50 protein-coding genes and 1 riboswitch (1 of these 51 running past the window's edge) are annotated in these 57,671 nt (G+C 49.2%); of the genes, 17 read left to right on the forward strand and 33 right to left on the reverse strand.

Annotated elements, in window-relative coordinates:
* The first annotated feature begins 181 nt into the window (after window positions 1-181).
* Entirely contained in the window at window positions 182-1,513 is a 1,332-nt protein-coding gene (locus tag DW677_RS07640) for an MATE family efflux transporter (protein ID WP_117566798.1), read from the forward strand.
* A gap of 72 nt (window positions 1,514-1,585) precedes the next feature.
* On the forward strand, window positions 1,586-2,011 hold the full coding sequence (locus DW677_RS07645; protein WP_181968324.1) for a MarR family transcriptional regulator: 426 nt from the start codon (window positions 1,586-1,588) through the stop codon (window positions 2,009-2,011).
* 127 nt (window positions 2,012-2,138) lie between these two features.
* Here DW677_RS07645 and ribE (DW677_RS07650) read toward each other — a convergent pair whose 3' ends face one another.
* From ribE (DW677_RS07650) to ribD, 4 genes are all read right to left on the reverse strand, one after another.
* Complete coding sequence (gene ribE / locus DW677_RS07650) at window positions 2,139-2,612, reverse strand: 6,7-dimethyl-8-ribityllumazine synthase (RefSeq protein WP_015553223.1); 474 nt, start codon at window positions 2,610-2,612, stop codon at window positions 2,139-2,141.
* A 213-nt stretch (window positions 2,613-2,825) separates the two neighbouring features.
* Window positions 2,826-4,037 carry a bifunctional 3,4-dihydroxy-2-butanone-4-phosphate synthase/GTP cyclohydrolase II gene (locus DW677_RS07655; RefSeq protein WP_117566800.1) on the reverse strand — a complete coding sequence of 404 codons (1,212 nt, stop codon included), beginning with the start codon at window positions 4,035-4,037 and terminating at the stop codon, window positions 2,826-2,828.
* A gap of 43 nt (window positions 4,038-4,080) precedes the next feature.
* The gene (gene ribE, locus DW677_RS07660; RefSeq protein WP_117566801.1) at window positions 4,081-4,779 is read right to left on the reverse strand and encodes a riboflavin synthase; all 699 of its coding nucleotides are present in this window, start codon (window positions 4,777-4,779) and stop codon (window positions 4,081-4,083) included.
* 22 nt (window positions 4,780-4,801) lie between these two features.
* Window positions 4,802-5,911, reverse strand: a complete 1,110-nt coding sequence (gene ribD, locus DW677_RS07665) for a bifunctional diaminohydroxyphosphoribosylaminopyrimidine deaminase/5-amino-6-(5-phosphoribosylamino)uracil reductase RibD (RefSeq protein ID WP_117566802.1) — start codon at window positions 5,909-5,911, stop codon at window positions 4,802-4,804.
* Window positions 5,912-6,219: 308 nt separating this feature from the next.
* A riboswitch (FMN riboswitch) is annotated at window positions 6,220-6,334 on the reverse strand.
* Between the two features lie 201 nt (window positions 6,335-6,535).
* On the opposite strand from ribD, the gene DW677_RS07670 reads away from it, so the two are divergent.
* A complete protein-coding gene (locus DW677_RS07670) occupies window positions 6,536-7,720 on the forward strand; it encodes an iron-containing alcohol dehydrogenase (protein WP_117566803.1) in 1,185 nt (394 codons plus the stop codon).
* Between the two features lie 259 nt (window positions 7,721-7,979).
* Here the strand turns inward: DW677_RS07670 and DW677_RS07675 are convergent, their stop codons facing one another.
* The 6 genes from DW677_RS07675 to DW677_RS07700 all read right to left on the reverse strand — a co-directional run bounded on the left by DW677_RS07675 (window position 7,980) and on the right by DW677_RS07700 (window position 16,946).
* Window positions 7,980-8,990, reverse strand: a complete 1,011-nt coding sequence (locus DW677_RS07675; RefSeq protein ID WP_117503641.1) for an ATPase P — start codon at window positions 8,988-8,990, stop codon at window positions 7,980-7,982.
* Window positions 8,991-9,129: 139 nt separating this feature from the next.
* Entirely contained in the window at window positions 9,130-10,566 is a 1,437-nt protein-coding gene (locus DW677_RS07680; RefSeq protein WP_117566804.1) for a carbon starvation CstA family protein, read from the reverse strand.
* A 166-nt stretch (window positions 10,567-10,732) separates the two neighbouring features.
* Window positions 10,733-11,548 (reverse strand): LytTR family DNA-binding domain-containing protein, encoded by an 816-nt coding sequence (locus tag DW677_RS07685; protein ID WP_117566806.1) that lies wholly within the window; start codon window positions 11,546-11,548, stop codon window positions 10,733-10,735.
* Between the two features lie 207 nt (window positions 11,549-11,755).
* The gene (locus DW677_RS07690; protein WP_117566808.1) at window positions 11,756-13,453 is read right to left on the reverse strand and encodes a LytS/YhcK type 5TM receptor domain-containing protein; all 1,698 of its coding nucleotides are present in this window, start codon (window positions 13,451-13,453) and stop codon (window positions 11,756-11,758) included.
* 259 nt (window positions 13,454-13,712) lie between these two features.
* The gene (locus DW677_RS07695; RefSeq protein ID WP_117469123.1) at window positions 13,713-15,050 is read right to left on the reverse strand and encodes a dicarboxylate/amino acid:cation symporter; all 1,338 of its coding nucleotides are present in this window, start codon (window positions 15,048-15,050) and stop codon (window positions 13,713-13,715) included.
* Window positions 15,051-15,284: 234 nt separating this feature from the next.
* Complete coding sequence (locus tag DW677_RS07700; RefSeq protein ID WP_117503644.1) at window positions 15,285-16,946, reverse strand: hypothetical protein; 1,662 nt, start codon at window positions 16,944-16,946, stop codon at window positions 15,285-15,287.
* A gap of 309 nt (window positions 16,947-17,255) precedes the next feature.
* Between DW677_RS07700 and DW677_RS07705 the strand changes: the two genes are divergently transcribed.
* A complete protein-coding gene (locus tag DW677_RS07705; protein WP_117566811.1) occupies window positions 17,256-18,377 on the forward strand; it encodes a DUF362 domain-containing protein in 1,122 nt (373 codons plus the stop codon).
* A 143-nt stretch (window positions 18,378-18,520) separates the two neighbouring features.
* Here DW677_RS07705 and DW677_RS07710 read toward each other — a convergent pair whose 3' ends face one another.
* Window positions 18,521-19,975 (reverse strand): M20 family metallopeptidase, encoded by a 1,455-nt coding sequence (locus tag DW677_RS07710; RefSeq protein ID WP_242992125.1) that lies wholly within the window; start codon window positions 19,973-19,975, stop codon window positions 18,521-18,523.
* 392 nt (window positions 19,976-20,367) lie between these two features.
* Here DW677_RS07710 and DW677_RS07715 point away from each other — a divergent pair, with 392 nt between their 5' ends.
* Window positions 20,368-20,829, forward strand: coding sequence for a hypothetical protein (locus tag DW677_RS07715; protein WP_015553212.1), 462 nt, complete (start codon window positions 20,368-20,370; stop codon window positions 20,827-20,829).
* Window positions 20,830-20,914: 85 nt separating this feature from the next.
* Here the strand turns inward: DW677_RS07715 and DW677_RS07720 are convergent, their stop codons facing one another.
* From DW677_RS07720 to DW677_RS07730, 3 genes are all read right to left on the reverse strand, one after another.
* The gene (locus tag DW677_RS07720) at window positions 20,915-21,856 is read right to left on the reverse strand and encodes an AEC family transporter (RefSeq protein ID WP_117551745.1); all 942 of its coding nucleotides are present in this window, start codon (window positions 21,854-21,856) and stop codon (window positions 20,915-20,917) included.
* A 156-nt stretch (window positions 21,857-22,012) separates the two neighbouring features.
* The gene (locus DW677_RS07725) at window positions 22,013-22,459 is read right to left on the reverse strand and encodes a DUF1934 domain-containing protein (protein WP_015553210.1); all 447 of its coding nucleotides are present in this window, start codon (window positions 22,457-22,459) and stop codon (window positions 22,013-22,015) included.
* A gap of 69 nt (window positions 22,460-22,528) precedes the next feature.
* On the reverse strand, window positions 22,529-23,590 hold the full coding sequence (locus DW677_RS07730; protein WP_117551746.1) for a D-alanine--D-alanine ligase family protein: 1,062 nt from the start codon (window positions 23,588-23,590) through the stop codon (window positions 22,529-22,531).
* Between the two features lie 257 nt (window positions 23,591-23,847).
* On the opposite strand from DW677_RS07730, the gene spoIIR reads away from it, so the two are divergent.
* Entirely contained in the window at window positions 23,848-24,630 is a 783-nt protein-coding gene (gene spoIIR, locus DW677_RS07735; RefSeq protein WP_117551747.1) for a stage II sporulation protein R, read from the forward strand.
* On the opposite strand, the gene DW677_RS07740 is transcribed toward spoIIR, so the two are convergent.
* The 5 genes from DW677_RS07740 to DW677_RS07760 all read right to left on the reverse strand — a co-directional run bounded on the left by DW677_RS07740 (window position 24,620) and on the right by DW677_RS07760 (window position 32,374).
* Window positions 24,620-25,897: a TolC family protein gene (locus DW677_RS07740; RefSeq protein WP_117551748.1), complete on the reverse strand. Its 1,278-nt coding sequence runs from the start codon at window positions 25,895-25,897 to the stop codon at window positions 24,620-24,622. The genes spoIIR and DW677_RS07740 overlap by 11 nt on opposite strands.
* A 12-nt stretch (window positions 25,898-25,909) precedes the next feature.
* Window positions 25,910-27,142: a TolC family protein gene (locus DW677_RS07745; RefSeq protein ID WP_181967946.1), complete on the reverse strand. Its 1,233-nt coding sequence runs from the start codon at window positions 27,140-27,142 to the stop codon at window positions 25,910-25,912.
* A gap of 231 nt (window positions 27,143-27,373) precedes the next feature.
* Window positions 27,374-30,430, reverse strand: coding sequence for an efflux RND transporter permease subunit (locus tag DW677_RS07750; protein ID WP_117551750.1), 3,057 nt, complete (start codon window positions 30,428-30,430; stop codon window positions 27,374-27,376).
* Between the two features lie 15 nt (window positions 30,431-30,445).
* Window positions 30,446-31,618, reverse strand: a complete 1,173-nt coding sequence (locus DW677_RS07755; RefSeq protein WP_117483722.1) for an efflux RND transporter periplasmic adaptor subunit — start codon at window positions 31,616-31,618, stop codon at window positions 30,446-30,448.
* A gap of 105 nt (window positions 31,619-31,723) precedes the next feature.
* The gene (locus DW677_RS07760; RefSeq protein ID WP_117566813.1) at window positions 31,724-32,374 is read right to left on the reverse strand and encodes a TetR family transcriptional regulator; all 651 of its coding nucleotides are present in this window, start codon (window positions 32,372-32,374) and stop codon (window positions 31,724-31,726) included.
* 529 nt (window positions 32,375-32,903) lie between these two features.
* Here DW677_RS07760 and sufC point away from each other — a divergent pair.
* The 5 genes from sufC to sufU are packed head-to-tail and all read left to right on the forward strand — an operon-like array spanning window position 32,904 to window position 37,889.
* The gene (gene sufC, locus DW677_RS07765) at window positions 32,904-33,674 is read left to right on the forward strand and encodes a Fe-S cluster assembly ATPase SufC (RefSeq protein ID WP_015553201.1); all 771 of its coding nucleotides are present in this window, start codon (window positions 32,904-32,906) and stop codon (window positions 33,672-33,674) included.
* Entirely contained in the window at window positions 33,674-35,080 is a 1,407-nt protein-coding gene (gene sufB, locus DW677_RS07770; protein ID WP_117566815.1) for a Fe-S cluster assembly protein SufB, read from the forward strand. Before sufC ends, sufB begins: the two co-directional genes overlap by 1 nt.
* Window positions 35,077-36,225 (forward strand): SufD family Fe-S cluster assembly protein, encoded by a 1,149-nt coding sequence (locus tag DW677_RS07775; protein WP_117566817.1) that lies wholly within the window; start codon window positions 35,077-35,079, stop codon window positions 36,223-36,225. Before sufB ends, DW677_RS07775 begins: the two co-directional genes overlap by 4 nt.
* A complete protein-coding gene (locus tag DW677_RS07780) occupies window positions 36,212-37,426 on the forward strand; it encodes a SufS family cysteine desulfurase (RefSeq protein WP_117566820.1) in 1,215 nt (404 codons plus the stop codon). The genes DW677_RS07775 and DW677_RS07780 overlap by 14 nt, the downstream gene beginning before the upstream one ends.
* Window positions 37,419-37,889 (forward strand): Fe-S cluster assembly sulfur transfer protein SufU, encoded by a 471-nt coding sequence (sufU, locus tag DW677_RS07785; protein WP_015553198.1) that lies wholly within the window; start codon window positions 37,419-37,421, stop codon window positions 37,887-37,889. Before DW677_RS07780 ends, sufU begins: the two co-directional genes overlap by 8 nt.
* A gap of 127 nt (window positions 37,890-38,016) precedes the next feature.
* Here sufU and DW677_RS19175 read toward each other — a convergent pair whose 3' ends face one another.
* From DW677_RS19175 to DW677_RS07800, 4 genes are all read right to left on the reverse strand, one after another.
* Window positions 38,017-38,115 (reverse strand): putative holin-like toxin, encoded by a 99-nt coding sequence (locus DW677_RS19175; RefSeq protein WP_345941827.1) that lies wholly within the window; start codon window positions 38,113-38,115, stop codon window positions 38,017-38,019.
* Window positions 38,116-38,227: 112 nt separating this feature from the next.
* A complete protein-coding gene (locus DW677_RS07790; protein ID WP_117551755.1) occupies window positions 38,228-38,677 on the reverse strand; it encodes a threonine/serine exporter family protein in 450 nt (149 codons plus the stop codon).
* Window positions 38,674-39,456, reverse strand: coding sequence for a threonine/serine exporter family protein (locus DW677_RS07795; protein ID WP_242992126.1), 783 nt, complete (start codon window positions 39,454-39,456; stop codon window positions 38,674-38,676). Before DW677_RS07795 ends, DW677_RS07790 begins: the two co-directional genes overlap by 4 nt.
* Complete coding sequence (locus tag DW677_RS07800; protein ID WP_117515131.1) at window positions 39,446-39,805, reverse strand: DUF3870 domain-containing protein; 360 nt, start codon at window positions 39,803-39,805, stop codon at window positions 39,446-39,448. Before DW677_RS07800 ends, DW677_RS07795 begins: the two co-directional genes overlap by 11 nt.
* Before the next feature lie 565 nt (window positions 39,806-40,370).
* Between DW677_RS07800 and pepV the strand changes: the two genes are divergently transcribed.
* From pepV to DW677_RS07820, 4 genes are all read left to right on the forward strand, one after another.
* On the forward strand, window positions 40,371-41,747 hold the full coding sequence (gene pepV, locus DW677_RS07805) for a dipeptidase PepV (RefSeq protein ID WP_117566821.1): 1,377 nt from the start codon (window positions 40,371-40,373) through the stop codon (window positions 41,745-41,747).
* 11 nt (window positions 41,748-41,758) lie between these two features.
* The gene (locus tag DW677_RS07810; protein ID WP_117566823.1) at window positions 41,759-42,919 is read left to right on the forward strand and encodes a CapA family protein; all 1,161 of its coding nucleotides are present in this window, start codon (window positions 41,759-41,761) and stop codon (window positions 42,917-42,919) included.
* A 38-nt stretch (window positions 42,920-42,957) separates the two neighbouring features.
* Window positions 42,958-44,151 (forward strand): DUF819 family protein, encoded by a 1,194-nt coding sequence (locus DW677_RS07815; protein WP_117503660.1) that lies wholly within the window; start codon window positions 42,958-42,960, stop codon window positions 44,149-44,151.
* A gap of 240 nt (window positions 44,152-44,391) precedes the next feature.
* Window positions 44,392-45,942: a transglutaminase-like domain-containing protein gene (locus DW677_RS07820; RefSeq protein ID WP_242992127.1), complete on the forward strand. Its 1,551-nt coding sequence runs from the start codon at window positions 44,392-44,394 to the stop codon at window positions 45,940-45,942.
* Between the two features lie 537 nt (window positions 45,943-46,479).
* Here DW677_RS07820 and DW677_RS07825 read toward each other — a convergent pair.
* Genes DW677_RS07825 through DW677_RS07840 form a run of 5 tightly spaced genes read right to left on the reverse strand, consistent with a single transcriptional unit; the run spans window position 46,480 to window position 48,963 of the window.
* Window positions 46,480-46,845 carry a threonine/serine exporter family protein gene (locus DW677_RS07825; RefSeq protein ID WP_117515137.1) on the reverse strand — a complete coding sequence of 122 codons (366 nt, stop codon included), beginning with the start codon at window positions 46,843-46,845 and terminating at the stop codon, window positions 46,480-46,482.
* Window positions 46,781-46,927, reverse strand: coding sequence for a hypothetical protein (locus DW677_RS18295; protein ID WP_015553194.1), 147 nt, complete (start codon window positions 46,925-46,927; stop codon window positions 46,781-46,783). The genes DW677_RS07825 and DW677_RS18295 overlap by 65 nt, the downstream gene beginning before the upstream one ends.
* A 44-nt stretch (window positions 46,928-46,971) precedes the next feature.
* A complete protein-coding gene (locus tag DW677_RS07830; RefSeq protein ID WP_117551756.1) occupies window positions 46,972-47,934 on the reverse strand; it encodes a TlpA disulfide reductase family protein in 963 nt (320 codons plus the stop codon).
* Entirely contained in the window at window positions 47,931-48,824 is an 894-nt protein-coding gene (locus tag DW677_RS07835) for a 4Fe-4S binding protein (RefSeq protein ID WP_117551757.1), read from the reverse strand. Before DW677_RS07835 ends, DW677_RS07830 begins: the two co-directional genes overlap by 4 nt.
* Window positions 48,817-48,963, reverse strand: a complete 147-nt coding sequence (locus tag DW677_RS07840; RefSeq protein ID WP_117503664.1) for a CD1871A family CXXC motif-containing protein — start codon at window positions 48,961-48,963, stop codon at window positions 48,817-48,819. Before DW677_RS07840 ends, DW677_RS07835 begins: the two co-directional genes overlap by 8 nt.
* Before the next feature lie 319 nt (window positions 48,964-49,282).
* Between DW677_RS07840 and DW677_RS07845 the strand changes: the two genes are divergently transcribed.
* A complete protein-coding gene (locus tag DW677_RS07845) occupies window positions 49,283-50,302 on the forward strand; it encodes a M42 family metallopeptidase (RefSeq protein WP_117515143.1) in 1,020 nt (339 codons plus the stop codon).
* 521 nt (window positions 50,303-50,823) lie between these two features.
* Here the strand turns inward: DW677_RS07845 and DW677_RS07855 are convergent.
* From DW677_RS07855 to DW677_RS07865, 3 genes are all read right to left on the reverse strand, one after another.
* On the reverse strand, window positions 50,824-52,146 hold the full coding sequence (locus tag DW677_RS07855) for an AAA family ATPase (RefSeq protein WP_117566825.1): 1,323 nt from the start codon (window positions 52,144-52,146) through the stop codon (window positions 50,824-50,826).
* Between the two features lie 125 nt (window positions 52,147-52,271).
* Window positions 52,272-53,492, reverse strand: coding sequence for a Coenzyme F420 hydrogenase/dehydrogenase, beta subunit C-terminal domain (locus DW677_RS07860; protein ID WP_117566827.1), 1,221 nt, complete (start codon window positions 53,490-53,492; stop codon window positions 52,272-52,274).
* A 14-nt stretch (window positions 53,493-53,506) separates the two neighbouring features.
* The gene (locus DW677_RS07865; RefSeq protein ID WP_117566829.1) at window positions 53,507-54,640 is read right to left on the reverse strand and encodes a polysaccharide pyruvyl transferase family protein; all 1,134 of its coding nucleotides are present in this window, start codon (window positions 54,638-54,640) and stop codon (window positions 53,507-53,509) included.
* A 303-nt stretch (window positions 54,641-54,943) separates the two neighbouring features.
* Between DW677_RS07865 and DW677_RS07875 the strand changes: the two genes are divergently transcribed.
* On the forward strand, window positions 54,944-55,225 hold the full coding sequence (locus tag DW677_RS07875; protein ID WP_242992133.1) for a Mu transposase C-terminal domain-containing protein: 282 nt from the start codon (window positions 54,944-54,946) through the stop codon (window positions 55,223-55,225).
* A 17-nt stretch (window positions 55,226-55,242) separates the two neighbouring features.
* On the opposite strand, the gene aepY is transcribed toward DW677_RS07875, so the two are convergent.
* The gene (aepY, locus tag DW677_RS07880) at window positions 55,243-56,400 is read right to left on the reverse strand and encodes a phosphonopyruvate decarboxylase (RefSeq protein ID WP_117503673.1); all 1,158 of its coding nucleotides are present in this window, start codon (window positions 56,398-56,400) and stop codon (window positions 55,243-55,245) included.
* Window positions 56,401-56,436: 36 nt separating this feature from the next.
* Window positions 56,437-57,671, reverse strand: partial view of a phosphoenolpyruvate mutase gene (aepX, locus tag DW677_RS07885; protein WP_117566832.1) — the 3' portion only. 61 nt of this gene lie beyond the right edge of the window; the window shows 1,235 of its 1,296 coding nt (coding positions 62-1,296); its start codon lies beyond the right edge, outside the window — the gene reads right to left on this strand; the stop codon is at window positions 56,437-56,439.

Raw genomic sequence — 57,671 nt, forward strand, 5'->3', positions numbered from 1 at the left:
GCCGATTTGGAATGCGAAGCATCGGCAAAATCAGTTACTGTAAAGTTCTTCTTGACATATGTACGAAATCGTACTATGATTCTACGTACGATTTCGTACATCAACAGCTGCAAAACTGTCGATAGGAAAAACATGAATTTTCCCTCGGGCAGACACAGTAAAAAAACTGAAAGGGCACACGATGAATATTTCACTTTCCGACCACTTTACCTACAAAAAACTCCTGCGGTTCACGTTTCCGTCTATCGTCATGATGATTTTAACGTCTATCTACGGAGTTGTGGACGGTGTTTTCGTCTCGAACTTTGTGGGTTCCGAGGCCTTCGCCTCCATTAATATCATTATGCCGTTTCTCATGATCCTCGGTGCCATCGGCTTTATGACCGGCAGCGGCGGCAGTGCCCTGGTGGCTCTGACCTTCGGAACCGGGAATGAAAAAAAGGCAAAGGAGATCTTTTCCCTCCTCGTCTACGTTCTGATCGCGGTGGGCTTCTTCTTTACGGTAGGCGGTGAGATTCTTTTAGCCCCGATGGCAAGACTCTTAGGTGCTGATGAGATCCTTCTCCCCTACTGCGTCCGTTACGGCCGGATCATCCTGCTGGCTCTGATTCCCTTCATGCTGCAGAATGTATTCCAGAGCTTTCTCGTTGTTGCGGAACGCCCGCAGCTAGGACTCCTGATCACCATCGCGTCAGGACTCACAAATATGATCCTCGATGCTTATTTTATCGCCGTTCTGCGTCTCGGCGTCGTGGGCGCTGCAGCCGCAACGGCGCTCAGCCAGTCCATCGGCGGACTGATTCCCCTGCTCTACTTTATCTTTCCGAACAAGAGCCGGCTCCGTCTCGGAAAGACCCATATGGACTTTAGTGCCCTGTTGAATGCCTGTACAAACGGCGCTTCCGAGTTTATGACGAACATCTCCATGTCCATTGTAAACATGCTTTACAACTGGCAGCTCATGCGCCTTTCCGGTTCCGACGGTGTTGCCGTATATGGCGTCATCATGTATGTGAGCTTTATCTTCGCGGCACTCTTTATCGGCTACTCTATGGGAAGTGCCCCGATCGTGGGCTATCACTGCGGTGCGGGAAATAAGAGTGAGTTAAAGAATCTGCTCGGAAAAAGCTTCCGGCTGATCCTGACCTTCCAGATCATCCTGACGATCGCGGCAGAAGCAGGTGCCCCCTTTCTTGCGGGAATTTTCGTCCGCTATAACACGCACCTCTTAGACATGACGGTCCATGCATTCCGCTCATACTCGATCTCTTTCCTGTTCATGGGCTTCAGCATCTACGCATCGTCCTTCTTTACGGCACTCAACGACGGGGGCGTCTCCGCTGCGATCTCCTTCTGCCGTACCATGATCTTTGAAACGGGGGCTGTCATCATCCTGCCGTTTTTCCTCGGTGTTTCCGGAATCTGGTATTCCATCATCGCGGCGGAATTTATGGCGGTATGCCTGTCACTCTTCTTCCTGATCCGGAAGGCAAAGAAGTACGGATACACATAGACTGATAGCCTGTGCAGGCGGATGCAAAGCCCTGCACTGCACCCATACACTTATATTTTCAGGAGATCTGCCATGTACTCTGCATTTAAAGAATTTTACAACCTGCTCAGCCAGGTCGACAGTGTCTACCATGACGCTGCATTAAAGCTCGGTCTCACGGACAGCGAGCTTGATATTCTCTACTCCCTCAATGAACACGGTTCCGGCTGCAATCAAAGTATTTTTTACAAAGAGACCGGCACCACAAAATCCACGATCAACTCCGCGGTACGCAAGATGGAACAGGCCGGTTATCTGTACCTGAAACCCGGAACAGGGAGGAACACCTGCGTTTTTCTCACGGAAAAAGGAGAGGAACTCATGAAAAACACCGCCCATCGCCTGATCGCCATTGAAAATGCGATTTTCGAGAGCTGGTCTGCCGAGGAACAGCGGATCTTCATGAAACTGAACCGGGATTTCGCGGTCAAATTCACGGAGGAGACGAAAACCATATAGGCTGTGATAAAACAGAATGTACCTTTTGTGTCATAGGAGCTTCCGAGGAAGCCTTATTACGCAAAAATCAGCGCCTCTGAAAAAAATTCTCAGGAGCGCTGATCTTTTATGTCTATATCATCTGAATTTAGAACTGTCTCATAAGATTTACCATCTCGATCGCGGAAAGTGCACAGTCATATCCCTTATTTCCGCCTTTGCTTCCGGCACGGGCGATGGCCTGCTCGATGTTCTCGGTTGTCAGGACGCCGAAGAGTACCGGCATCTTCTCTGCCAGTCCCACCTGAGCGATTCCCTTGGAAACTTCACTGCACACATAATCATAGTGTGTGGTATCACCGCGGATCACAGCGCCGACACAGATGATCGCGTCATACTTGCCGGACTTTGCCATGGCAGATGCCGCAACCGGGATCTCGAATGCGCCCGGAACCCAGGCCGCCGTGATATTTTCTTCCTCCACACCGTGGCGGACAAGTCCGTCAACTGCTCCGCCTAAAAGCTTATTTACGATGATCTCGTTGAAACGGGAAGCTACGATCCCCACTTTCATGCCTTCCGGTGCTACAACTTTTCCTTCTAATACTTTAATCTCTTTCATGATGTTTCTCCTTTTCTTATGCTTACTGCTATTCAGAAGTCTTCATAATTACATGCAAAATTCTATTTCCAATTGCCCATCACTTCCATCCGTGCGGGATGCATGCCCGTAGATCTGTGCCGCCTGCGCGGCTGTAATCATCTCAGCACTTCCGTCCGTGCGGGATGCATGCCGCCGGTGTACAGGACTTTCAGCAATGGACGTTCCACCCTATCACACTTTAATTTTTGTAAAGATATGTCCCATCTTGTCCTGCTTCGTCTTCAGATAGAAGCTGTCGTACTGCTGCGGATCGATCTCGATCGGCACGCGCTCATGGATCTCAAGTCCGAAGCCGGAAAGTCCGTAGATCTTCTCCGGATTGTTCGTGAGAAGTCTCAAGGACTTCACGCCGAGATCCCTTAAGATCTGTGCCCCGATCCAGTATTCCCTGAGATCCGGAGCAAAACCAAGCTTGATATTGGCCTCCACCGTGTCAAATCCCTGCTCCTGAAGCACATACGTCTTCAGTTTGTTGATCAGACCGATGCCGCGGCCTTCCTGACGCATGTAGAGGATGATGCCACGGCCTTCCGCCTCCACCTGGCGCATCGCGGTCTGGAGCTGTTTTCCGCAGTCACAGCGCATGGAACCGAACACATCTCCGGTCAGGCACTCGGAATGCACGCGGCAGAGCACATCCTCACCGTCCCCGATATCACCCTTCACAAGCGCCACATGGTGCTCGCCGGTAATATCGTTCACATAGCCATAGATCTTAAAGTGTCCGTACTGGGTCGGCATGTCCGCGCAGGCCTCCTGCACCACATGTTTTTCATGGACACGGCAGTAATCCTGCAGCTCCTTGATCGTGATGAATTTCAGTCCGTACTCCTTCGCCAGCTTCCACAGGTTCGTGGTCCGCATCATGGTTCCGTCTTCCTCCATGATCTCACAGCACACGCCGCACTCGGAAAGCCCCGCCAGACGCATGAGGTCCACAGTTGCCTCGGTGTGGCCGTTTCTCACAAGGACACCGCCGTGCCTTGCCACGAGAGGAAATACATGGCCCGGTCTTCTGAGATCCTGAGGCTTTGTCGCCGGATCCACACACTTCATCATCGTGTAGGAGCGCTCCGCCGCGGAGATTCCTGTCGTCGTGTCCACATGGTCGATGGAGACTGTAAATGCCGTGCAGTGGTTATCCGTGTTCTCGGATACCATCTGCGGAAGTCCCAGCCGCTCCGCCACTGCCGCGCTCATCGGCGTACAGATCAGACCCTTTGCGTGGCTTGCCATAAAATTGATGTTTTCCTGTGTCGCGAACTCTGCCGCGCAGATCATATCTCCCTCATTCTCCCGGTCCGGGTCGTCTGTTACGAGAATGATCTTTCCCGCCCGCAGATCTTCGAGCGCTTCTTCGATTGTGTTGTACTGTTCGTTCATAGCTTCCTGCCTTTCTAACGTCCTTGTCCTTGAATCGTCTTCTCTAAAATCCATATTTCTGAAGAAACTCCATGCTGAGCCCCGAGTTTCCCTTTGCGTTTCCCGCGGCATTTTCATCGTCAGGCATTTTTCCCCGGTCCGCACCGGAATTTCTTCCGATATCCACAAATTTCTGAATATATTTCCCCACAATGTCGTTTTCCAGATTGACCGCATCTCCTGCTTTTTTCTTCAAAAGCGTTGTCTCCTCGCCGGTATGTGGGATCACCGACACTGAAAAGTTCCGCTTTGTCACCGCCGCCACCGTGAGGCTGATCCCGTCGATGCAGATTGAACCTTTTTCCACGATCAGATCCAGGATCTTATCTGTACATGCGATCGTGACCCAGACTGCATTCTCTTCCCGTCTCATCGATTCGATCTGACCGGTTCCGTCAATGTGACCGGAAACGATATGACCGCCGAATCTGCCGTCCGCCGCCATGGCCCGCTCCAGGTTTACATAACTTCCATCCTGCAGTGCTCCGAGGCTGCTTCTCCTCACTGTCTCCGCCATCACGTCGGCGGAAAATTCATTATTTTTCATATTCGTGACCGTAAGGCAGACACCATTGACCGCGATGCTGTCACCGATTTTTGTTCCTTCCAGAACTTTTTTCGCTTTTACCGTCAGCGTACCGGAATTTCCGCGCAGGGAAAGTGCCTTCACCTGTCCGAGTTCTTCTACAATCCCTGTAAACATGCTCTCATTTCCTTTCCCATTTTCAATCTACTGAATATCTGAGCATCAGATCATCCCCGATCGTCTCCACCTGTCTCAGTGTCAGCATCACGGCTTCCGCCGGATGCGCCACACCGATCCCGGAAACCGGAGTCTTCGCACCGGCACCGCCGAAGATCTTCGGTGCGATAAACGCGCAGATCTCATTTATGATCCCGGCTGACAGCGCCGCGTCGTTTAAGGTACCGCCGCCCTCTAAGAGCACGCTGTCGATGCCCTGTTTTCCGAGATATTCCATGAGCTTTCTAAGATCCACACGCCCGTCTGCGTCCGGGACCGACACGGTCTCCACGCCGGCCGCGTGAAGCTGTTCCGCTTTCTCTTCCGTTTCTTTACAGCCTTCCCCGGAATACTCCCCCGCATACGCTACGATGGTCCGGTACTCCTTTGCCGTTTTCACGATCTGTGAATCCATCGGGATCCTGAGTCCGCTGTCGCAGATGATCCGCACCGGACTCTTCAGCCCGGGGATCCGGACGTTTAACATCGGATCGTCTGCCAGGACCGTGCCGATCCCAGCCATGATCCCCATATACTGGTGGCGCAGCTCCTGCACCTTTTTCCTTGCGCTTTCTCCTGTGATCCACTTGGAGTCGCCGGTCCGCGCAGCGATCTTTCCGTCCGCCGTCATGGCGTATTTCATGACCACATAGGGCGTTTTCTTTGTGATATAATGAAAGAATACCGGATTTAACGCATCGCATTCCTCACGCATAAAGTCCTCTTCCACCCGGACTCCCGCTGCTCTTAAGATCGCCACTCCTTTTCCTGCTACCAGGGGATTCGGATCTCTTGAACCGATCACAACTCTTGCGATCTTCTGCTCGAGGATCGCCTCCGTGCAGGGCGGTGTCTTTCCGTAATGGCAGCACGGCTCTAACGTCACATAGAGTGTCGCGCCCTCCGCACTTTCCGTGAGCGACGCAATGGCGTTTCGCTCCGCGTGAAGTTTTCCGCACCGCTCATGATAACCTTCCCCTATGATCCTTCCGTCTTTCACGATCACAGCTCCCACGAGGGGATTCGGGCTCGTCCAGCCAAGTCCCCCCTTTGCAAGCTCAATGGCACGCATCATATAATCCCGGTCCGTCATCTTTTTCACTCCTTTCTGCAAACCTGCCTTACGGGCGCAATCAGGAAGTTCCATGGGAATTTTCTGTTAAAAAAAGCCCTGTAAAGCAGATGCCTACAGGGTTTTCCATATTCGGTCCGTTGTTTCATTCGGAAATATAACTTTTCTGCAATTCACAGCTTTCCCGGATCAATCTCCTGTTACACAAAAAAGCCCTGAAACAGTTTCCTATTCCAGAGCTACTGATCCGATCTTCCGTGATCCGGAATTCCTCGATCCCGTCCTCGTTTTCGAGTACCGGATCACTTCCGCATATCACAAACAAACCTGAAATTCTTCTTTCATCCAGACTATACTGTCGGCCCCGGAATCTCACCGGATCATGCCTCTCGGCTCGCGGGCTTTACCGCCGGTAGGGATTTGCACCCTGCCCTGAAGACTCATTATTGAATTGTCCTATCGCTGACCGTCATTTTCATCAGCGGTTGTTTACAATATACTCCCGTTCTCCGTATTTGTAAAGTATTTTCGATAGGAATTTTCACAGAGGATCCCTTTACTCAAAATTCTTGCATGGTACCTGATTTCCTGTTATACTTGATATATTAAGCACTGTCTATTTTCGCAACATAAGGAGGAAATTCGATGTTCAACTTTAATTTCTATACCCCGACCCGCGTCGTATTCGGAAAAGAAACCGAATACCGGATCGGAAAGCTTGTAAAAAATGTCAACTGTAAAAAAGTCCTGCTCCACTACGGAAGCGGCAGCGTGATCCGCTCCGGTCTTCTCGGACGGATCAAAGAATCCCTGGACGCGTCCGGAGTCACCTATGTGGAGCTTGGCGGTGTTGTCCCAAACCCACGTCTTTCCTTAGTCCGCGAGGGGATCGAGCTCTGCCGAAAGGAGGGCGTTGATTTTCTTCTCGCTGTCGGCGGCGGCAGTGTCATCGACTCCGCGAAAGCCATCGGTTACGGTCTCGCGAACGACGGTGATGTCTGGGATTTTTATGAGCACACCCGTCAGGCATCCGCATGCCTTCCGATCGGCGTTGTTCTGACCATCGCGGCTTCCGGAAGTGAGATGAGCAACAGCTCTGTTATCACAAACGATGAAACACTGGAAAAACGCGGCTACAACAATGATATCTCCCGCCCTGTATTCGCTGTCATGAACCCGGAGATCACAATGACTCTCCCGCCGTACCAGACAGCCTGCGGCTGCACCGATATTCTGATGCATACCATGGAGCGCTATTTCACAAACGGCGGAAATATGGAGATCACCGATGCCATTGCGGAAGGTCTTATGCGCACCGTGATCACGAACGCGAAGATCCTTGTGGACGATCCAGACAACTATGACGCGAGAGCCGAGGTGATGTGGTCCGGAAGTCTCTCCCACAACGGCCTCACCGGCTGCGGAAACGACGGCGGAGACTTCGCCTCCCACCTCTTAGAGCATGAGATCGGCGGAATGTTCGACGTTGCCCACGGTGCGGGACTGGCGGCGATCTGGGGCAGCTGGGCGAGATATGTGATCGATAACTGCACTCCGCGTTTTGCGAAATTCGCAGTGAATGTCATGGGTGTTGAACCTGGAAAAGATGACATGGAGACGGGTTTAAAGGGGATCGAGGCCATGGAAGACTTCTACCGTGCCATCAGTATGCCGACAAACTTAAAGGAACTCGGCATCGATCCGACAGAAGAACAGCTTGAGACTATGGCAAAAAACGCGAGAATCGCTGCAGGCGGCCCGAAGGGATCCGCGAAGAAGTTGGAAGCGGAAGATATGCTTAAGATCTATCAGATGGCTGCAGGAAAATAGCAGAAATCTATCAAAATTATATGAAGAAAACCGGGATGCCGCCTATCTGCGCAGCATCCCGGTTTTCATATAATACCATGAATCCGTGTTTTTTTTTAAAAAACGTGCCTTGGCACATTCTCGCGCCTCGCGCGGTCGCTTGCGACAATCTACATCTTCGCGTGAGTGCACATCTTTGGAATTCCTCGGAATTTCCTGTTACATAAAATAAGACTGCCGTCCAGCATAAGCCTACTGATACGGCAGTCAATTTTTTCATCTACACGTAATCTCTGACCAGAAAGACCGGCTTGATCGCCATGATCTCATCGAATTCCTCCTGAGTGACAGATACATCCGCGTTGGTCTTTTTCAGATCATTTTTTACAACGTCAAACGCGTCCTCCACAGACTCGGCGCGCCCCTCACGGACAGCACGCTGCATCCGCTCTACAGTCACCGGATGAAGGTAACAGGCCGGAACCGGAAGTCCGAGATGGAGGCTGTCCACATACCCCGTAACGGCTTTTTCCGCCGCTGCAAGACGTTTTTCGATGGCTTTCCGATTATTCGTACTCGTCGGCATGACATTCGCTCCGGAGAACAGAAAGATCGCCGCCATTCCAAAGAGGACAAAGTATACGGCAAACGCATCATGGTTCATAAAGGAGAATACGCCGTATGCAAGCGCCGCCGCCCCCATGACTACCATGAATAAGGCAAGCCATTTGTAAAACGGCTTTGTCTTCTCATACGTTCTCTTTTTCTTTGCCGCATTGGTGAGCTCTGTGAACAGGGACAACCGCTTCGTGAGGGCTGCTTTTGCCTGCTCCAGGACATTTACCGTCTCCTTCGCCTGCTCAGAAAGCGGAATGAGACATTTCTCCGCCTGCTTTTTCTCAGCTTCCGCAAGGCGCTTTTCCGCCGCTTCACTCACGGTCTTTATCTGCGGGAACCGTTCCTTCACGGATGCCACGAAAGCGTCCACCTGATCCTCATATTTAAAGTTGCACTGTTTTTCCTTACCGTCCTCATAGACAACCACCAGGTACGGCATGGTGGCAAACAGGCCTTTTCCGGTAAATCCGCCTTTGCTCATCGCCACGCGCTTAAAGACACGGGAGACGGAAGATACCGGGATGTAGAAGCGCCGCTCCAGATAAAAGCTGTTGAGGTACAGAGCCTCTTTTCCGATTCCGCAGGGACCGATCTTCTTACAGTGCTTTTTGTCCTCTGAAAGAATACTCTCCGGAATCTCTTTTTCTCCAAGTTTTGCCGGTTTTAAGAACATAACTCCCGCCTCCCAAATACTGAATAACCAGTATAAGCTGCCCTCAGCCTTTCACCGGGGCAGCTTATACTTTCTGCATCATCTGCAGTCAGACACTCCCAGCTTTGCAGCCTGTCTTTCGTGTCATTATAATCTTACATTATGCTGTCTGTTTCTTCGTTGCGCGGATGAAGATTCCAAGGAATACGACCGCAAGTACGATACCTACCGGGTACGCAACTGCAGTACCGAGGTTTAAGCACTCTTTTGCACAGAAGAAATATGTCATGGAAACAGCGCTCATGAAGGTTGCCGGAACTGCTGTGAGCCAGTAGTTCTTCTTTGCCTTGTAGAGGTACATGCTTGCTGTCCAGAGAACGATCATAGCCAATGTCTGGTTTGTCCAGCTGAAGTATCTCCATACGATGCTGTAATCCATATGTCCAACGATAGCGCCGATTCCAAGTAACGGTACGCAGAGAAGCAGACGGTTCTTCCAGTTCTTCTGGTCAACCTTGAACCAGTCAGCAAGTGTTAAACGTGCGCTTCTGAATGCTGTATCACCGGAAGTGATCGGGCAGGCGATAACACCTAACATAGCAAGAGCAATGCCGACACCGCCCATGGTCTTCTGGCAGACATCATAGATGGCTGCGGACTGACCGTTCTTCATGATCTCTGCGAGACCTGTGTTTAAACCACCTGTCACTTCGTAGAGAGAGCATCCTGCTGCTGCCCAGATCAGGGCGATAATACCTTCGCATACCATTGCGCCGTAGAATACGAAATGCCCCTGTTTCTCAGATTTCATACAACGCGCCATAAGAGGTGACTGTGTTGCGTGGAAACCGGAGATCGCGCCGCAGGCAACGGTGATGAACATGAAGCTCCATACCGGTGTTCCGCTCGGATGCATGTTTCTGAAATTGCTCCAGATCTCCGGGATCACATATTCCGGTTTTGTGAAGATACCAAAAGCAACACCGAGTGCCATGATAATCAGGCAGATACCAAAGATCGGATAGATCTTACCGATGATCTTGTCGATAGAAATAAAGGTTGCGATAAAGTAGTAAGCCAGAATGATCCAGAGCCACATCTCTTTGTTTACGACAAGGCCCTGTGCTCCGCCGTTGCTGAACAGGGTTACGATCAGACCGGCCGGACCAACTGCGAAAACAGTACCGACCATGACAAGAAGTACAACACTGAATACACGCATCACGTTCTGCATCAGGCCGCCGAGGTAGATTCCGCATACCTCTGAGATCGAAGCACCATCATTTCTCTCGGACATCATGCCGGAGAAGAAGTCATGAACACCGCCGGCAAAGATCGTACCGAAGGTGATCCACAGAAATACGACCGGTCCCCACAATGCACCCTGCATGGCTCCGAAGATCGGGCCCAGACCAGCGATATTCAGAAGCTGGATCAGAAAGAGTTTCCATTGGGGCATGACTACGTAGTCGACACCATCGTTGATTCTGACTGCCGGTGTCTCTCTGTCATCCGGACTGAAAATGTTATTTACGAGGTTGCCGTAGACAAAGTAACCTCCGATTAAAAGTGCCAGACAGACGAGAAAACTAATCATACAAATCCCTCCTTGAATATACATTATGCTTAGTTCTTTTTCTTTAAGCAAATATATTATAGTATATTTTGCACAATATTTAAAGATGGCCTGCATGAACAGCATGGTTATCTGCACAAACGGCACTCCTTTCGCCATGAACGGAGTGCCGCAGCTTCTCTTTCTGTCAGCTGATCTTCAGCAGCTGTTTTAATGTTTTCAGTTTTTCTCTTCCCACCGGGAGTTCCCGGCTCTCATACCCCTTCATATGTACGGAAAGTCCGTTTCCGCTGCCTGCAAAAAGTTCCGAAATAAATGACAGATTTATGAGATAACTCTTATGGATCCGGAAGAATCCGAAGTCCGCCAGCTTTTTCTCAAGTTCTCCCAAAAGCTGGTTGACCTCATAGGATCTCGATGTGGTGTGGACCACACATCCGTGTCCGTCGGTCTCCGCATACACGATCTGGGCGATCTCCAGAAACAGGATTCCGCGGCTGGCCGTCACAGGGATCTTGCCGAATACCGCTGCTTCGCGCCTCTCTTCCATACCTGTGTTTTCCTGCTCTGCTCCCTGTTTTTCTGCTGCTGCCGGTTCCGTTTTTCCCTCCTGCTCCTCCATTTGCCACGCAGGATCAAGTTTTCCTTCCCCAATGCATTTTTTCACAACATGGTGCACCCGCTCCGGATCGAACGGTTTTAAAATATAATCATCGATCTCCATCTCGTACGCTTTCGCGGCATACTGGGAATAGGCGGTGGCAAAGACGATCTTCGCCCCGGGAAACAGTCTTTTTGCCGTGGCCGCCAGCGTCGTCCCCTCCATATCCCCGAGGTCCATATCCACAAAAATCAGATCAAACGAATCTGACTCATTAAACATCTTTAAGGCATCCGCTCCACTCTCCGCTTCCGTGATCTCACAGTCCGGAAGCACTTCCTTTACCCTGCGGATCAGCATTTTTCTTGCCGGTCTCTCATCATCGATCACTGCGATCTTCAAAACATCTCCCCCTGTCTCTCATAATTTCCCCAATGTATAAAATAGCCCGGTCGTAACTGTTCAGTAGGTCTGCGCACTTGCTGCGCTGACCGTAAGAAAACATAGGCTGGAAGGCAAAAATCCCATCAGCGAAGCTGATCTGGAATGGATTTTTGCACGTAACTATGAAGGTACTGAATAGTTACGTCCGGTCACAGTATTTTCCTGTCAGCCCGCTGCCTGATGCGGAATACAGAACGAAACCTCCGCCCCGTCATCCGTATCCCGGATCTCCAGTCCATAACGCTTTCCGTATGTACTCTTCAAACGTTCATTCACATTTTTTAATCCCACGCTGCCGGTCTTGTTTCCTGTCAGGATCCTCTCTGCCTCTTCCGGTTCAAAACCTTTTCCATGGTCTCTGACCCCGATCCGCACCAGATCCTCTCCGGTTCCGCTCTGCACCCGTTTTGCCGAGATCTCCACTCTGCGCACCCCGTCCGCACTGTTTCCATACCGGACAGCGTTCTCCACGATGGGCTGCAGGATAAAGGACGGGACCTGACAGGAGAGACCGTCTTCCACGTTGATCTCCACCCGGAGCTTCTCCTCAAATCTCGCCTTCTCGATCTCCAGATACGTCCGGACATGGTTGATCTCCGTATCGATATCCAGCATGTACTGGTCGTTCTCCAGAGTCTGACGGTAGTAGGACGCTAACGTTAAGATCAGGTCACTGGCCTTTCCCGCATCCTCATCGCAGATGCAGGAGATCGTATTCAGCGCGTTGTAGAGAAAATGCGGGTTTACCTGAGACTGCAGCGCCTTAAACTCCGCTTTTTTCCGCAATTTTTTCTGATATTCCACATTGTAGACCCCTAACTGTGTGGAAAACATCTTCGCAAGTTCCTCCAGAAAATCCCCGATGCTTCGTTCCACACGGCGTCTCTTTTTCACGACAATGGACAGACTTCCGATCTTCTCATCTCCGGTCATGACCGGAACTGTCACCGTCACGAGGGAGTGAAACAGCGGCCGTATCTCCTCATCGAGATCTTCCTCCCAGATACATTCTGCTTTCATTCCTTTTGCCGGTCCTGTCAGATGTTCCAGAAACTTTTCCCGGCGGAAACGGCTGTCATCGATCAGGGAACTCACCGCCAGAACTTCCTTTTCATCCGTGATGATCACCGCCTGACATGGGATCTCACCAAAAATGATATCGGTCACAGCTTCCATATTTTCCCGCTTTCCGAAACCTTTTCTCAGATAGACGAGACTCTTGTCCGCGATTCCCATGGAAAGACGCATCCGCTCCGCAAACAGACTGTCCTCTCGCATATATACCATATCAAAGGTCTTGAAAAAGAGCACCATTCCCACAGAATTCATGACGATCATCGGGACGGCAATCTTTCCCACAAGCTCCATGGCCGCGCCGAGAGGCTTCGAGATCATCAGAATGATCACCATCTGCAGGATCTCCGCCTCTGCAGTCAGGAAAAACAGATCGACGCTGTCCATCTCTCCTGCCTTGTACTTTTTATAGACCAGACTTCCCAGCACGCCTTCCACCAGCGTTGAAACCGCGCAGGAGGCTGCTGTAAAGCCGCCGATATCAAACAGGAACCGGTGGGCTCCGGCGATGAGTGCCGTCATCATTCCGACAAACGGTCCTCCCATGATCCCCGCGGTCAGGACGCCGATGACGCGGGTATTGACGATGGCCCCGCCGGTCTTTGTCCCTGTGTAGGTCGACACGATGCTGATGGCACCGAAGATCACTGCCAACGCCATCTTCTGGGCGATCGTGCTATTCTCTCCCCGGAACAGCTTCCGCACCGATGCCATATTGGTGAGCAGCGTTGCCAGAAGCACCAGCAGTCCGATATTTAAAAGCATGTTGAAAAACATGGTTCCTGCCATAAAGCTCCCCCTGTCCCCGCAGACTGGATGTTCTTGTCTGCCTCTTTCACATGTTTTTATCATATCATATTTTTCTGTTTATTTGTTCAGAAAATGTGAAGCGCGGTCGCTTGCGACAATCTACATCTTCGCGTGAGTGCACATCTTTGGAATTCCCCGGGATTTCCTGTTACATAAAAAAACTCCGGAAGACCTGGGCTTCTTCCCTCAGGTCTTCCGGAGCTTTGCACACCGACCGTAAACCAGGCCGGTATTTTCCTTATGAATTGTAGATATCCTCGTTTAACATTCCCTCGGATTTCGCAACGTAGATCGCGGTTGCGGAGTCACCGACAACGTTAAGCGCCGTTACTAACATCTCGATCGGGCGGTTGATCGCAAGGATCAGGCTGTATGCTAAGAGTGCACCGTCGTTGATGTAGCCAAGGCCAGAAAGGATTGTGAACAGGATGATCGCGCCTGCGCCCGGAGCTGCCGGTGTACCGGCGGATGCGATCAGGGCTAAGAGAGCGATCACGATGAGCTGGGACAGGGTTACATCGTAGCCTGCGCAGCCTGCGATGAACAGAGTCGCAACGACCTGCATGATCGCGGTACCATTCATGTTGATGGTCATACCGAGCGGAAGTACGAAGGAAGCGATCTTCTCATCAACACCGAGCTCCTCTGTAGTTGTCTTCACGTTAAGCGGAAGAGCAGCCGCACTGGAGGAAGTGGAGAATCCGAATACTGCTACACGGAAGATCTTCTTTGCAAACTTCACCGGATTCTGCTTTGTTGTAACTGCTACAAAGATCGGATATCCTACGAAGAGGAATAAGAGAAGCAGGATAACAGTTACGACAACGTATGCCAGAGCCGGTTTTAAGTGGTTGATTCCGTATGTCGCGAATGTTCTTGCAAGGAGAACGAAGATCGCGAACGGACCGAACTTTGTAACAACGTAGTTTAAGAATACAACAACGATATCGTTTACTTCTGTGATGAGCTTCTTTAATGTTGCGCTCTTCTCGTCGCCGACTGCCTTCATGCAGAGACCGAGGGAAACCGCTAAGAACACGATCGCGAGAACGGAAGTGTTTGTACTGAATACCGCTGTGATATTGGACGGAACAATGTTAAGGATCACATTTAACGGGTTGGAACCGGTAGATCCGGCAGAACCTTCAAGACCCTCCACCTGAATATTGAACACACCGGCATTGTAGATCATGATTCCGACTACGCACGCCATAAGTAATGCGAAGAAAGAGCAGATCAGGAAACCTGCGATCGTTTTTACGGAAATTCTGCCGAGAGTTCTTGTATCGGAAATCTGTCCGATCGCAAGTGTGATGGATGTGAATACCATCGGTACGATGACAAGCTGTAAAGAACGGATAAATAACTGACCGATAATATAGAAGATACCGAGTGCCTTTTCAGCGCCTGCAGCTGTGATGTCCTGGAACAGGATGCTGTTGATCGTTGCCCATACGGCTTCCTTGCCTGTGCTGTTGAGGTTTTCTCTTAAGAACATTAACAGAAGACCTGCTACCAGACCGCAGACGAGGGAAATACTCATTCTGACAGCGAGTGAACTTTTCTTTTTCTCCATGTAATCCTCCTTTTTTAACCGCGCAACACACCCGGAAACATAAGCTTTGGGGCGGCTCTCCAAAACATTCCCGATATGCAGACACAGGCTTAGACTCATTGCCCGCATAAAAATCTCCGGGACACTGACAGGTTTTTCTCGATCCCTGTCAAACTATCCCGGAGATTATATCGTAGTCTGAGCAATTCCGCAAGTAGGAATTTCAAATTTCTTTATGTTTTTTTTACAGAAATTTTATTTACTGGAATCGGCTGCCGGAACAGGCTCCAAAGTCTGTGTCTGATCCAGTGCCGCATTTAACTCCCGGAACGCCGCCGCAAGATCCTGCTCGTTGCCGTCTGTGTCATAGATCCTGCCGTACTGCTCGTGAGAATACATTTTAATATTGTCCAGTGTCACGCTGCGGTCTGTCGTGATCGAGAGATTGTAGTTTTCCTGCCACGGGATGGAACACTCATAATTTCCCGCTTCCGTCACCTGGACCGACTTTTTAGCGTCACCGATCTGGAAGGTGACCTTCGCTGCACCGTTCTTCGGTGCCGCCCAGAATTTTACATAGATCTTGTCCCTTTTTCCAAGACGCCCATGGACATTCTGGCTGAGCACACTGTCTTTTGACAGGGTGACTGCCTTCGACCCGTCATGTTCCGTTTTCTCAACATTTCCGGTAGTATCCCACCCCGTGAGTCCCAGAGCGAACTGGCCATTGTATACACAATCATTTACATAATTCCGGTATACCCAGAGACCGTAGCCGCAGGTAGTATCCTTTAAGATCGGAGCGGTATTCTTCACAAAGTCCGCCACCTGGGACTCCTCGATCTGGGTATTGTAGGAGAATGCCTCTGTGGAATCCGCATAGAGGAACTGCTCCATAAAATACTTCTTTCCGCTCTTTTCCACCAGACCGTTCATGCTGTTCTGCATGGATGCCAGCGCTGTTTCCGCGGAAATATGGTCTCCTACGTTCTGCTGTCCGAGGGACACGCTGTACATAAGAGCGGAGTACTCTGCATCGGCACACGGATACGTGGCGGAGTGGGAATAGTAGGTATGGCTTCCGTCCAGCTGGTAGATCGGGTCGCCGTCGGACCGGATTTCCATGGATAGTCCCGGGAACACTTCCTGACTCTCGGAGAGGAGCTTATTTAAAAAGCTGTCATAGAACTCAAAAAACAGCTTCGCCTCCGGGCGCTTTCTCTCCGGGATCCAGATCTCGGAATAATCCTGGAATGTCTTTCCGTAGACCGCGCCGACCTCCGCAAGGGAGTAGTGGGCCTTCAGGTAATCCTGATATCCGCATCTGGATGCCAGACGGATACTGAGGGCTCTAGTGAGATCCCGGTCCATGTTTGACGTATAGTCCCAGAAGTCCTCCCAGGTAATAAATCCACCCTGAAAGTTCCCGTAGTCGGATACCCGGTCATAGATCGTCTTACAGTAATCTATCCACATCTTCCTGTCATTGCTTCCGTCCTGCACCACACCGGCATATCGCTCCGGAAGGGACGCTTCACCGCTGTAATCCCAGCAGTAACCGATCCGCAGCGTCACCATAAGTCCGTGATCATCCGCGCACTTCATGACCTGATCGAGCTTGGCGAAAGCAGCCTCATTGTACATATTTCCCATATCCCCAGGCTGAAACTCTCTCCACGGGATCACGAGAATGATGCTGTTGAAGCCGTCCGCCTTGATGCGGGCAAAATTTGCCCCCATGTTATCATCTTCAGTTCCCCAGTAGTTGATCGGCCAGGCATCGCCGAAGTAGGTCACGGATTTTAAGTATTCCGGAAATGCCGCCTGCGCTTCCATCCGAAGTTCAGGGATCCCCGCCATCAGGGCTGCGGCGGCCAAAAGCGCTGCCGCTGGTCTTGCCAGTTTTCTTATGTTCATACAATCACCTTTTATAACTGTTCTTCACAGCTTCCTTTTTTGTTTCTGGTATGCATCGGCACACACCGATTCCCGTTTACTATACCACAATATAAAAATTTCTGCAAAATTTATCCTAAAAAAATTCCGCAAAATTTATCCTTGACTAATTTAAGACTTACGGTGATACTTTTATTAGAAAGATCGTAACGGTTCAGCAGGCTGCGCGCTGACCGCACTGGTCGCACCGGCCGTACTCGCCGCAGTAAAACGCAGACTTTACGGTAATGGAGCGTTGCGAATCATTTATTAAAGGAGGACTTTATAAGCATGGAAAAATCAACGGTTTATTTTACCGATTTCCGGTGTTCGGTTGGAACCAGCCAGTTGGACAAGCTGAAAAAGCTCTGCGTTGCTGCAGGAATCAAAAACATTGACATGGACGGAAAATTCGTCACGATCAAAATGCATTTCGGTGAGCTCGGAAACCTCGCTTTCCTTCGTCCGAACTACGCGAAAGCCGTTGCGGATCTCTGTAAGGAACAGGGCGGCATGCCGTTTCTGACCGACTGCAACACCCTGTATCCGGGCAGCAGAAAAAATGCCCTGGATCACTTAGACTGTGCAAACCTCAACGGCTTCAACCCGATCTCCACCGGCTGCCAGATCATCATCGGTGACGGTCTTCGCGGAACTGACGAGGTGGAGGTTCCGGTCGTAAACGGAGAATACTGCAAGACGGCCTTCATCGGCCACGCGGTTATGGACGCCGACGTCTTTATCAGCCTGACCCATTTCAAAGGTCATGAATCCACCGGTTTCGGTGGTGCCATCAAAAACATCGGTATGGGCTGCGGAAGCCGTGCCGGAAAAATGCAGCAGCATGCAAGCGGAAAGCCGTCCGTCCGTGAGAAGCTCTGCCGCGGCTGCAGACGCTGTGCGAAGGAGTGCGGAAGCGATGCTATTACATATGTAAATAAGAAAGCCGTCATCGATTATGACAAGTGCAAAGGTTGCGGCCGCTGTATCGGTGCCTGCAGCTTTGATGCTATCTACAACCCGAACTACAATGCCAACGAGCTTTTAGACCGCAAGATGGCAGAGTACGCGCAGGCTGTCTGTTATGACCGCCCGTGCTTCCATATTTCCCTTGTGCAGGATATCAGCCCGAACTGTGACTGCCACGGCGAAAATGATGCCCCGATCCTTCCGGATATCGGAATGTTCGCGAGCTTCGATCCGGTCGCTCTGGACCAGGCCTGCGCGGATGCCTGTCTGAAGGCAGCTCCAATCGCCAATAGCCAGCTTGGAGAACATCTCTCCCAGCCGGGATGGCACTGCCACCATGATCACTTCAAGGATTCCAACCCAAATATCGAATGGCAGGCGACTCTCGATCAGGCGGAAAAGATCGGTCTCGGCACAAGACAGTATGAGCTGAAACGGATCTGATCAGGATCTTCCTTGAAATAAAAAACGGGGAGAAGTTCCATTTTACGGAACTTCTCCCCACTTTTTATGTACGATTACAATGCGTCATTCCTTTCACGTTCGCCGGAAAGATCTATTCACGCTCAATCGCATCCATCAATTTTTTACATCTTCATTCCAATCGCTCTCGGCTTGCATCCGTCCGGGATCGGGCAGTGATAGGTGTCGCCATCCAGCTCTTCCTCCATCTCCGCTTTCGCCTTTGCGATGATCTCCGGATCCTCATACATATCGATCGCTGCGCCTGCCATTGCCTTCGCCGCGTAGATCAGTCCCTTGTGTGCCAGTCCGCTCTTGCCCTGGGAAACAACCTGCCAGGAGTGGCCCGGTGTTCCAGCCGCCCATGTAGCAACGTAGGCCTGAGCAGTCGGACAGTTCCAGCTCACATCACCGACGTCCGTGGAACCGAAGGACATGATTCCGTCCGGGTTGAACGGAGCGACAAAGCGGTACATGCTCTCGCCCTTATGGGAAAGGACTTCCGCCTTAGCTGCTTTGTCCTTGCAGTTCTTTGCGATCTTCTCTAAGGACTCAAAACGGCTGTCGCCAACGCCCTCACTGATGGCTTTGGCAAACTTCATCTCCTCTTCCGTGTACTCCGGAGCGCCAAGCTCCACAAGGTTGTCCCAGAGTTCCTTTGCGATCACTTTGTTGCTCATGAGGTTCGAGCAGCCTTTTACGAAATCGATCTCCACGCGGGTCTCTGTCATATGGGCAGCGCCCTCAGCGATCTTGTTGACACGCTGATAGATCTCCTCCACCTGGCTGTTCTTCGGGGCACGGATCAGATACAGAACTTCCGCGTACGGCTGTACAACGTTCGGGGAGTATCCGCCGGTGTTTGTGATTGCGTAGTGGATTCTCGCCTCCGGAACCACATGCTCTCTTAAGAACTGGACACCCATGTTCATAAGCTCCAGCGCATCAAGGGCGCTTCGTCCAAGATGCGGTGCGCCGCCTGCGTGGGCGCTCTTTCCATAGAATTTATACGCTACCTGATAGTTTGCGAGGGAGCTTCCCGTGTCGGCCTGCGTTAAATCTCCCGGATGCCATGTGATCGCGGCATCAAGGTTTGCGAACACTCCGCCTTTCGCCATAAATGCCTTTCCGGATCCGCCTTCCTCACCCGGGCAGCCAAAATAGATCACGGTTCCCGGTTTTCCGCTTTCTTCCAGATATTTTTTGATTCCGATCGCCGCGGAGAGGGACGCTGTGCCGAGCATGTTATGTCCGCAGCCGTGTCCGCTGGCGCCATCATGCACAACGATCTTCTCGGTAGCTCCCGCTTCCTGATCCAGTCCGGACAGGGCATCGAACTCGCCTAAGATACCGATCACAGGTTTTCCGGAACCAAACGTGCCCTTAAATGCCGTCTTTACATCCGCAAGACCTGTCTCAACTGTAAAACCTTCTGCTTTCAGAACATCGCAGAGGATCTTCATCGACTTGTCTTCCGTGAAGGCAGTCTCCGCGCAGCCCCAGATCTCGTCGCTGGCGGTAAAGATCTCGCTGGATTTCTTATCAATTTCTTCCCAAGCTGTCTGTTTTCCCATCTCCATATCACCTTTCCTGTACATGATTTCCGGCTGTTGTCCGCACTGCTTTTTTCATTTTTTCTAAAAGCGGCCCTCGAACTTGCATATTCGAGTTATTCTGATTTTTTGCACAATACGCAACCAGTTATCTATAATTATACTATTTTATTCCATAATGCGCAACCTTTTTATTCTTTTGTGTGTAAAGTAAATTTTCCGTTTTAATTATATCAAATTTTCTCCTCTATTTATGTTGCTCTTCACAGCCGCTTCCGGCTTCGGAGTTTTTTGGACATGGCTTTTTGCTGGCTTTCTGCTGAATCAAATTAAGCTTGCGCTTTTATACCTGCGATGGTATAATTTACAGGTAATGCCCTGTGATACAGGGCGAACGTGAACACACTGGAGGTATCCACATGAACTGGAGTATCGTAGCAAATGTCATTCTTGTCATTCTCCTGATCCTTGTCGTTGTCCTCGCTGTGCTTTACTTCCTCGGACGTAAGATGGAAAAGCGCCAGGTAGAACAGCAGAGCGCGATCGATGCCGCTAAGCAGACTGTGAGTCTGATGGCGATCGACAAGAAAAAGTTGAAAATAAAGGAAGCCGGACTCCCGCCGATCGTTTATGAGCAGACTCCATGGTATGCAAAGTGGATGAAGGTTCCGGTAGTTAAAGCAAAAATCGGTACAAAGATCATGACCATGATTGCCGATGAAAAGGTTTTCCTTCAGCTCCCGTTAAAGACTGAGGTCAAGGTTGAGATCAGCGGTCTTTACATCACAGCGATCAAGTCCGTTCCGCGTGGAGGACTGATCCCGCTTCCGAAGAAGAAAACGATCGGTCAGCGTATCAAAGGAATTTTCAAAAAAGACTGAATCGACAAGAAAAAGACAAAATAAAAAAGCCCCCTCTTCTGATGAATTTAGTTTCATCCAGAAGACAGGGCTTTTTTATTTGATTTTAAATCAATCCTACAGACTTCATAAAGAAGATCCATAAGAACAGTGTAAACATGGACACCGCCGTACTGATCACGACAAACTGTCCGGCAAGCTCTCCGTCACCGCCCATATTCTGCGCCATCGGGTAGGATGCGGCTGCAACCGGTGTCGCGTAGACAGCGATCAGAAGGAACAGCTCAAGTCTACGAAGTCCAAAGGCGTAAGCGATCGCGATAATGATCGCCGGAAGGATAAACAGCTTGCAGGTAAGCGTTGGAACCAGATATTTGAGGTTTTTCCGGATTGCCTTAAACTGTAAGGTTCCACCGAGCACATAGATCGCTAACGGAGAAGTCATATTGGAGAACGCTGCGATCGGGGTCACAAGACTTCCCGGAAGCTTGATCCCGAGGAAGAAGAAGATCAGACCCACAATGGCACCCTGCAGGAGCGGATTTGCTACTACTGCCTTCAGTGTCTTCTTAATATCCGATTTTCCCTCTCCGTTGAACATCTCAAGAATAAATACCGACGTGGTATTGTAGATCGACACAACGACCGTAACCATCATAGCCGCGATCGATGCCGCTGAATCTCCGAATACCGCGATCGTGAGCGGCAGTCCGAACAGAACAAAGTTGCTTCGGAAAATCGCCTGGATGATAACGCCTCTTCTGGGGTTTTCCTTTACGATCTTCGGAATGATCACGATCAGGAGCGCTTCCACGATCAGGATACTTGCACCCGTGAAGATCAAAAGCAATGGTCTCGGAAGCGACTCGGCATCGGCTTTATAAATATTGTAGAAGGTCATAAACGGATAAAATACCCGGAAGACCATCTGGTTCAGCTTCTGTAAAAATTCCTCTTTCACAACTCCTCTGATCTTCATCGTATATCCGAGCGCCAGATAACAGAAGAACGGGATGACCGCATTAACCGCGACTAAAAAACTCTCCATACATCGTTTGTCCTCTCACAGCTGTTCTTTCGACCGCTATTTCTCCGAATACGATCTACAGGCCAGCTGCGTCCTTTCTTTTTTGTCATCTCCCTGAGCTGTCAGGAAATGCGTATTTGTGTAACCCTTTCAACATCCCCATATCAAGACTTTTCTCTATATTGAAATTCCCAGCACTTCATCCTTTTTCGACGATGCCAGAATTTCTGTACTGCAGTCAAATGCGTATTCCCCGTTCATCTCCATGGAATATTTGATTCTTAGAAGAATGGACTCTTCGTCCTCCTCAACTTCAAGCAGGGAAGTCGTGATCCCCATCAGGAACAGTCCCATCGGCGTCCGGTAGTTTGCTGTCGTCCGTCTTCCGGGTTCAAAGATCATGTGGCTCTCCACAAGTCCGCGTTTCATGACCTCGATCCGGTTCTCCATCACTTTCACCGTATTGTGGGTCGGTGTGCCCGTCTCGTCAAGCGACTCATCATAGATCAGATACTGCTTGCCGTTTTTCACATAATACGTCCCCGGGGTGATCATCTCGACCGTGTCCTCTTCCTCACCGATCGTCTGTACCCCCCGGACACGGACTAAAATATCCTTTGTCATGTAAATCTCCCCTGATATATCATTTTGAACGGTCCGCACGGCTTCAGGCACGGACCGCTGTGAACATTTTTATCTCTCATATCTCCGAAACGCGTGATCGATCAGATCGTCGATCAGCTGTCTCTTGTCTACACCTCTTGCCTCCCACAACATCGGATACATGCTGATGGCGGTGAAGCCCGGAAGTGTGTTGATCTCATTGAATACGACCGTTCCGTCGGCCTTTACAAAGAAATCCACGCGGGATAAGCCGTAGCCGTCCACCGCGTTGAAGATCTTAACGGCATCCTCACGGACACGCTCTGTGGCTCCGTCAGGAAGCTCCGGGTCAACGACGGTCTTGGACTCCGCATTGTAGTATTTCGCGTCGAAATCATAGAACTCAGCCGCAGCAAGGATCTCACCCACGCCGGAGGCTTTCGTGGAATCACCGTCACCGAATACGCCGCACTCAATCTCACGGCCCACGATCATCTCCTCTACGAGGATACGGCGGTCATTGTCAGCTGCTTCCCTTAAACCGGTAATCAGCTCTTCTCGGTTGTCTGCTCTTGTAACACCTCTGGAGGAACCGGCGTTAGACGGCTTTACAAATACCGGATATGGGATCTCTTTTTCGATTTTCGCGATAACCGCATCCATATCCTTTAATTCCGCTTTCATAACGGAAACGTAAGCTGCCTGACAGATGCCGAGTCCGCTTACCATGCGCTTTGTGGAAAGCTTATCCATCGATACCGCGGAAGCGAGAACGCCGCAGCCGACGTACGGGACCTTCGCAAGCTCAAGGATTCCCTGTACGGTTCCGTCCTCACCGTAGAGACCGTGAAGGACCGGGAATACCACATCCACCGGAATCTTCTCAAAAGATCCGTTCTCTGTGACGATCAGGCATTTCTCCTTTGCGTCCGGAGACAGCACCGCCCCAGTTTTTGACTCTCTCCAGGTATCATCTTTGACCTGGCTTAAGGAGTCCACCTTTACCCAGTGTCCGTCCTCCGTGATCCCGACGAGGATCACATTATATTTCTCCTCATTGATATTTGCTGCCACATTCTGTACAGACATACAGGATACTACATGCTCAGATGACTGTCCGCCAAACAGGACAACGATATTTTTCTTTTCCATGATGTTTTTTTTGATTCCTCTCTGATTTTCTATTCAAGTCGAACGTCCGTGAGATTTGGCGCGTGATCCCGGTCAGCAAAGCCGGCAGATTCCTTACAGGACCACTGTGCACCCGAATCATTTCCCCCGATGCACTGGCACTGGACGGGCTGTTTTGACATGTTATCGTTTAGATTATAGCACAACTGGTAATAATTACAAACAGGAAATAACATTTGCCTCTGACATAAAAAGTAAAAAGCAAAGAAGGTGTATCTATGAAACGAACCTGTAAGCTCAGTCTCTCTTTCCTGTGTTTTTTGATCTGTTTTCTTCTTTCCATGTCCGGCATCCGGGCGCGGGACGAGGCTCTGGCGGCGGATATTGCCCCAAAGATCCTGCGGTTCCATGTTCTCGCGAACAGTGATTCCGCCAAAGACCAGGCGTTAAAGCTTCGGGTGAAGGATCTTCTTCTGGAAAAGATCCGGGACGGGGCCGCCGCGGGTCAGATCGCCGGAAAAGAGGAGCTGAAAGCATATATCCTGTCTGAATCTTCCACACTGGAAGCCGCAGCAGAAGACTTTATCCACAGCTTCGGGTATGATTACGCTGTACATGTGGGGATCGAGACCTGCAGGTTTCCGGTGCGCACCTACGGGGACATGACATTTCCCGCCGGGATGTATGAAGCCGTCCGGGTGACCATCGGGAACGGTGCCGGGCACAATTTCTGGTGTGTTCTGTACCCATCCCTATGCTACACGGACAGCATTCATGCATCGATGTCGGAAAAATCAAAGGAAACGCTGAAAGATCTGATTCCGGAGGAAGATTTTCAGGCGCTTTTAAAGGCGAGACCTGCCTGTTTTCTGAAAAGCACCAGCCCAGCGGTCACAGGCGAGGACACATCTCATACAGCTATCCCCCCTGCAGCCAGCCCTGACAATACAGACAAAACCGCAAGTAAAAAAAGTGAGCAGGGAACATCTTCCCTGCCCACTGTGAAAGTCCGTTTTCGGATTGCTGAACTATTTTCAGCGCATCCGCAGCTTACTGACTAAGACTTAAGTTTCCCTTGACAGCCCAGTCATAGGTCTCCATTGCCTGGAACAATGAGAGGTCTCCGGTCTTCACCGCGATCTCCTTTGTCTTTAAGGAGTTCTGCTGCTGCATATACTCAAGGCGTCCGATGGTTCCTAACTGCCATTTTCTCTCGGCAGTCTCCATCTTCGTCTTTTCCAGCTCGTAAGCTGCCTTTGCTGTCTGGAGCTCGTTTCTCTTCTGGAGAACGTCGTTGTAAAGGTTTACGAGGGAGGACGCGACTTCTTCCTTCTCCTGCTTGATCGTGCGCTGTAAGTTCTGGTACTCGACGGAGCCTGCGTCCTTGTTGTCGAGGTCCAGCACGTTGTATCGGATCGTAAAGTTGTTGTCCTGCGCCGCCTGTTTGTCCTTCTCCGGGTTCATTCCGTCGATCCTTGTAAGATCAGCTGCCGGGACATCCTTGATCTCCGGCTTTGCGTCATACTTCCATCCGAGCATCGTGCAGAGAGTCTGACGGAGCTTCTGCTCACTGGATGTCAGTGTCAGTTTCGTTGCCTGGGTGGACTCCAGCTGCTGTCTCGCGGAAAGGACCTGGCTCTGGGTCGCAAGACCGTTGGCTGCCTGGTTCTGGGTGGACTGGTAGACTGCCTCTAAGAGTGTGAGTCCGCTCTCTAAGCTCTCCTCGTTGAGCTTTAACTGCTTGTAGCCGATCATGGCGCTCTGGGCGCCGGCGGTCAGCGCCGCGCGGGTGCTGTCCACAAGCTTGATATGCATCTGCTCCGGGGATACCTGTTCCAGGCTGTCGCCCTGCAGCGCAATTGCGTCTGCCTGGTAGTCCATGAGTTCTGAACTGTAATAGAGCTGTGCGTAGTTTGTCGGAGTCATTGCCGGAACTTTACCGATCATCTCTTTGGCTGCGTCAAGAGAGCCTTTCAGTGTACTTGCCGTATCCGCAAGCTCTCCCGAACTATCCAGTAATTTTGATTTCAGCTTCACGACATCCTTTGCTGCGTCCTTCTTATCGGAATATGTCTCTTTCACTGTCTTAAACGTCTGGCTGTAGACCTCAACAAGCTTCCCGATCTCGTCATATTCCAGCATGTTATCCGCGAGCTTCTTCATCGTCGCGTCATCGTACTCATTTCCCGGCTGGGATATAAATCCGTTCTCATCCGCAACACCGGTCGCCTGAACCGCCTTCGTCGCTGCGAAAGCGTTCACAGGCGCTGCCGCAAGCGCAAGCGCAAGTGCTGCCGGAATCACACGTCCTGTCAAATTTCTTTTCATTCTGATTCTCCTTTAGCTCTGCGATGAGGAACCGATATCGAGAAGTCCCTCAAGCGCCCACTGATAGTTTTCGATTGCTCCTGTAAGGTCGAGCTTTGCCGCTGTGTGGGATGCCTCACTGGAAAGCCATGCGGACTCCGCCTGGAGGTATTCCTGGCGGCTCATCATTCCGAGGGCATTTTTCCTGTCAGCAGCTGCCTTGTCGGCCTTTGCGGCTCCGTAAAGCGTCTCAGATGCCTCGTAGGCTTTCTGTTTCTGCTTTACGTCCTGGTACATAAGATCCAGGGAAGAACGGATAGAATCTTCCTGGTCCTTGATATTTCTGGCTTTCTTTACTGCTCCGCCGGAGGAACTGGCCTTTGCCATTCTTGTATCATACAGCGTATAGTTCATCTCGATGGCCTTCGCCTCGTCCTTCTTCGGATCGAAGGAATCGATCACCGTAAGATCCGGTTCCGGAACCTTTGTAATCTCAGGGTCCGCGTTGTACTCCCAGCCTAACATCGTGATCAGCGTCTGCTTCTGGCTGTTTAGACTGGATGCCGCCTGAAGCGCACTTCCGTTTGCGGAATTTAAGGCATCTTCTACGGTCAGAACATCTTCCGTTGACATCATTCCGAGATCTTTTTTCTTCAGTGCCGCCTCATAATTCTGCTTTGCGATCTCCTGATTTAAGACAGCAATATCATACTGATCCTTTAATGTCTCATAAGTGCGCATCGCTTCCCTTGCGGTTTTTGTCTTCTCATTTCTCGCGATACGAAGTCCGCGGAGTGCTGAGCCGCCGTTCTTTTTTCCATTTGCGGTATCTTCCAGCTGCTGCGCATAAGCGCGCAGGGCATGCATGTTTGTCCTATATTCTTTATATTCGCTGCGGGTTGAGCTGTCATTTTTCAGATCATCCGCGTCATTCTCCAGCTCATCCGCCTCCGCGCGGAGATCCGCCGCCAGCGCTGACATCTGGTCCTTTGTAAGGCCCGTGGATCCGCCCGGATTGTAATAATACTTCTGCAGCTGGTTCTGATAATCCGTATTATACCTCTCGATCAGTCCCGGGAGCTCCCAGTATTCCAGGGTATTGTCCTTAAACTTTTCAAGCGCTGCTTCGTCATATTCTGTGACCGCGACATCCTTCGTCGCAGCTAACGCAGGAATTCCGGTACCCGCTGCCGCCAGGGAAAGACTTCCCATAAAAACGGCTGAGAGCACGGTCAGACCTGCCTTTTTCCATTGATTCTGTCTCATAGGTTTCCCTCCATCTATGAGCATAACGATTTCATCGCAGAAACGCAATAACATTTCTCTTACATTTTCTTTCCAAATACGGCAATCCGGTGGCAATTTTATTCACCCCGGCTTCCGCCTCCAAAAGCAGGAAGCCCCGCAGAGCGTTCCGCATTCCGGCTGACCGCCTCCCGACCGGGCAGCGGCCGTCTCTTGCAGACTCTGCAGGGATCCGCTTTCAATGTTCAAAGCTTAATCTACGTCAACGATTTCTTCCTTATCCGTATTCTTTCCGCTCATGATCACATAGAAGACCGGAAGAACAAGAAGTGCCATCGCTGTAGAGACGATCAGTCCACCGACATCCACGAGTGCGAGTCCCTGCATCGTCTTACCGGCATTTCCGTAAGCCGCCGCCATCGGGATCATTGCCACGATCGTCGTGAGTGTTGTCATGAACATCGGGCGCATACGGGTCGCGCCGGCTTCAATGACCGCCTCCTTAAAGTTCATCGTTGCCCGGTACTGGTTCGCCGTATCGACGTACAAAATACCGTTGTTTACTACCGTTCCGACTAACATTAAGAAGCCTAACAGGGAGGTCATGCTGATCGGGCAGTCCACTAACCATAAGAACAGGAAGGAACCGATCAGGGCGAACGGGATCGTCGTCATCACCATGATGGAGAACTTCGGTGACTCGAACTGTGCAGCCATTACAACAAATACAAGGAATACGGCTGTGGCGATCGCCTGTCCCAGGGACGCAAACTCTTCGTTCATCATCTTTGTGGATGTGTTTTCCTGCATGGAGATCGTGCCGGATAAGTACTTATCGATGACCTCCTTCTGGATCTTATCCTTCGTGGTGCTGTCCGCTCCCTCTGTCAGCGTACCGGTGATCGTCACCTGATACTGCTTATCACTCTTTGTGATACTCTGCGGGCTGTCCTTGAAGCCGATATCCGCGATATCCATAAGGGCTACGGATCCGCCGGTCGCTGTCGGAAGAACGATTCCCTGGAGCTTATCGATCGTATCGTACTCATCATCCGCGTACTCAACCTTTACATCGATATCATTTCCGTCAACATTCAGGGTCGTTGCCGTCGTTCCGCTGACCATCATGTATACCTGGGAAGCAACGGCGGTCGGGGAAAGTCCCTCCGCTGCCGCCTTGACCGGATCCACATTGATCTTTACAAGGGGAGCACTGTTTTCAAGGGAAGAGTGGATGTTTGTCGCATCCGGGCGTTTCTGGAGCTCGGAAACGATCTCATCCGATGCTTTCTTTAAGTCATCGTACTGTGTGCTGACAAGAATATATTCGAGATCCTCCGCATTTCCCATGGACATCCCACTACCCAGAGAGCTCTGGCTTTCCAGACTGACCGAACAATCCGACCATTTCTGCATATCGCGTTTCCATTCCTTGAGCACCTGATCCGTCTTTCTGCCTCTGTCATCCTTTAAATATGCCGTCAGGGTCGCTCCGCTTCCGCCCATATTCATGGAAAGTCCGGAACTTCCGTAGGAGAGCATGTAGGAATCAAGATCCGGATCCTGAGTCACATAGTTCTCTGCTCTCTGGAGGATCTTATCGACCTCCTCGATCTTAAGACCCGGCTGGGTCTCAATCGTCACTGCGATCGTTCCCTGATCATCTGCCGGCATAAGCTCTGTCTTTAACTTTGTCGCAAGGAACAGGGAGAAGATCACAAGCACAACGGCGGTTCCCATGACCATCGCTTTTTTCTTTAAAAGCTTCTCCATCAGGGAACGGTATCCATTCTGCAGAGCTCTCATGATGCCGGAGGCCGGGGTATTTTCCTTCTCCTTCGGACGGTAGTACACGTAACAGAGCGGTACAAGCGTCATCGCGGAAATCAGGGACGCAATCATACAGAATACGATTGTGAAGCCTAACGGCTTGAACATCTGTCCGCTCATTCCGGAGATCAGAGCTAACGGGATAAATACGACACAGGTCGTAACGGTACCGCCGATAATGGATTCCAGCACAGCTGCAGTACCATCGATTGCGGCTTTTCTCGTTTCAACAAAGCCACCGCCCTTATCCGTAAAGCGGAAGCAGCTTTCCAGAACTACGATTGAGTTATCAACCATCATTCCGACGCCGAGAACCAGACTCGACAGGGTGATGACGTTTAACGTAAAGCCCATGGTCTTCATGAGGATGAGGGCCGCTAAAATTGATACCGGGATGGAGGTTCCGACGATCAGGGATGCCTTGATATCCCCGAAGAACAGCCAGATGATGAACATCGCAATAATGACTGCCATGATCATGGTCTGGAATACGCTCTTTAAGGAATTGCTGATCTGATCACTGTAATCATTGACAACGACGTACTCCAGAGACGGATCCTGTGCTTTTAACGTTTGCATTGTCTCCTGGACTGCCTTGGAAACGGTAATGTGGTCGCTGTCCTGATTTTTCTTGACACCGATCGTCATCGTGTCTTTGCCGTCGTAACGTCCGATACTGTCCTTTGCCTCAACGGTATTGTAGATATTGGCAACATCTTCCATATAGATGATATTTCCGTTGCCCAGTGTGATCGGGATCTTCTTTAAAAGCTCCATCGTGTCAAAGGATGTTCCGGATGTCACGGAAAGATCCTTGTTTCCGACGGAGGTACTTCCGATCGGCATGGAAAAGTCCGCAGACTTTAAAGCCGCAATGATGGTATTCATGTTCACATGATACTGGCTTAATTTTTCCGGGATCAGCTCCGCCTTGATATAGGCCTCCTGACCACCGGATACGTCGACACTGGCTACGGAAGTCAGTTTTTCGATCTCTGGAACGATATCGTCATTTACATAGTTATAGAGGTTATCCACGCTGTCATTGTTGACCGCGAGGGTGATGGACGGCGTACTGTTGATATCCATCTCGATGATCGTCGGGGTATCGACATCATCCGGGAGATCCGACTTGATCCCATCCAGCTTTTTCTTTAAGTCATCGTAAGCTTTATCGATATCCTGGTCATAGTCATACTGGACCAGGACCATTCCGAAGTTTTCCGAAGACATGCTGGTGACGGAATCGACACCGGAAAGCGTTCCGATCTCATCCTCTATCTTACTGATCACAAGCTGATCCACGTCATCCGGGCTTGCTCCCGGGTAGACCGCGCTGACGATCAGCATCGGCATCTCCATTTCCGGGATCAGCTCAAGCTGGGATGAAAAGATCGAGCTGAGACCGAATACGATCAGGCAGAGCACAACAAGAACAGTTGTGACCGGCCGTTTTAAGACCTTTTTGGTAAGTCCCATGTTCCTTGTGCCTCCTTATTTTGCTGCCGTTTCCGCGGCTTCTGTAGTCTCTTCTGCTGTTGTCTCACTACTGTCTGTATCTCCTTCAGAGCTCTCCTCGCTGTCGGCTTCCGTTTCCTCGCCATCATCACTGCCCTGAATATTCACAGCGGCGCCGTCATAAAGCTCCTTGGACCAGCTTGTGATGACCTCGTCGTCGTAGGAAAGTCCGGAAACGATCTGAATCTTGTCAGAATCGATGAGTCCGTCTTCCACCGGAGTCTTTTTCGCCGTTGATGTCGCGGCATCATATGTATACACGTAAGCGTCTCCATTGCTGTAGTTCACACAGTCTGCCGGAACGACCATGACGTTGTCCGCCTTCTCCGCTGTCACATAAACCTTTACCATCGTTCCGCTGGCAAGTCCGTCCGCGTCCCCCAAGGTCGCTTTCACCTTGAAAAGTCCTGTGGACGCGTCCACCATGCTGCCGATCTCGGAGATCGCGCCGCTGTAATCCGTTCCGTTCTTCTCCACCGTCACAGGATCACCGATATTTAATCCCTTCATGACACGCTCCGACACGTTGAAGGTCAGTGTTTTTCCGCCTGCACCGGATACAACACCTGCGACAGAACCGCCCGCAGACATATCATGCACCTGCACGCCAAACTGCTCTAAGACACCGGCGATCGGCGCGGTAACGACCGTGTTCTCGCTCTGGGTATCATAGTTTAATTTTGCGGAATCATACTGGAGCTTCGCCATGGACAGACCGCTTACCGCCTGCTCGTAGGCCTGAGCGGAAATATCCCCGCTCTCGTAGAGCGCCTTCATCCTGTTTACAGATGTCTGGGCATCATTTAAGGATACCTGAGTCGTATTTAACGTGATCCTTGCCGCGTCTAACTGCTTGTTGTCGATGCGGAACAGCTTCTGTCCCTTCTGTACGGTATCGCCCTGATTTACATAAACCTCCAGTACTTCTCCGCTTCCCTTCGGGATAATGTATACCTGATCTGCCGGTTCCACGGTACCTGTCAGTCCTGTGGAAAGTTCAATATTTCCTGTCTCCGGTGTCTGGACGACGACGGTCGGGTTCGGAACGGCCTCGATCGGCTCTTCTTTTTTCGTAAATCTTGTGAACATCAGGACTCCAAATGCGCCGACGCATACAAGTCCGATTACGATCTTACCTGCTTTCTTCATGGTTCCTCCTCATTTTCTGCAACCTGTTGCTTTTTGATCTCTCCTGCGGATTCTTTTCTTTCTTCCGGTCCGCATGTTCTGTTTCGCGGGCAGCTTTTCTATTCCTTACCGCTGCTCCTCTTCCCTGCTGTCTGATCTATATGCACATATGCCATAGTGGAGCATACGGATATGGCGTTTGTAATACTCAGAAGCTTCCTCTTTCTTCTCCCCGTCACGGAAAAAGCGCTTGAGCGACATCATAAATACAACCATATGCATTTCGATCAGCTCATTTAAAGCCTCCCTGCTGATCGGCTCTTTGTCCTGATCGATATTTTCATATAATAGCTTCATAAAGCTCTGATTCTCCCGGCATACCTGCGGGTCATACTCCGGATCACCCCTGAAAATATCCATGAACTTTGCGCTCTTGATCAGATTCTGAAAAATATTGATCAGACCTGCCCGCTCCATAAGATCCATTCCGCGGTCGAACACACTCTCAAGCATATCCCACAGATCGCCTCCGTTTTCCCGGAGCCGCTCGATATAGTTGTTAAAATGCTGTTCCGCCTGGGCGTAGATCAGCCACTTCAACAGATCCTGCTTATCTTCAAAATATGTATAAAAGCTTCCTCTTGATATATCCGCGTCGTGGACGATCCGGTTGATCGATGCTTCCTCAAGAGGCACTCTCATAAACTCCTTTGCCGCTGCGATCCGAATTGCTTCAATTTTCTCTTTCGGAAGCCGCAGAAACCGCTCGGTCGGCATAATTCCATCTCCCTTCTGTCGAAATCACAAAACGTATTTCTGACATTTCCCTTCTTTTGCAAAAGTGACAACCTGTCAACATTATAGTGACACCCTGTCATTCTGTCAATATCTGTTTTTCCAGTTTATAATGATTTTATATTTTCGTAAGGTTTGCAAAATTTCTGTATAGAAACTCCTGCCTCCGGTCCGATCCCGTCTGTGATTTCCGCTGTTTTGCTCAGCCTACCATGCCCATGTTTCAGAATTGTTTTCCGATTGTTGCAGTTTCATGAATCCTGCAGATTTTCCCGGAAATATCGGATTGTACAGGAATAAATACCAATTCATAGCATGTTTGTAGGAATTGCTTCTTGCATATTTTTCTCAATACAGGTATAATATCATTGCATCACCTAGTAAGCAACTAGGTTTAGTCCCGGCAGACGGAACGTATCCCGGAGATCAGCTCCGGTGCCGGTTCATATCTGTCCGGAAATTGCTGAAACTTACATTTTTACCTTATATAAAATACATGGAGGAATCCGATATGTCAGAACCATTATTAAATGTAAAAAATCTCTCCGTGGATGTGGAAGAAAAATCCATCCTGCACGGAATCAGCTTAACCATCAACAAAGGCGAGACCCATGTTCTCATGGGACCGAACGGCGCCGGAAAATCCACCCTCGGATGTACCTTAATGGGAAACCCGAATTACCACGTCACCGACGGTGAGATCTTCTTTGGCGGCGAGAATATCACAAAAGAGGCAGCTGACAAGCGCGCCCGCCTCGGCATGTTCCTCTCCTTCCAGAATCCGCTGGAGGTTCCGGGGATCTCCCTCTCCAACTTTATCCGCAGCGCCCTCTCCGCGAGGACCGGAAAGAACATCCGTATCTGGGATTTCAATAAAGACCTCCAGAAAGCCATGGAGGTTCTCGACATGGATCCGTCCTACGGCTTCCGTGATCTGAATGTCGGCTTCTCCGGCGGTGAGAAAAAGAAAGCGGAGATCCTGCAGCTTCTTCTCTTAAATCCGTCCTTAGCGATCCTCGATGAGACAGACTCCGGTCTCGATGTCGACGCGGTCCGCACCGTTTCCAAGGGAATCGAGGAGTATCAGAAGAGCAAGGACGGCGCGCTCCTCATCATCACCCACAGCACAAGGATCCTGGAGTCTCTCCATGTGGACAAGACCCATGTTCTCGTAGACGGCCGCCTGGTTGCCGAGGGCGATGGTTCTCTCGTCGATGAGATCAATGAGAACGGCTTCGAGCAGTTTATCGCTTCCGCAAATGAGAAGGGAGAGAACGATTAATGAAGGAAAAGACGTATGTTGAGGACGTTGACCGCAACATGTACGACTTCCGCAATGACGAGAAGGACGCTTACCGTATTAAAAACGGTCTCACCGAGGACATTGTGGAAAAGATCTCCGAGGAGAAACATGACCCGGAGTGGATGCATGATTTCCGGTTAAATTCCTTAAAAGTATATAATGAAATGAAGGTTCCGGACTGGGGCCCGTCCATCGAAGGATTAAACATGGACAACATCGCCACCTACGTCCGTGCCAACACAAAGATGAAAGGGGACTGGTCCGAGGTTCCGGAAGAGATCAAGGACACCTTCGAAAAGCTCGGGATCCCGCAGGCGGAGCGCACCTCCCTCGCAGGCGTGGGTGCCCAGTACGACTCCGAGCTCGTCTACCACAATGTCCGCAAGGAGGTTGAGGAGCAGGGCGTTATCTATACCGATATGGAAAGTGCCCTGACCGGCAAATATGCCGATATGGTAAAGGACCACTTTATGAAACTCGTGACACCCCATGACCATAAATTCGCAGCCCTGCACGGCGCTGTCTGGTCCGGCGGTTCCTTCGTCTATGTTCCGAAGGGAGTTTCCGTCGAGATCCCGCTGCAGTCCTACTTCCGTTTAAACGCCGCAGGTGCCGGACAGTTTGAGCACACTCTGATCATCGTCGATGAGGGCGCGTCCTTACACTTCATCGAGGGATGTTCCGCACCGAAGTACAATGTGGCAAACCTCCATGCCGGCTGTGTCGAGCTTTACATCGGAAAAAACGCAAAGCTCCGCTACTCTACGATCGAGAACTGGTCGAAAAATATGTACAATTTAAACACAAAACGGGCGAAAGTCGAGGAAGGCGGAGTCATCGAGTGGGTATCCGGTTCCTTCGGTTCCCATGTTTCTTACCTCTACCCGATGAGCGTGTTGAACGGTGAGGGCGCAAGATCCGAGTTCACCGGGATCACATTCGCCGGTAAGGGACAGAACCTCGATACCGGATGTAAGGTCGTCCACAACGCACCGAAGACTTCTTCCTATGTAAATACGAGATCAATCTCCAAGGATGGCGGGATCAGCACCTTCCGAAGCTCCGTTGTCGTATCCGCGAAGGCAAAGGGCAGCAAATCTGCTGTCTCCTGCCAGTCCCTGATGCTCGACGATATCTCCCGTTCCGACACCATCCCGGCGATGGATATCCGCACAAAGGACGCCGATGTCGGACACGAGGCAAAGATCGGCCGTATCAGCGATGACGCCGTCTTCTATCTGATGTCCCGCGGTATCTCCGAGGAGGACGCGAGAGCCCTGATCGTCAGCGGCTTCGCCGATAATGTCTCGAAGGAGCTTCCGCTTGAATACGCGGTGGAGATGAACAATCTGATCCATCTGGAAATGAAAGGAAGTATTGGATGATGGAGAACATGAAGATCAACCAGCTCCCTTCAAAGACATGGAACTGGCTGAAAATGAATGAGACTGCGGTCTCCGGGATTTCTGTCTCCGGAGCGCATGAAGGAAACCTTGAGATCCCGGAAGGGATCAAAAAAGCTGTCTGCCCGGCCGGTCTTCCGGACCGTTTTAAGGATGTCGCTGGCGGCATGGGATCCGATATGGATATGCTGGTAAAGGAAAGTTCCGCGGGTGCAGTACTGCTCTCTGCTGACAGCGATGTCTCCGGGGAACCGGCGCGGATCAGATTTGCCTACGGTGCTTTTGAGCACAGCCTGAACACCTTTGGAATTCTGGCAAAAGAAGGAAGCAATATGACCGTTATCATGGATATGGCAGCTGAACGAAACGGCGATCCTGAAGGGACCGGAAGTCCCAGCCCGGTCGGAGAAAATCCTGCTGCCGTCTCCCAGTCTGAACACACCGGACTTTCCGCCGTGCAGACGAAATTGATTCTGGAAAAAGACGCAAAGGTGACTCTCGTCCAGATCATCCGCAACAAAAACGCGAAAACCGTTTTGAATGATATTGGGGCGAAGGTTGCTGATGGCGCGAAACTCTCCGTCATCCACCTGTTCCTTAGCGGTGATAAGGTCTACAACGGCTGTAAAGCTGAACTTATCGGCAAAAAGAGTAATTTTACAGCAGACATCGCCTACACAGTTGCCGATGACTGCGTGCTCGATATGAACTACGTGGCACTCCACGAGGGAAAGAAATCCGTCAGTGAGATCAGGACCGACGGCGTGCTCCATGAAAACGCGAGAAAGCTGTTCCGCGGAACCATCGACTTTAAGAAAGGCGCTGCGGGGGCTGTCGGAAATGAGAAAGAGGATGTTCTTCTTCTCGACGACGATGTGGTCAACCAGACGATCCCGCTGATCCTCTGCGCCGAGGAGGACGTGGAAGGAAACCATGGTGCCACCATCGGAAAGCTGGATGAGGACCTTGTATTCTATCTGGAAAGCCGCGGCATGACCCTCGTCGAGATCTATAAGATGATGGCGAAAGCAAGGATCGACGCGGTTCTCCGTTTCGTACCTGATGAGAAGACGAAGGCAGATGTTGCCTCCTACTTAGAAAGCGAGGGTTCCAATGGATGTAAATAAGATCCGGGAAGATTTCCCGCTGTTAAAAAACCGTGACATTATCTACCTGGACAATGCGGCGACTTCCCAGAAGCCCGCATGTGTCCTGGACGCGGAAAAGCGGTTTTATGAGAAATATAACGCAAACCCGTTCCGCGGTCTCTACGAGTTAAGTGAAGAGGCGACGGAGTGTTATGAGGACGCAAGAAAGACAGTCGCTGACTTCCTTCACGCATCATGTCCTGAGGAGATCGTGTTTACGAGAAACGCCACAGAGAGCCTGAATCTTGCGGCCTACACCCTCTCCGAGTACCTGTTAAAGCCGGGCGATGAGATCATTGTCAGCATCATGGAGCATCACAGCAACATTCTTCCGTGGCAGCAGGCCGCAAAGCGTTACGGCGCGACGGTAAAATATTTAGAATGCGACATGGACGGAACGATCCCGGCTGAGCGTCTGGAGAGCATGATCACGGACCGCACGAAGATCGCCGCGATCACGCAGATCTCCAATGTTCTCGGATGCAGGAATGATTTAAAGACATTCGCTGAGATCTGCCACCGCCACGGTGTGATCTTAGTGGGCGATGGTGCCCAGAGTGTTCCGCATATCGCTGTTGACGTGCAGGATCTGGGTGTGGATTTCCTTTCTTTCTCCGGTCACAAGATGCTGGCTCCAATGGGAATCGGCGCTCTTTACGGAAAGAAAGAGCTTCTTGAGAAGCTTCCGCCCTTCCTCACCGGCGGCGAGATGATCGAATCTGTCACAAGAGAGGGCGCTGTCTGGGCGGAGGTTCCGCATAAGTTCGAGGCGGGAACCGTCAATGCCGGAGGCGCTTACGCGCTGGCTGAGGCAGTCCGCTACATGAAAACTATCGGTTTCGACGCGATCGAGGCACAGGAGAACAGGCTCACGAGAATCGCCTACGAGGGCATGATGAATATTCCCGGAATCCGTGTTCTCGGGAGCAGCGATCCGGACAACCATCATGGAATCCTGTCCTTCGCTGTGGATGGCGTTCACCCCCATGACGTGGCAGAGATCTTAAACGCCGACAATATCTGTGTCCGCGCCGGTCATCACTGCGCACAGCCGCTGTTACAGTACCTTGGAACCGCCTCCACGACGCGTGTGAGCCTCGCGTTCTACAATACAGAGGAGGAGATCCGGGCATTCCTTGAGAGTCTTGGCGGATTAAGGAGAAAAATGGGATATGAGTAATACATTTTATAATGAAATTTTAATTGAACACAATCTTCATCCGACTCACAAGCATGAGCTGCCGGACGCAAACCTCGTCTTAGAGGGCGTAAACCCGAGCTGCGGTGATGATATCTGGCTGAAATTAAAAGTCGAGAACGATGAGATCGTCGACGGAGCTTTCGTCGGAGACGGCTGCGCAATCTCCCAGGCCTCCGCAGATATGATGTTAGATTTGATCATTGGAAAGAAAAAGGATGAGGCGCTGCGCCTCGCGAACCTGTTTCTTGAGATGATCAAAGGCACTGCGAAGGGCGATGAGCTGGAACCTCTGGAGGAAGCTTCCATCTTACAGGATGTGTCCCATATGCCGGCGCGGGTCAAGTGCGCGGTGCTGGGATGGCATACGATGGAGGAGATGTTTAAGAAGGCAGCTGAAGGGAAGATTATACCTGGAATGTCGGTGACGACGGAAAATAAATAAAGACTTGAATTCAATTTCCGAATATGCTACACTATAAATACAAAAGGGAAAGTCAGATCCATGTGGCCTACCCTTCATAGTTTAGTTTGTTACATTGTAACAGCCGTCACTATTGCAGTAGTGGCGGCTATTTTCTTTTCCCGAAGATTGTGTAACACAATCCAACGAGAGCGACAATGAAGATACCTATCTGGATTAAATCCGAATATGTAACGTACATTGGCATCGCCCTCCTTTCTTTCGTCTGGAGGGTTAGTCCCTCCGAAACCGGAGGGCAGGCCGCCTTTCATGTATTCTGCTTTCCCACATCACTATTATATATTGCGAACATTTGTTCGTCATTTCTTAGCTACTATGTGCACCAGCGCCTCGATCGGCCTCCTCAACGACGTCACGACCATGATCCCCGCCGCAAGCGCGATCGCAAGTCCGATCGCCGCCTGCCCCTTTACGATAAACTGCGGCATGTCGCGCCGGAGAGCCGCGTCCATCGCATAGTACAGGGAACCTCCCGGGATCAGCGGGATGACCGTCGGCATCAGGACCGTCGTTGCCGGTGTCTTTAAGATCCTCGCCCAGATCTCCGAGTAGATCGTAATCAGGATCGCCACAACGAAAAATCCCAGATATTCATTATTCACAAAATGTAAAAATACAAGATACACTGCCCAGAAAACTGCCCCGCCGATCGCCGGGATCAAGACTCTGCGCCCGCGGATGTTGTAAATGATCGCAAATCCGAACGACCCGAAAAACGATGCGATGATTGAAAGAACATCCTGACTCATAACATCCCTCCAAGAAGTATTTTAGAAAGAATAAACCCGGCTGCCACACAGATGGCTGTGATCATCGCCTCCGAAAAATGCAGAAGTCCGCTGATCATGTCCCCGCTGATGAAATCCCGGAATGAGTTCGTCATCAGGACTCCCGGGATCAGGAGCATGATATTCCCGATCATGATCATCTCGACATGCTGTCCGATCCCGAGATAGCAGACAAGAATACATGCCATACCTGAGATCAGAGAGCAGAGGATATTGGAGAAGATTGCCTTCAGCTTGATCGCGGAGAGCGCATATAAGGTCACGCGGATCAGCGCCCCGACAAACAGGGACGCAAATCCATCCCACAGATTTCCTCCAAAGAAAATGGCAAACGCCCCGGCTGTCATTGCATAGATCCCGCACTGCACCGCCGGGGAATATGTCGGTCCCTTTAAGATCTTTTCATATTCCTGATCGATCACCGCAAACGACGGCTGCGTCGCGCAGATCCGCCTCGAAAGGTCATTCAGCCGGTCCAGCTTCCACATATCCGTCCCGTAACTTAAAATTCTTCGCGTCTGCGTGATCCACTTCCGCTCCTTCGTCTCCAGCGTCACGATGATACACGACGCGATCGAGAAAATATGGCTCTGCCGGATCCCGTAGGCATTGCAGATCCTCCGGATCGTATCCTCCACACGGCTGATCTCCGCCCCGCTCACGAGGAGCTGCTCCCCGATATTGATCGCGCAGGTCAGGACTTCTTCGCTTGTCATCTCTTCATTCTTTTCAGTTGTCACCTTTTTTCCCCTTTTCCTCTGCTTCGGCGGCCATCGCGCGCTGATAATGCTTTAACGCGTCCCGATAGGCAACGATCAGCGCTTTCCAGGAAGAACCATGATATCGGCGCTGGATCGCCTCCTCGATCACCTTCGCATCCGTTTCCAGGTGCTTATGCAGAAAAAGCTTTCGTATAAAATCATTTGTCAGCTCCAGCGTTCTCGAACAGTCTGTCTGTATGATCTCTCCTGTTGATGGGATCACCTCAAACGCGATAAAAAAGCTTCCATACACCTTTGTGATCGCGTTATCCACATTCGTTCTTGATTCTCCTACAATATAATATGTCTCCTCACCGGTTTCAGCCATTCTGCTCTCCTCTTTTCATCAGCTCGCGCGCGGCTGGGTTCAGTCACGCTCTCATTTCCAATACTTGTCCCACCATATTTCAGCATCATAATATAGGAAATCCATTCTGTCAATCCCTGTACGAATTCCAGTACATCTGCGGCCACTACTATATTGTACGGGGTTTTCAGTTCAGAAAATTCCTGCCCATAAAAAGTAATCACATCTGCTCTCTCGTCCGGACCGGCGGCATGCTCTCCGGAATTTCCGCAATTATTTTTCCACGTCTCCTGTCTTACGCTTCGAAAGATCTGTACTTTTTGTTCTCATTTTTGTATTTTCAGTAATTTTAATATTTTTAACCAAATTTTTATTTTTTTATTGACAAACCATTTCCATCTCATTATAATAAACACAAATGAATACGCAATGTTGCTGCTTCATTCTGCAAATGGCAGTTACCGCTGTCTGGCAAGCAATCTGAAATCCGGCAAAAGCGAGAACCAACGACAAAAGCGAGATCAAACCGCTCTTGTCTTCCTGGTCTGCTTTTGGCGGATTTTTTTTGAGAGGAGGATGAGTATCTATGACTCTGAAAGAAGCTGTCGAACTTCAAAAAGAACCATTTCTTCAATCCCTGGCGGAAAGCATCCGGATCCGCAGTGTGCAGGAACCGCCTGCGGATGGCGCCCCATACGGCCCCAATGTCCGCAAATGCCTTGACCACGCCCTGGCTGTGTCAAAGGGACTCGGTTTCCGCACCACTGATCTTGATCACCAGATGGGATGGTGTGAATTCGGTGAAGGCGATGAGATGATCGCCGTCCTCGGGCATCTCGATGTTGTCCCGGAAGGGGAAGGATGGACCTTCGATCCGTTCGGCGGTGAGATCCGGGACGGAAAGATCTTCGGCCGTGGTTCCATGGATGACAAAGGTCCGACAATGGCCGCCCTTTACGCGATGGCCGCCCTGCGTGACAGCGGTCTCCCCTTAAAACGCCGGATCCGGATCCTCTTCGGAACAAACGAGGAGACCGGAAGCAATGACATGAAATACTACAAGAGCCACGGCGGCGAACTCCCTGTCATGGGATTCACCCCGGATGGAGAATATCCGGTCATCAACGGGGAAAAGGGGATCATCAATGTCAACTATGAAGCAGACTACACCCAGACCGGCGATGTCCGTCTCACAAAGATTTCCGGCGGATCCGCGCCGAATGTAGTCCCGGCCTCCGCCAGAGCAGAGATCACCTGCCCGGACGATATGAAGCCGCAGCTCATGGTCCTCGCCGCCGGATGTGACCGGATCACCTGCACTGAAACTGCAGACGGATTCGAGATCCTCGCAAACGGCGTCAGTGCCCACGGAGCTTCCCCGGAACTCGGGATCAATGCGATCGGCCTCCTGATGGATGCGCTCGGAACACTTCCGCTCGATGAACCGTTACTCGGTTTTGTTCACTTTCTCTCCGATCATGTCGGGCTGGAAAGCGACGGGACCTCCCTCGGGATCGCTCTTTCCGATGAACCGAGCGGAAAACTCACATTCAACCTCGGAACGATCCAGGGCGATGAGACAAGTTTCCTGATCCGCATCAACTATCGCTACCCGGTAACCTTCACCTACGATGACTGTGCTCCGATCTGCGACGCGGCATTCCTGAACGCAGGATTCCTGAAGGTAAATGAAACCCACAAAGCATGTCTCTATCTTCCGGAAGACTGCGAGCTGGTCCAGACTCTTCTGCATGTATACGCAGACGAGACCGGACTTCCTGCGATACCGAAATCCATCGGCGGCGGCACCTACGCGAAAGCGATCCCGAACGTTGTCGCCTTCGGACCGATCTTCCCAGGCGATGAAGTCCGCGAGCACAAGCCGGACGAGTTCATGGAGATCGACCGATTGATGGAAAATGTACATATTTTTGCAGAAGCTCTTTACCGGCTGGTCAGATAGGAGGTGGTTCCATGGAAAAGAAGAAAACATCGATCGTTTTTACCGGAGATATCGGATTTGACCGCTACATGGATCACCGCTGGGAGGATGAACATCTGCTGTCTGCCCCCGTCCTCGATTTTTTCCACAGCGCTGATCACACTGTCGCAAATGTGGAAGGCGCACTGATCGACGCGAAGGATGACGGATCCCGCGGAGTCTTCTTTCACAGCATGAATCCCGCGGCGACGCGCGTCCTGAAAGATATCCATGCGGACATCTGGAGTATCGGGAACAACCACACGATGGATGCCGGGCGGGAAGGTGTTATGAGCACAAAAAAGATCGCCGAAGAAATGGGTTGTCTCACGATGGGGGCCGGAATGAATGACACCGAAGCGTCCGAACCTGTGTATCTCGACGAGGCAGGCGGGATCGGCATGTTCTGTGTCGCCTACCAGGCGGAATGCATCCCGGCAACCGCCACCGAACCCGGTATTTTCCGCTGGGATGACCTCGATCTCATCGCAAAACGAATCGCCGAGATCAAGTCCCGCTGCCGCTGGTGCGTGATCGTCTCCCACGGCGGGGAAGAATTCACAAGTCTTCCAAGTCCCTACACCAGAGACCGCTACCTCAAGTTTCTGGAACTCGGAGCCGATGTGGTCGTCGCCCATCATCCCCATGTCCCGGAAAACTACGAGCTCTTTGACAACGGAAAAGCAATTTTCTATTCACTCGGAAACTTCATTTTTGATACCGACTATCAGCGCGTCCACCTGTATACGGATGTCGGAGTCCTGTTAAAACTGATCTTCACCGAAGAAGCGATCGATTTTGAGGCGATCGGGATCCGGATCATCCGCGGAGACGAGCGGATCGATATCGCCCCACTTCCTGCCATCTTCACAGACATCCCGGCCGCGGAGTATGAACTTCTGGCACCTCTCTCCGCAAAGGCCTTTGTCGCGGAGGACCGCAGGAAAATGATCTATCTGGAGCCGGAGCGCTTTACAGATGCCGCCGAAGATGTCTGGAACGGATATTTCTTCAGCACTGAGCCTGACGGTTACTTCGAGGGCGCCCACATGGATTTCCACATCATCGTCCCGTTTTCGGAGAAAGCGGAGGAAGGTGCATGGAAAAAGAGCACGTTGGAACCGGTAAAGGAATACATTCTTCGCCAGCTCTGATACAACGACAACACAAATAGAAAAAGGAGCGTGATCCTATGTTAACGATTACAAACGGTTTTACTTACATAGCTTTCCTGATGCTGCTCGCAGGCGGTCTTCTCGCACTTGAAAAATACATGAAGTGGAAGATCTTCAACATCGTTCCGCCGCTCGTATGGATCTACATCTTCAACATGTTCTTCTGCACCATCGGTCTCTACAATTCCGATGAGTGTTCCGCAGCCTACAGTGCCTTAAAGAACAACATCCTGTATGCCATGATCTTCGTCATGCTGCTCCGCTGTGATTTCCGCAAGCTCGGAAAACTCGGACCGCGTATGATCTGTATCTTCATGGGCTGTGCCATCACCCTCGGCATCGGATTCTTCGCTCTTTTCCCGCTGTTTGCAAATGCACTCGGCGGTGCTGACAAGACATGGGGCGCAACAGCTGCCCTCTACGCATCCTGGGTCGGCGGCTCTGCAAACATGGCTGCCATGGAGGATGCTCTTCCGGTCGATTCCGGTGCTTACTCCTGCGCTCTGGCTCTCGATACTGCCTGCTACTCCCTCTGGATCGCACTTCTGCTCTTTGCTGTAAAATATGCCCAGAAGTGGAACAAGGCCTGCAAGGCTGATACTTCCAAACTCGACGCTGTCGCTGCAGCTGCAAACGAGGAAGTTGCAAAAGAGACAAACGTAAAACCGAATGCTGCAGACTGGATCTTCCTGATTGGTCTCACCCTCGTTGTATCTGCAGTCTCCCAGTACATCGGCGTTCAGATGAATGGATTTTTCAAGGGTGTCGGACTTTCCTTCTTTGATAAAGGTACCTGCACGACCGTATTTGTAACGATCCTCGGACTGATCTGCGCAATGACTCCGCTCGGAAAACTTCCGGCAGTTACAGAGCTCTCCAGCGTTTATCTCTATGCGGTTGTCTCCCTCATCGCATCCACAGCAACCCTGATCGACCTCTTATCTGCTCCGATGTGGGTTGTCTATGGGCTCGGAATCCTTCTTGTCCATGTTGTGCTGATGTTCATCCTCTCCAAGATCTTCCACTGGGATCTCTGCATGGATTCCACTGCTTCCGTTGCCTGCATCGGCGGATCTGCTTCCGCTCCGATCATCGCAACCGCTTATGACGGTTCCTTCGCAGGTATCGGTGTTTTAATGGGAGTTCTCGGTGCCGCCATCGGAAACTTCATGGGACTCGGAATGGGCGCTCTATTGAAGCTGTTTGTCTGATCGTGAGTACATTTCATGAGTCTGCTATTTTATGGCTGCTCACGATGACAGGGAACTGTGTTTCCCTACATTGTCCCTTCATCTGTGAGTGATCCAATTCTGGCGTCCCCATTCTTTCCCTGTTAGAATGGGGACGCCATTTTATCTCCGGCAGTAAATTGTACCGGTCAGAACAACTCACGGGATCACACACCGAGTTTCACATATCTTCGCCTTGAATTAACACAGGAGGAATCTTTTATGATCGAAAACAATCTTCTTTCTTATCTGAATATCGGACTCCCGGAAGATATTCTCCGCATGAAGCTTCACGGAGACTTTGACGGTGCAGTACGACTCATCGACCGGAAGCTCTCCGATCCGGCGCTTCCGGATCCGCTCCGTTACTGCCTGATGGCAGAACGGGAAATGATCCTTCGCATGCCTTCCGATTATCCTTTTACCCGCGAAGATGCACTCAAAAAGATCCGGACCCGGATCCCGGACTTTACGGAAGACGAATTTGACCACTACCTCTCCATCGGGCAGATCCGCTGGATCTATGTAAACGGCGAAATGCGGATCTTTGACCGCTTTTTTGAGAGCATGTGCAAATCCATGCCTGACTTCCGGAAACGGACCGCTGTCACTCTTGACGGTTCTGAGAGTGCCGGAAAAGGAAGCCGCGGAGATCTCCGCTTAAACCGTGCAATGGAGATCATGAAAGAAAAAGGCTCTCTTTCAAACAGGATCCGGATCCGCGCATCTGTCAAAGTGAAAGATTCCGCATTCACTCCCGAAATGTTCGTTCGCGTCCATCTCCCGATCCCCGCCGCCTGCGACCAGCAGAGCGATATCCGGATCGAATCCGTTTTTCCTGAAAACGCAAAGATCGCACCGGAAGACGCACCGCAGCGCACTATATGCTGGGAAGAGACTCTGAAAGAAAATCATGAATTTTCCGTCCAGTATTCGTATGTGCATACAGCGGTGTGGCATGATACAGAAAGTGCGTTAAAGAAATCTGATGCATGCAAAACATTTGGTACGGAAGTGAACCCTGGAACGGTATCTCAGGAGCAAACTCTGTCTGCCGGTTTGAATCACAAGGCCGCAGAGACTGTCCAGCTGTATGCTCATTCCAGTAATGAATCCAGTTCTTCGTCTCTGCGTGAATTTGAGGTGGGCGTATCTGATGATCTCGCTGAACTTGCCCCGCACATCGTCTTCACTCCGTACATCCGTGCACTCGCCGCAGAACTCTCGAAAGGCTGTGAGACTCCACTCGAAAAAGCCAGAAACTTTTACGACTTCATCACCCTGAACTTCAAATACACCTACATGCCGGCCTACTTCTCCCTGGAGGATATTCCGGGGAACTGCGCCAGAACCTTCACGGGGGACTGCGGAGTCTTCGCACTTCTTTTTATCACCCTGTGCCGCTGCGCCGGAATCCCCGCCCAGTGGCAGAGCGGACTCGCCGCAGAGCCGGACTTCATCGGCGGTCATGACTGGGTTCGCTTCTACGCCGCCCCGTTCGGCTGGATCTACGCGGATCCCTCTTACGGGATTGGAGCTGTCCGCGCCGAGAACGAGGAACGCCGCCGCTTCTATTTCGGAAACCTTGACCCATACCGCATGGTCGCCAACCGCGCCTTTCAGGCACCTTTTACCGTCGAAAAGAAATACTGGCGCACCGATCCCTACGATAACCAGTTAGGCGAGATCGAAACCGCAGAGCGCGGACTGATGTATGAGGAATTTGAGCGCAGGAAAGAAGCCCTGATGTGTGAAGAGATCGAAGAGAACTGATTAAAATGTCGCCATATTCATGAAAATATGCAACCGCTATTCCAAGTAGGTATTTTCGGCACCGAAAATACCATAATATAATGTCCTGGATACGGATTTTGCCGATTTAGGATGCGAAGCATCGGCAAAATCCCGTTACTGTTTACGCAAAGCGTAAGCAGTAACGCCGGGGTTGTCGGTGACAACTGAAGGGAAATAGTACTTGAATTCACTTTTCGAATATGATAGACTATAGATACAAAAAGGGAAAGTCAGATACACACGGCCTACCCTTTATAACTAGCTTGTTACAATGTAACAGCCGTCACTATTGGGGTAGTGGCGGCTATTTTCTTTTCCCGAAAATTGTGTAACACAATCCTACGAGAGCTACAATGAAGATACCTATCTGGATCAAGTCCGAATATGTAACATACATTGGCATCGCCCTCCTTTCTTTCGTCCGGAGGGGGAAGCCCCTCCTTTTATGGAGGGCAGGCCGCCTTTTATGTATTCTGCTTTCCCATAAATTCATTATATATTGCAAACATTTGTTCGTCAATATTTTTTCTTAGCTACTATGTGCACCAGCGCCTCGATCGGCCGCCTCAATGACGTAACGATCATGATTCCGGCCACAAGCGCGACCGCAAGCCCGATGGCTTTCTGGGCCTTCAGGATGAACTCCGGAGCATCATGGCGGAGCGCCGCGTCCATCGCATAGTACAGGGATCCTCCCGGAATCAGTGGGATGACCGTCGGCATCAAAATCGTCGTCGCCGGTGTCTTCAGAACTCTCGCCCAGATCTCCGAGTAGATCGTGATCAAAATCGCAACCACGAAAAATCCCAGATATTCATTATCCACAAAATGCAGAAACGCCAGATAAACTGCCCAGAAGACAGCGCCGCCGATAGACGGGATCCAGAGCCTCTGCCCCCGTCATCGGGTCCGCCGCCTGTGCGCCTGTTTTCTGGTCTGTCTGCACCTTTTTCACCTTTTCCATTCAAATGTTTTCCTGGAAATCATGGTTCCATTCCCTGACTTTTATTATACGGGGCGGGGATTTCTTTTACAAGTGGCAAGCGCCTGCTCGATCAGGGCATTAAGCGCCTTCGTCTGCTCCGGGGATGTGACCGCGCCTACGATCGGCTGTCCCACGATGTTCCCGTTCTGATCAACAACATAGGTCGTTGGGAATGCATACAGTCCGGCGGTAAAACGGCCGGCATCGCTGTCGGAGTCAAACCAGAGATTCTGATAGGATGCTCCCTTTTTTGACAGGATCTCCTTCGCCTCGGCAATCGCACCCTCATCGCCGTCCAGCGTAAATGCATTGATTCCTACGACCGCACCGCCCTTTTGCGCCAGCTCCTGATTCAGCGCATCCAGATCCGCAAGCTCTCCGACACAGGGCTTGCAGGTCGTAAACCAGAAATTCACGACGGTTACGGTATTGCCGGAAAAGAGTTCACTGCTGTTTACCTCCTTGCCATCGAGATCCTTTCCCTGAAAGTCCGGGAACTTTTCCTGACCGCTCTCAGCATTTCCTGCCGCAGCACTCTCACCTTCCCCCGGCATCTTGACGCAATCCGGATATTTCTCCTCCAGAGCCATCAGTTTTTCCTCGATCTCCCGGATCTGTCCGGCTCCGTCATTCAGAATTTTCAACTCATCTGCTGTAAATTGATCCTTTGCAGCTTCGATCGCCTTCCGAAGAAAATCGCCGTAATTATTATTGTCTCCGCTTACCACCTGGTCCTTATCGATCGTCAGGAACAGCTTTTCCCAGAGCTCTGCATTGGCTGACTGGATGTCCTCCTCCTTCTGCATCAGCTTTTGATACAGGTCTGCTGCTTCTTTGTCATCTCCCGGCTCCGCGGACAGTGACGTTCCGCTCTCTGACGTCTGCCCGGAGGCAGTTTCCTTGTTATTCTTTGCTCCCCCGCACGCTGTGAGGCCAAATGCCAACACAACGATGAGCAGGATCGCTGTCATATTTGATCGTTTCATTTCTTTTCTCCATTTCTATTTGAGTCGGACGCAAAGCCGTAGCAAAAGCTGACGGCATCCGTGGGACAGGCATTGATACACTTCCCGCACCGGATACATTCCGTGTGATTGGGTGAGCTTGTGACATCGACATCCATCTGACAGACTCTTCTGCATGCTCCGCAGGAGATGCATCTGTGTTCATCCACTTTGATCCCAAGCAGGGATACCTTGTTCATCAGCGCATAAAACGCACCGAGGGGACAGAGCCATTTGCAGAACGGCCGATAAAACAGCACACTTAGAACGAAAACTCCGATCAGGATCATAAGCTTTCCGGTAAACAGCTGTCCCAATGCCGACCGGATCCCCGGATTAACGGCTGACAAAGGAATTGCCCCCTCTAAAACTCCCTGCGGGCAGAGATACTTGCAAAAGAATGGGTCACCCATTCCCACATCATTTACAACAAGCGCCGGCAGTGCGATCACGGTAAAAAACAGCACGGCATATTTAAGATAAGTCAGAGGCTTAAGCCTTTCCGTGGACAGCTTTTTTCCCGGAATTTTGTGAAGAAGATCCTGCAGCCAGCCAAAGGGGCACAAAAATCCGCATATAAAGCGCCCTAAAAGGACACCAACCAGGATCAGAAATCCTGTTATATAATAGGAAAAGCTGAATTTCGATGAGCCGACCACCGCCTGAAAGGAACCGATCGGACATGCCCCGGCTGCCGCCGGACAGGAATAGCAGTTCAGCCCCGGCACGCAGACTGCCTTTTCCTTTCCCTGATAGATCCCGCCTTTGAAAAAATTCGGCAGGTGAGGGTTCGTAAGAAGCGCCGCCGCTGCCTGGATCCAGCCGCGAAACCGGCTCAGTATCTTTGATATGATATGTTTTCTGTTATCCAATTCCTACACACTCCAAACACAGCCTGATCGCCTTACTTAACACGGTATCCGCCTCTCCTCGCATCACGCCGACGCACAGCATGACTATACCGGCAATCAGCAGAGCGCCCTGAAATAATGCCTTTTTTGTTCGCAACAACCTAGTCTCTCCTTCTTGTTTGATATCCTATTACAGGTAAATTCACTCATATTGTTTCCTTAAACTATCCATTCCTCTTATCCCTCGATTTCTCAATGCAATTATATCGGAGAACCCGGTAGTTTGTAAAGCGATACGAAACTTTTCATATGCAAAATTTCCTGTAAAGAAACTTTCCCGATTTGCAGACCTCATTTTCTGATCGTCATCGGTTGTCGGTGAGCTGGAGCGTCCTTCTTTTCGTCAGATCCTTTGTTGACCTTTCTTCTCCGGTTCGCTACAATAGTAATCAGAAATATCCTTCAGGAGGAATGTAAACATGAACTCTCATATGAATTTTATCAAAGAGCAGTTATACACCTTAACTTCTATCCCGAGTCCGTCCAGCTTTACAGCAAAAGTGACTGATTACCTGTTGTCCGAATTATCTTCTCTGGGGTATTCCCCGGAGCGCAGCAATAAGGGGAACGTATTCGTTACCCTGGGTGGTTCCGGCTCTCCTCTGGTACTGGCAGCCCATGTTGATACATTGGGGGCTATGGTTCGCTCCATCAAGGAAAACGGACGTCTGCGGCCCACAACCATCGGAGGTCATCAGTGGTCCACAGCGGACGGCGAGAACTGCACCATTCACACTCGTGATGGCAGAGTTTACACCGGTGTAGTACTGAACAAGGAGCCTTCTTCCCACGTGGCTGATCAGAAAACCGAGCTGATCGAAGAAAATATGGAGATCCTGCTGGATGAAAATGTCACTTCCGATCAGGATACTCTGGCACTTGGGATCCAGACCGGTGACATCATCGCCATGGACCCACGCACGGTTGTGACAGAAAGCGGATACATCAAGAGCCGTTTTCTGGATGACAAGCTTTCTGCCGCTATCCTGCTGGGTCTCGCCAGAGCCGTACGTGAAGATGCCTGGAAGCTGAACCGCAAGGTTTCTTTATTATTTACAGTATATGAAGAAGTAGGGCACGGCGGAAGTGTCGTACCGGATGATACAGAGGAGATGATTTCTGTCGATATGGGCTGTGTCGGCAGCGACCTTGGCTGCACCGAACGGATGGTTTCGATCTGTGCCAAAGATTCCGGTGGTCCTTATAACTATGATCTGATCACGGCTCTTTCCAACCTTGCAAAGGAGAAGAAGCTGGATTATGCCATTGATGTTTATCCGCATTATGGCTCCGATGTGGAGACTACCCTGCGCGCCGGATATGATATCCGTCACGGTCTCATCGGTCCTGGAGTCTATGCTTCCCATAATTACGAACGCTCCCATATGGACGGAGTTCACAATACCTTTGAGCTGTTGAAGGCTTATATCACAAGATAGCTTCTTTGTAACTGTGAACAGATCTGTACACTTGCAATCGTAAACAATTACTCAAAGGTTCTATCGCTGATGATGTTAAACAAAAGATTTTCGATATTGCTAATACTTATGGCTACGAAATTATTGCTATAGAAACCGACAAAGACCATATACATTTCTTATTAAGTTACGATACAACAGATAGGGTTTGCGATATTGTCAAAATTGTAAATCAAGAAACAACGTATTATTTATGGCACAAATATGGTTCGCTTCTGTCTAAACAGTATTGGAAGAAAAAGATATTTGGGTCAGACGGATATTTTGCTTGTAGCATCGGAGAAGTATCGTCAGCTACCATACAAAAATATATTGAGAGTCAGGGGTAATGACTAAAGATTTACAAGGCTCCTCCCACCACCTGAAGGTAGTGGGAGGAGCCTATAGCAAACGGCTGGCAGTGGTAGTTAAACCGGAAATGTACTCAGATATAACCGGAAGGTGTGATCAGCTCCAAGCAGAATCAATTCTTCTCATATTTCTCAATCCTGCATTGCTCCCAGATAAGCAATAGTGATTATGCTGCTCAACGAATTTTCATCGTTATACTGGATCATTGATGCATACTGTGAATGAAACTTATCGATTTCAGCAGCAACCTGTTTTTCATCCATTGACAGTGTAGCTGTAAGAAGTTTTCTCGATTCTTGCTGAAATGCAATCAGTTCATCCCAATTACTGCTTCTCACAGCTGTGATTAGTTCCTGTCTGATCTCCTCATTCGGAACAAATGCTGATTCACTATCCTCATTGTATCCTAGATAACCAAGGTGAATCAAGTAGGTGATCACATCGTCACGATTTTGTATCTTAGCCGGATCATTTTTGAAAGTTGCTGTATCAACTTTAACTTCTGAACCTGAAAGCATCTCGATAATCGCATTCCTCAGCCCATCATAATTCATGCAGATGAGTGGTACAACTACCTCATACGAACCGGTCTCAGACCAATAGCTTCTAAATCGTCCTTTTGTCATTACACTTACAACAGCTTTGGGATTATACACTTGATATCCATCAAGCAGATACCCATCATACCATTTTTTGACTTTATCAAAATCCCTGTTGTATTTTTCACAGAGTCCTTTTACCTCATTTTCGGTAAAACCGATGTATGGAGCCAATTCATCTGCCTGCAGCATTGTAAACTCATCCAGGTTATTTACTGCGGACTGGGCCCTTTCTTTCTTAATCGGCAGAATTCCCGTAAGATATGCCAGCTGGATGTACTTCGTTGGTTCTACACCTTTAAACATTCCCCTTAAAAAATTAAGGTATTCATCCTGAACGTTTTCTATAATTGCTCCATCTCGGATAATAACATCCCATTCATCTATGATAACAACAAATTTCTGTCCAGTACATTCCTTTACCCGTGAAAGCGCATCCGGAAGAGTCACTACCTCTTGTGGCAGCGCATCTGGATAAATGCCACGAAGTTCATCCAGAACACTTTTTGTTATAAAAGAGACCACTTTATCCGCATCATCACAGTTTGCTAAAAACCACTGAATATCAATATGGATCACATCGTATTTATTAAGATGCTTCTTGAAATCGGCATCTTTGCTTATCCTCAATCCTGAAAACATCTGCTCGGAATCCGTACCCTTGCTGTAATATGCCGCCAGCATGTTTGCTGCATAAGACTTTCCGAACCGGCGCGGCCGACTATTGCAGATATAGGCATTCGTTGTATCGAGAACACTATTTGTATACTCGATCAAGCCAGTCTTATCCACATATATTCTGGAGTTAAGAGCAACCTGAAACGCACTGCTGTCTGGGTTTACAAATCTTCCCATGCTTCCGGCCACCTTTCTTTGTAAATGCTTTAAAGATAGCTCTTCCGTTCATTCTGGTCAAAAATTCTAACCAGATTTTCTATCTTTTGGTTTAGATAATACATTGTACTGATCTCCTTTATATGTTACTTTCTATTCCTTATAGACCACACAAAAGCTTTCTGACGATTACCCCAAACGTATTTCTGCCATAATAGTTTTAGCGATGGCTTATCTGCCCATTTTCTGTTAATATCTTCAATATCCATTTCACTTTTCAGATCCTGCATAAATTGTTCTCGCTTAGGGTTCATTTCAATATGTTTACGCATTGGACCTTGATACCTTAAAGCATCTTCAAATCTCAACTCATGCCCATACATCGAACCTTCAGCTTTTTTCAATACAGATTTTCCCTTTTCAGTATTTGCAATTGCCAGAGAAGAACCACCATTTTTACCATATAATTCCATACAATAAATATGTACTCCCCATAGGTCGCCGAGAGATATATCGGCTGTCCGTTCCGTTGTCGCAAAGAGGCATTCATAGCATGAAGGTCGGCTCATAAGATGCTTCAACCAAATATACCAAAATGGGTTAAACCAACGGTCTTTTTCAATTACTTTTTTCTTATTATCGTTCATCATAACTGTGGTCCTCATTATCTCAAAGTCCCATTTGTGATGTCCGAGAAAAGAGTGGCCCTTATACCTGTAGTCAATGCTTTCGATTAAAGCACCGAATTTCTTTTTTAGTGATTGCTCATATTTCCGAATATAAAGGGGACTCGGGACGCCTTCGCAAATAACCTCCACGGTTAATAAGTTATCCTGATTCGTATTACGCAAAAACGCCTTTAATCCAGAAATTTGACATGGCGTTCCAGAAAAAAGCACTTTCTTTCCGGAATTCAAAAAATCTTTAGCCTGCTGATATGATTTACCCATTTTGCTTTGGGAATATTTTGATTTTCTAAACTTAGCCAAATTTTTCTTGTCGGTAATATAACTGTGCCAAACTAAAAGCCCCTTACTTTCTGCACCAAAAATCACATAATTGTCATCGCAAAAAGTATCGACAATAGCTGAAAATGCACCGCCGCTAGTGCTTTCAAAACGTACTTCTTCATCTTTGATATATCCACCAAAAACATACTTGTCCTTGCCATATCGCACTGGCATATTCTCATAAAGACAGACTTGGTGGCACAAATTACATTTTACACACAAGTCTTTATTAAGAATCGGATAACGAAATCCTTCATCGTCCTCTTCCATCTTCAATGCACTTTTAGGGCAAATCTGAACACAGGCTTCACAGCCGTAACACTTTCCCTTATCTTTGTCTATCAAGTATCCCGCCATATCTCACACCACCATTAAAAGCAGGAAGTCAATTCCATGTGCAAGAACTCAAGAGATTTTTTTCTAGCTTCTGCTATGCGACTATGAACTACTTCATAATTTATATCGTTCAAATTACCCTTGTCTTCCGCTCCACTTACCAGCAAATGGTCAGTCAAGCCAAACAGGGCAAGAAGCTCTTTTATTTTAGTATCACACAGTTCTCTGGAGAATACGTAGAACGGCTTACTGTATTGAACAGCAAATATCGCTCCATGGAACGAATTTGTCACAACACATTCTGCATATTTCGTAAGGGACAAAAACTCTTCAACCCCTGCCTCATAGAACATTCGGCGATTAGTTTTTTCAGCATTTTTTGCGCGCAAACTAATTTCAACGATCTTCCAGCCATTTTCTGCTGCAAGCTTCTCTGCATAAGCCTCCATATGAGGATTATATCTACGCGAATAAAGTAACAGATACTTCTCATTTTCCAGCCGTTCGTCCGCTATTTTGTCGTACTCATTACTTGTCAGCAATAATGTTGGATCAATTACCCTTTGAACTGGAACATCTACATGAGAAGCGACATATGGTATCATTTGATTTTCTCTTAAGCCAATCGCATTAAAATTTTTCAGCCTTTCGTTCAACTTTTGATAATCGTCCTGATCAAAATGTGAATCTGCAAAACTTGCGGCATACGCAACGCTATTCTTTTTCATACAATCATAATTTGCGAAATATCCATCATCGAAGCCTCCAAACTCATCAATGCAAAAGATCGTATCACTTCCACATACGAAGCCTGTAATGTTTTCATCCATAGAAATATCATTAAAATTTTGAGCCGTGTATTTCTTACACGTGCGTTCAAAACGCTTATGATAGAATTTATCAAACTTATAATAATTTTCCTGAATAGCGGGCAGTGTAAGCTCACACATCTTACGAGATTCCTCATCTTTATCCCACATATTGGCAACTGGATTCAATGGGTCTTTATCAGCTAAAACCTCAGGGCAATAATCAACAAGGACAGGCTCAACTATATTCCCAGCAATCTTTTTTATAGACTGACAAAGTGCCCATGATTGAAGTGCAGAGCCATAATTTGTGAAGTTACAATAGATGTTATAACTAACTATTCCAATTCTTTTTTTCATGTTTTATTTGTCTCCTTTTAAATTTTAAAATCACACACAAAGTGGTGAGGAACTTGTTCTTTTTTTTGGGGGGGAGTTCCATGTAATTACCATACTGCTGTTCCAACAGCTCTTTGCATTTTCTTATTGCCATAAAGTTCTTTCCGGCAAATTCCAATATGTACTCTATGATGATAAGAAAAAACTCACTACTTTGCAAGCTAATCCGTATAAAAACTTCATCTAAATTTCTCTTTGACACCTTTATGGCTCAGTTCCGCCCGGAATGGAGACCTGTCCTGCGTATCCCTTGGAATCCTTTTGTTGCATACCCATGTCCGTGATGGGGCTAGCAAAGGCAAGCCAGAGTCCAGACAATGGCTAGATGGCTGTTTTTATAACCGGATTACCAGAAAAGTCCGTAAGGACTCCACAGTTACGATTGATGGCGTCTGCTATGATGTTCCCATGCAATTCATCTCCGCAAAGGTCGATATCCGTTTCCAGCCAGATGACATATCTTCTGCATTTATTCTGTTTGATGATCAGAAGTTCCCGATTCGCCAGACCAATCGCAACGAAAATTATCCCCGCTCAAAAAAATAAAATATCCGCTTCACAAATTAATCTCTTTTCAAAGAGGTGGTTATTAATTGATATTCATTTAATGTTTTCAGATACTCCATGAACTTTTCCTTATTTTCAATAGCTGTTGTTGTTGGTCTACCCAGATTTTGTCTTGATCCAATAGCACACTTCACCTCTATTAAACTCAACTTTTTTCGTTTTCTTGCTTTCTTAAGTTCTCTTTCCAAATCATCAAATGTATCAACACAAACTGCATGTGGATAACCACAGGCTTTCGCAACTTTTGTAAAATTAACAGAAGCCGCTGTTGGCATGCCTCCAACTGTTTCATGCGCTTCATTGTTAATGATTACATGGATCATATTTGCGGGGGCAGTAGAACCTATTATCGCCATAGCTCCCATATGCATAAGAGCTGAACCATCACCATCAATACACCATATCTTTGTATCTGGCTCATTTAGTGCTATACCCAGGGCAATAGAAGACGTATGCCCCATTGATCCTACTGTCAGAAAATCATACTGGTGCCCCTGTTCATTTGCTGTCCTTATTTCAAAAAGTTCTCTCGATGCCTTCCCGGTAGTTGAAATAATTGGATCTTTTTTAGAATTTTTTACAATAAGCCGAATAACATCTTCTCGCAGCATTTTGTTATGATTTTTGTATGAAATCTTTGTATCCGTAGAAATAGCTCCTTTACTGACTACAAAAGCTACATCTTTTCCAACTGCCAATTTTTTCCTAAAGCATTCCATCTGCTGCTCTACTTCTTTATCCGTTGTTTCTTTGCGGATTACAAAAGCTTCTATCCCCATATCTTCGAGAAGTTTTAAAGTAATCTCTCCCTGATAAATATGCTGAGGTTCATCATGTATTCCCGGTTCACCTCTCCAGCCTATAATAAATATCATGGGTATCGCATAGACCTTATCATTTAACAACGATGCAACAGGATTAATAATATTTCCTTCTCCTGAATTCTGCATGTATACTACAGGTATCTTACCTGTGGACAGATAGTAACCAGCTGCTAAAGCTGTACAATTTCCTTCATTTGCCGCTATTATATGATGGTTCTCATTGATTCCATATGTTGCCATCAGGTAATCACAAAGTGCTTTTAATTGTGAATCCGGCACGCCTGTATAAAAATCTGATCCTATAATCTGTACTAGCTTTTCTGCTTTCATAAGCTCTTTGCACTCCTTACTCTCTTTCCACACTTGTTATAGTGTATCGATTAATGTAATAATATCCTTAATCGGAAGTAGTCGGTCATCCACTTCTTTCGCTCTATGATATTTCAATATTTCTCTTGCTGTATCCTGCATGGCAGGAAATGCACTGCGAGTCAACTGATTCGCATAAATCACAAGGTTCACCCCATGAACTGCCAGTTCCTCTTCCGTAATCGTATTGAAAGAGGAGGGAACCACTACTAAAGGTGTTTCCGTATTTACCATCCTGAACTTATCACAAAATTCCAGTATCTCCGCTGGATCTTTTTTTCTGCTATGAATCATAATTCCATCTGCACCTGCTTTAACAAAAGCAGTTGCACGCTTTAAAGCATCTTCCATTCCGCGTTCCAGAATAAGACTTTCAATTCTTGCAATGATCATGAAATCATCTGTAAGCTGGGCATTTTTTCCTGCGCGTATCTTCTGGCTGAAATGTTCTATACTATCCTGGGTCTGTGCCACATCTGTCCCAAACAGCGAATTTTTCTTAAGCCCCGTTTTATCTTCAATGATCACAGCTGAAACTCCCATTTTCTCAAGAGACCTCACTGTATATACAAAATGTTCTGTCAGCCCACCTGTATCTCCATCAAAAATGATAGGTTTTGTTGTTACCTCTGTAACATCATCAATTGTTCTAAACCGGCTTGTCATATCAACAAGCTCAATATCAGGTTTCCCTTTAGCTGTGGAATCACAAAGAGAAGAAATCCACATTGCATCAAATTGATCCAATCTGCCATTATGCTCAACCACCGTTTTCTCTGCAATAAGACCTGTAATTCCATTATGAACTTCCAGTGCCTTTACAATCGGTCTAATGCCAAGTAACTGCTTTAATCGCTTCCGTCTGTACTCTGGCATAGCAAGTCTCGCCCTCATTTTCCTACTGAGTTCTTTAATCTGTGGATCATATGTATATGGAATATCAATGATCTTACCACCGTAAGCTTCCACTGCTTTTTTTGCATTTTCGCGGATTGCTTTCATAGGTCCTTTACACCAATTATCTCCATGTATAACATAATCCGGCTTTATTTTCCTAATGACCGTATCATACATAATTGAATCCTGTTCGACTACTTCTGACACACCAGTAATTTCTTGCACCATTTTTTTTCTTTCATAAAAAGAAATTGTGGGAAAACGGTCAAACTGTACTAATGCCTTATCTGTCATAACACCAACCACTACGTCTCCATATTTTTGTGCCTCATGGA

The sequence above is a fragment of the Clostridium sp. AM25-23AC genome (genome assembly GCF_003435125.1).
GTDB lineage: Bacteria > Bacillota > Clostridia > Lachnospirales > Lachnospiraceae > Pilosibacter > Pilosibacter fragilis.

Bases quoted from the DNA above. Each gene is read 5' to 3' on its own strand.
- DW677_RS07845 (WP_117515143.1), top strand. From the start codon at position 49,283: ATGAACTCTCATATGAATTTTATCAAAGAGCAGTTATACACCTTAACT.
- DW677_RS07675 (WP_117503641.1), bottom strand. From the start codon at position 8,990: ATGTTCTTAAAACCGGCAAAACTTGGAGAAAAAGAGATTCCGGAGAGT.
- DW677_RS07705 (WP_117566811.1), top strand. From the start codon at position 17,256: ATGGAAAAATCAACGGTTTATTTTACCGATTTCCGGTGTTCGGTTGGA.
- DW677_RS07775 (WP_117566817.1), top strand. From the start codon at position 35,077: ATGATGGAGAACATGAAGATCAACCAGCTCCCTTCAAAGACATGGAAC.
- DW677_RS07755 (WP_117483722.1), bottom strand. From the start codon at position 31,618: ATGAAGAAAGCAGGTAAGATCGTAATCGGACTTGTATGCGTCGGCGCA.
- DW677_RS07725 (WP_015553210.1), bottom strand. From the start codon at position 22,459: ATGACAAAGGATATTTTAGTCCGTGTCCGGGGGGTACAGACGATCGGT.
- DW677_RS07690 (WP_117566808.1), bottom strand. From the start codon at position 13,453: ATGGCAGGAACCATGTTTTTCAACATGCTTTTAAATATCGGACTGCTG.
- DW677_RS07820 (WP_242992127.1), top strand. From the start codon at position 44,392: ATGATCGAAAACAATCTTCTTTCTTATCTGAATATCGGACTCCCGGAA.
- sufU (WP_015553198.1), top strand. From the start codon at position 37,419: ATGAGTAATACATTTTATAATGAAATTTTAATTGAACACAATCTTCAT.
- sufC (WP_015553201.1), top strand. From the start codon at position 32,904: ATGTCAGAACCATTATTAAATGTAAAAAATCTCTCCGTGGATGTGGAA.
- DW677_RS07645 (WP_181968324.1), top strand. From the start codon at position 1,586: ATGTACTCTGCATTTAAAGAATTTTACAACCTGCTCAGCCAGGTCGAC.
- DW677_RS07790 (WP_117551755.1), bottom strand. From the start codon at position 38,677: ATGAGTCAGGATGTTCTTTCAATCATCGCATCGTTTTTCGGGTCGTTC.
- DW677_RS07810 (WP_117566823.1), top strand. From the start codon at position 41,759: ATGGAAAAGAAGAAAACATCGATCGTTTTTACCGGAGATATCGGATTT.
- DW677_RS07745 (WP_181967946.1), bottom strand. From the start codon at position 27,142: ATGAGACAGAATCAATGGAAAAAGGCAGGTCTGACCGTGCTCTCAGCC.
- DW677_RS07780 (WP_117566820.1), top strand. From the start codon at position 36,212: ATGGATGTAAATAAGATCCGGGAAGATTTCCCGCTGTTAAAAAACCGT.
- DW677_RS07710 (WP_242992125.1), bottom strand. From the start codon at position 19,975: ATGGAGATGGGAAAACAGACAGCTTGGGAAGAAATTGATAAGAAATCC.
- DW677_RS07800 (WP_117515131.1), bottom strand. From the start codon at position 39,805: ATGGCTGAAACCGGTGAGGAGACATATTATATTGTAGGAGAATCAAGA.
- aepY (WP_117503673.1), bottom strand. From the start codon at position 56,400: ATGAAAGCAGAAAAGCTAGTACAGATTATAGGATCAGATTTTTATACA.
- DW677_RS07720 (WP_117551745.1), bottom strand. From the start codon at position 21,856: ATGGAGAGTTTTTTAGTCGCGGTTAATGCGGTCATCCCGTTCTTCTGT.
- DW677_RS18295 (WP_015553194.1), bottom strand. From the start codon at position 46,927: ATGGAAAAGGTGAAAAAGGTGCAGACAGACCAGAAAACAGGCGCACAG.
- DW677_RS07750 (WP_117551750.1), bottom strand. From the start codon at position 30,430: ATGGGACTTACCAAAAAGGTCTTAAAACGGCCGGTCACAACTGTTCTT.
- DW677_RS07700 (WP_117503644.1), bottom strand. From the start codon at position 16,946: ATGAACATAAGAAAACTGGCAAGACCAGCGGCAGCGCTTTTGGCCGCC.
- DW677_RS07855 (WP_117566825.1), bottom strand. From the start codon at position 52,146: ATGGGAAGATTTGTAAACCCAGACAGCAGTGCGTTTCAGGTTGCTCTT.
- DW677_RS07680 (WP_117566804.1), bottom strand. From the start codon at position 10,566: ATGATTAGTTTTCTCGTCTGTCTGGCACTTTTAATCGGAGGTTACTTT.
- DW677_RS07670 (WP_117566803.1), top strand. From the start codon at position 6,536: ATGTTCAACTTTAATTTCTATACCCCGACCCGCGTCGTATTCGGAAAA.
- sufB (WP_117566815.1), top strand. From the start codon at position 33,674: ATGAAGGAAAAGACGTATGTTGAGGACGTTGACCGCAACATGTACGAC.
- DW677_RS07730 (WP_117551746.1), bottom strand. From the start codon at position 23,590: ATGGAAAAGAAAAATATCGTTGTCCTGTTTGGCGGACAGTCATCTGAG.
- pepV (WP_117566821.1), top strand. From the start codon at position 40,371: ATGACTCTGAAAGAAGCTGTCGAACTTCAAAAAGAACCATTTCTTCAA.
- spoIIR (WP_117551747.1), top strand. From the start codon at position 23,848: ATGAAACGAACCTGTAAGCTCAGTCTCTCTTTCCTGTGTTTTTTGATC.
- DW677_RS07715 (WP_015553212.1), top strand. From the start codon at position 20,368: ATGAACTGGAGTATCGTAGCAAATGTCATTCTTGTCATTCTCCTGATC.
- DW677_RS07865 (WP_117566829.1), bottom strand. From the start codon at position 54,640: ATGAAAAAAAGAATTGGAATAGTTAGTTATAACATCTATTGTAACTTC.
- DW677_RS19175 (WP_345941827.1), bottom strand. From the start codon at position 38,115: ATGCCAATGTACGTTACATATTCGGATTTAATCCAGATAGGTATCTTC.
- DW677_RS07830 (WP_117551756.1), bottom strand. From the start codon at position 47,934: ATGAAACGATCAAATATGACAGCGATCCTGCTCATCGTTGTGTTGGCA.
- ribE (WP_117566801.1), bottom strand. From the start codon at position 4,779: ATGTTTACAGGGATTGTAGAAGAACTCGGACAGGTGAAGGCACTTTCC.
- DW677_RS07695 (WP_117469123.1), bottom strand. From the start codon at position 15,050: ATGGAGAAAAAGAAAAGTTCACTCGCTGTCAGAATGAGTATTTCCCTC.
- DW677_RS07815 (WP_117503660.1), top strand. From the start codon at position 42,958: ATGTTAACGATTACAAACGGTTTTACTTACATAGCTTTCCTGATGCTG.
- DW677_RS07740 (WP_117551748.1), bottom strand. From the start codon at position 25,897: ATGAAAAGAAATTTGACAGGACGTGTGATTCCGGCAGCACTTGCGCTT.
- ribE (WP_015553223.1), bottom strand. From the start codon at position 2,612: ATGAAAGAGATTAAAGTATTAGAAGGAAAAGTTGTAGCACCGGAAGGC.
- DW677_RS07760 (WP_117566813.1), bottom strand. From the start codon at position 32,374: ATGCCGACCGAGCGGTTTCTGCGGCTTCCGAAAGAGAAAATTGAAGCA.
- DW677_RS07655 (WP_117566800.1), bottom strand. From the start codon at position 4,037: ATGAACGAACAGTACAACACAATCGAAGAAGCGCTCGAAGATCTGCGG.
- ribD (WP_117566802.1), bottom strand. From the start codon at position 5,911: ATGACGGACCGGGATTATATGATGCGTGCCATTGAGCTTGCAAAGGGG.
- DW677_RS07860 (WP_117566827.1), bottom strand. From the start codon at position 53,492: ATGGCGGGATACTTGATAGACAAAGATAAGGGAAAGTGTTACGGCTGT.
- DW677_RS07640 (WP_117566798.1), top strand. From the start codon at position 182: ATGAATATTTCACTTTCCGACCACTTTACCTACAAAAAACTCCTGCGG.